The following is a 56,715-nucleotide window of genomic DNA, read 5'->3' on the forward strand; positions in this document are numbered from 1 at the left end:
AGCCGCAGCTCATGCAACAGGTAGCCCCGTAGGGACACCAGCTCTCCTAAAGCTGGTGTCGCAGGTTCGAATCCTGCCTGGGGCACAGAGGTGGCACAGAGAAATCAGCCGCATATTGCGGCGGAAAAGCCCGCGGGCCTCGATGAGGCCGCGGGCTTTTCGCGCGCTCGGCGCAGGTCGGGCGCGGGTCGGGTGCGGATCGGACTCGGGCGCGGATCAGGGTCAGGCGCGGATCAGGGTCAAGATCAGGTGCGGCGGGTGGCGTTCCATTCGCGGTAGACGGACCAGGAGTCGCCGACCGGGCCGAGGTGGGCGAGTTTGTCGGGGTTGTTGACGGAGTTGATGGTCTGGACGCGGCCGTCGAGGATGTCGAGGCTCCAGATGACGAGGACGCGGCCGTCGCGGTCGCGGAAGACGGCGCCGGGCTGGCCGTTGACGGTGTGCGGCTCGGCGGTGACGTCGATGCGGAACATCGGGGGGAAGGAGACGGCCAGGAGACGGGCGACGTTGTCGATGCCGCTGACGACGCGGGCGATCTGCGGGGCCTTGCCGCCGCCGTCGCCGACCACCTGGACGTCGGCGGCGAGCAGGGCGCGCAGGCCGTCGACGTCGCCTTCGCGGAGGGCGTCGATGAAGCGGGCGGTGAGCTGTTCGCGTTCCCAGCGGTCGGCGTCGAAGCGGGGGCGCCCCTCGTCCATGTGCCGCCGGGCGCGGACCGCGAGCTGGCGGCAGGCGGCCTGCGAGCGGCCCACGGCCGAGGCGATCTCGGGGAAGTCGAAGCCGAAGACGTCACGCAGGACGAAGACGGCGCGCTCCAGGGGGCTGAGCCGTTCCAGCAGCAACAGGGCGGCGGTGGAGACGGAGTCGGCCAGTTCCGCCGCGCGCGCCGGGTCCCCGTACGGGTCGTCGAGCAGCGGTTCCGGCAGCCACTGGCCGACGTATTCCTCGCGGCGCACCCGCGCCGAGCGCAGCACGTCGATGGAGATGCGGGTGACGGCGGCCGACAGATACGCCTTGGGCGAGGCGGGCGTGGTGCCGGCCGCCTCGTAGCGCAGCCAGGTGTCCTGGACGGCGTCCTCGGCCTCGGCGACGCTGCCGAGGAGGCGGTAGGCGATCGAGAACAGCAGGGGCCGCAGCTCCTCGAACTGCGCGGCGCGCGCCGTACGGACGCCGGCGCCCGCGCCCATCACGTGAGACCTTCCGCGAAGCCCTGCCGCCACGACGGATAGCGCGGCTCCCAGCCCAGCTCGCGCTTCGCCTTGGCGTTGGAGAAACCGCGCCCCTCGGTCATCATCGCCACCGCGACCTCCCCGGCCAGCGGGCGGGCCAGCCAGGCCGGTACGCGCACGGGCCGCTTGGCGCCCGCACATTGTGCGAGATACGGCAGCCAGTCGCTCGCCGGGGCGGGTTCGTCGTCCACGACGTTGAACACGCCGCGCGCTTTCATTTCCACAGCCAGGACCGTAGCGCTCGCGGCGTCCTCCAGGTGCAGCCAGGAGCAGTAGCCGGTGGCGCGGCCGACCAGGGGGAATTGCCGCTTGCGGACGAGTTCGACCTGGTCGTCGGTGGCGCCGGGCCCGTAGAGGCTGCCGTAGCGCAGGACGGCGCCGCCTGCGGCGAGGGTCGCCTCCTCGACGTGCCGGACAGCGGCCATGCCCGGCTCGGCCGCCGTCCCCCGGTACAGGTCGAGCGGGTCCTGTTCGGTCTTGATCCAGCCGCCCTCCCGTATGCCGTTCCAGCTGGCGTAGCTCTGGGCGACGACATGGGGCACGCCGGTCGCCTCGGCCGCCGCCAGCAGATGGTCGGTCCCTTCCGTGCGCAGCCGGATGGTGGGCGCGAACCACCGGTCCATGTGCTTGAAATCGGGCTTCCCCGCGTGCGCCGGGGAAATCGCCGTCATCTGGTGCACGACGACGTCGGGGCGCGCCGCGCCGACGGCCTCGCCGACCGAGGCCGCGTCCAGGCCGTCCATGACGACGCCGTCCGCGCCCATCCCGCCCAGCAGGGGCAGTTTGGCGGCGCTGGTCGTCGTCGCCGTCACCTGGTGGCCGCGCGCCACGAGCCGCGGCACCAGAAGCCGCCCCACTACCCCGGTCCCGCCCGCCACGAACACCCGCATACCGATCACCTTCCCGATCACCTTCCCGAGCCGGCCGAGAGCCGGGCACCTGTGCCTTCGCCGGCTGTCTCCTGCTCACGGGACGAGACAGCCCCGCCGTCTGTGACACGGGCTGTGACACGGGAAATGTCGGTGGGTCTTGATAGGGATAGGAGCATGACTGAGCGTGTGACGATCCAGGACGTCGCCCGGCACCTCCCGTCGATAGCGCGACTGCGGGACGTGTGCCGGGCGCTGGCCGCGTTGGAGATCGTCCGGCACCCGGCGATGGCGGGAGGCGGTGAGGGGACCGGCGGGCGCGCGTACGACTTCCTGTGCGGGTGGCGCACAGGCGCGGACGTGGCGGTCCGGCGGACGGGCGGCGGCGACGGGTACGCGGTCGCGTTCACCTGTTACGGCGCGCTGCTGCTCGGCTTCGACCACGAGTCGCCGATGAGCCCGTACGCGTCCGCGCCGCCGCGGGTGTGGCCGGGTGTGCTGGACGCGGTGCCGCGGGATTTCGCGCCCTATGTGGCGGAGCCGCCGGCATTCCTGGCCGGGCCGGTGCCGCTGGTCACCGCGTGCGCCTGGCGGGCGGCGGAGGACGACCAGTGGCGTACGGGCGAGGACATCGTCTTCCCGGCGGCGGATTCCGGCTCCCCCACGGACGACCGTGACACCGGGCCCGACGGCGCCGACCGGCTGTTCCGGCCGCTCACCGACCCGGCCCCGGCGCAGTCGTACGCACGCGGCACCGGGATGCCGGCCGGAGCCGTACGGGAGGTGTACGCGTACCGGCCGCTGGACCGTACGGCGGTCGCCGAGCTGAATCCGGCCGCCGATTTCGCGACGGTGGCCACCGAGCTGGAGCGCATCGGTTACCCGGTCGCGCGCTGACGGGGGAAGACTGGCGTCCATGGCACGCAGGGGCGGACCGAAGGCGCCGCCGTCACCGCTGGAGCAGCGCGACGGCGTGGATCCGGTACGGCTGCGGCTGCCCGGGGATCCGACGGCGCCCGCGACCGTCGCCGCGTATCTCCTGGAGCGGTACGCGGGCGCGGTCGGCGCCGACCGGATCACGGCGATGCTGGCGGCCGGGCGGTTCGTGACCGCGGACGGCCGGCAGGTGACGGCGGGCACCGCGTACGAGCCGGGCGCCTATGTGTGGTTCCACCGCGATGTGCTGCCCGAGCGGGCGGTGCCGTTCGCGGTGCGGGTGGCGTACCGCGACGAGCGGATCGTCGTCGCGGACAAGCCGCACTTCCTGGCGACGACCCCGCGCGGGCGCCATGTCACCGAGACGGTCCTGGCGCGGCTGCGGCGCGATCTGGGGCTGCCCGAGCTGTCGCCCGCGCACCGGCTCGACCGGCTGACGGCCGGGCTCGTGCTGTTCGTCGTACGCCCGCGCGACCGGGGCGCGTACCAGACGCTGTTCCGGGACCGGCGGGTGCGCAAGGAGTACGAGGCGGTCGCCGCGTACGACCCGCGGGTGGCGCTGCCGCGGACGGTACGCAGCCGGATCGTCAAGGAGCGCGGGCGGCTCGCGGCGCGCGAGGAGCCGGGGCCGGTGAACGCCGAGAGCCGGATCGAGCTGCTGGAGCGGCGCGGCGGCCTCGGCCGGTACCGGCTGCTGCCCGCGACGGGCCGTACGCACCAGCTGCGCGTGCACATGAACGCGCTCGGCCTGCCGCTGCTCCACGACCCGGTCTACCCGACGGTGCTGCCGGAACCGGACGCGGCGCCGGGCCACGAGTTGGGTGCGGAGGCGGAGGCGGAGGATTACGGCAGGCCGCTGCAACTGCTCGCGCGGGAGCTGGAGTTCACCGACCCGGTGACGGGGCGGGCGCTGTCCTTCGAGAGCACGCGGGAGCTGAGCGCGTGGCGGGAGCCCGAGGAGGCCGGGGAGGCCGAGGACGTCAAGGAATCCAGCGTCAGGACGTCATCGCCTCCGCCGGGGTGAGCACCGCGAAGAAGCAGCCCTCGGGGTCGGCGAGCAGCGCGATCCGGCCGATACCGGCCATGTCGGTGGCGGGCATGAGGACGGCGCCGCCGCCCTCGGTGGCCCTGGCCACCACCGCGTCGCAGTCGTCGACCCCGAAATACGGCTGCCAATAGGCGACGCCGCCGGGCAGCAGGTCGGGCCCGAGCTGGAGGATGCCGCCGTGCGAGCCGTCTTGGCCGCCGCCGGCGCGGGAGACCACGGTGTACGTGCCCGCCGCGCCCTCGTTGTCGGGCAGGGGCATGTCCTCGTAGTCCCAGGCCAGCACCGCGCCGTAGAAGTCCTTGGCCCGGCCGGCGTCGGGTGTGTACAGCTCCGTCCAGCACAGTGCCCAGGGCCCGACATGCTCCAGGCCCTTGGTGCCGCCGGGCTCCCAGACGGCGAATTCGGCCCCGGTCGGGTCGGTGTACGCCGCCAGCCGGCCCTGGCCGGGGATCGTCATGGGCGGGACCCGTACGGTGCCGCCGTGTTCGGTGACCAGGGCGGTGGTGGCGTCGGCGTCGGCGGTCATGAAGTAGACCGTCCAGGCGGGGTGGGCGCCGGAGTCCTGGAGCGGGCCCATCCCGGCCACGGTCTTCCCGTCCCGCAGGAACATGCCGTAGCCGCCGGACTCGGGGCCGCCGGGCCGGAATTCCCAGCCGAAGAGCGCGGCGTAGAAGGCGGCGGCCGCCGTGGTGTCGCGGCTGCCGAGGTCGGTCCAGTCGGGCGCGCCGGGCGCGTAGTCGTCGGTGAGCATGACCGTCCTCCTGAACCGCCGGGCGTCGGTGGGTGCCCGCGCCGAGGCGGTCTGCCGTGTGGTGCGGGCCTGTGACCTGGGCCCCAATTGTCCGAAGGGACCGCAGTGTCGTCTCTCACACCCAGCATGGCAGCGGGCACCGACAACCGCCGCCCGTGCGCAGGTCAGCGGCCCCGCGGCCGGAAACGGAACGTGCCGCACCGCGTCGGCGCCGTCACGCGCGGTGTTTAACGGATTCGGGATTGTCAGTGGTGCCGTCTACTGTGGTTCGCATGTACGGGGGAAGTCTCGATCAGGCGAACGCGGCCCTGCGCACGTATGTGCAGGAGCACGGCGACCGGCCTTGGACGGCCGAAGAGCTCACGGAGCTGGCGCGGCTGCGCGCCGACTGGACCGCTGCCGCGCGCGGCACGCGGATGGCGATACGCCCGGTCCAGGGCCCGGCCGCGGGTCCGGTCAGCGGCGCGGCGGTCGTCACCGCCGCTTGAGGCCCGGCTCACCGCCGCGTAAGGCCCGGCCGGTTCCGGAGGAACCGGCGCATCGCACGACCGAAATACCGCGCTACCGCTCAGACCCGCGCCACGGCGTGCGGAGGGCGGACCGTGTCCGTGCCGGGGGTGGGTTCGGACGGGTCGCCGCCGACCGTGGTGATCCGGTTGTCGGCGTCGACATGGACGACGGCCGGGCGCAGCGCGCGGGCCTCGGCGTCCTCGACCTGGGCGTAGCTGATCAGGATGACCAAATCACCGGGGTGCACGAGGTGCGCGGCGGCGCCGTTGATCCCGATGACGCCGGAGCCGCGCTCGCCCTCGATGACATAGGTCTCCAGGCGGGCGCCGTTGGTGATGTCGACGATGTGGACGAGTTCGCCCGGCAGCAGGTCGGCGGCGTCCATCAGGTCGGCGTCGACGGTCACGGAGCCCACATAGTGCAGATCGGCCTGGGTCACGGTGGCCCGGTGGATCTTGGACTTGAACATGGTGCGCAGCACGCTGCCGCCTCCTGGTGAAAGACCTGGTCGCGTCCCCGTCCGGGGTACGCGCCGACGCGTCCAGGGTAGGCGAGGGCGCCGCGGACCGGGACCGGCGGGCGGCCCGGAGTGCGGAAGATCTCAGCCGCTGGCGCCGGGCACGGGGGCCGGGACGGTGCCCGGGGCGGAGGGCGGAGCGGTGTCCGATGGGGAGGGCGGTACGGGGAGGCGGTCGTACAGCTCGGTGAGGGAGGAGTTCAGACGGAGCAGGGGCGGCGGTCCGGTGCGGGCCGGGCGCGGGGGCGCGGCCTCGGGGCGGTGGCCGAGGCGGCGGCGTACGTTGCCGACGTTCAGTGCGGTCAGGCCGAGTTGGGGGCGGGCGGCGGCCAGCGCGGCGGGGTCGGTGGCGGCCAGCGCGCGGGCGTGGCGCGCGCAGGCGGCCAGTGTGTCGGCCCAGTCGGCGGCGTGCGGCCGGACGTTCTCCGGGGCGCGCCTCGCGGTCGTCCCGCGGTGGACGAAGGTGCGGTGCGCCCGGGCGGCGGCGGAGGCGTCGGCCAGGTCACGGGTGGCGAAGTCGACGCGGCGGGCCAGCTGCCGCAGCGCGGTGGGCCGCGGCAGCGGCTCGCGGGCCGCGCTCATCAGCTCCTGGAGGGCCTGGAGCGCGCGGGCCGCGCGGCCCCGCATGACCAGTTCGGTGCGGACCGGCAGCACGAAATACGCCGCCGCGATGCCGCAGGCCGAGCCGAGCAGGATGCCTTCGGGGCGCTGCACGAGCAGGGCGGTGCCGTGTTCGCCGCTGAGGGTGTGGAGGACGGCGAGGAGGCTGGTGACGCAGAAGGCCCAGATCGCGTAGTTGAGGTCGCGCAGCCACAGACCGATCAGCAGATAGCCGAAGATCACGGCGATGCTCACGGCCTGGTCGCCCGCCACGAGGTGCGCCAGCAGGGTGCCGGTCAGCGCGCCGCTGAAGGCACCGGCCACCCGCAGCCCGCTGCGGTGCACGACGTCGCCGCGCCCGCGCGCCGCGCTGCACACCACGAAGGCCGTGATCACCGTCCACATCCAGCGCTGCCCGAACAGCAGGTGGCCGACGAGGAAGCCGGCGGCCATCGAGGCGGTGAGCTGGGCCGCGAGCCGGGTCTGCGGCTGGAGGTCCAGCAGGCCGCCGGTGCGGCGGCGCGGCGCGGGCGGGTCGGCCTTCGGCCACTCCCCCGCCCTGATCCCGGCCGCGCGGGCGGCGCGGTCGCCGAGATCGGCGAGCGCCAGGTCGAGGGCCAGGTCGGGGGTCCGGTCGAGCGCGGCTTCCGTCGCGGGGGTGACGGCGCCGGTGCCGTCCTCGGGCCTGTCCGCGGTCAGCAGGTGGTCGGCGGCCACCTCGGTCGCGAGCACGGCCGCCGCGAGAGCGTCCAGACGCGCGGCGTCGGTGCCGGCTTCGTGGGAGTCGGCGGAAGTGCCGGGGTCCGGCAGTCGTACGGCGGCCAGCCGGTCCTCCGCGACCAGGGCCGTACGGTGCAGGGCGCGGGCGAGCCGGGCGCGGGACCGGCTGCCGGGCGGCAGGGCGCGCAGGCGCCGTACGAGGGCGGCCAGGTCGCGCGCGGCGGCGGCCGCTTCCTTGGCGGGCCGGACCGGCGGCACGTACTGGGCCACGATCACGCAGGCGACGGCGATCAGGCCGGCGACGCCGCCCCACAGCGGGCCGGTCGCCTTGGCGGCGCTCGGCGGTACGGGCACGACGAGGACGGAGATCAGCGGTGTCAGGGCGAGCCGGCCGAATCTGCGGACCTTGCCGCCGAACCGCATGAGGTAGCGCGAGCCGCCGACCGCCGCGACGAAGGCGGCCGCGCCCAGCCAGGCGTTGCTCAGCAGGACGCGCCCGGTGAAGGCGGCGACGATGCCGATGGCGGGCACGTAGAGCAGAGCGGAGAGCCGATGCGCGAGGCTGGTGGCGTGCAGAGTGCGGGAGACCATGACGGCGACGACGGTCGCGATCACGACGACGCCGCTGGGTACGTCGGCGGCTTCGCGTATCGCGCCCGCGACCAGCAGGGCGGCGACGGACGCGGCGAGCGTCCGCAGCGCGACCCGCAGCCGTACCCGGCCGGGGTCGGCGATCCGGATCCCGTCCAGCGCCCACGGCCATGCCCGCACCCACCGCGCCGCCCGGGGGCGTACCTCCCCCGCCGCGGACACCTCCGGCTCCCCCATGCTGCCGCCCCTCCCTCATTCTTACGCCTTGCGTACGACTACGGGCACGGCAAGCCCGAATCCACCACATCCAGACGCCCATCATCCGTCAAAATAGTACGCCTTCCTTAGAAAATGGCCGCCATGTTTCCTCCTCCGCCCACCGATCCCGCCGCGACGGTCCGCCGTGCGGTGAACCGGCTCGGCCGCCGTATGCGCGCCGAGCGGCTGCCGGACGCGCTGCCCACCGGCCGGCTGGGCGCGCTGGCGCTGCTGTACCGCGCGGGTCCCAGTACGCCCGGCGCGATGGCGGCGGCCCTGCGCGTACAGCCGCAGTCGCTGACCAGGACGCTGGCGGCACTGGAGGCCGAGGGGATGGTGACGCGGTCGCGGAACGCGGCGGACGGGCGACAGTCGCTGATCGAGCTGACGCGGACCGGCTTCGAGGCGATGGCGCGGGACGTCGCGTACAGCGACGCGTGGCTGCGCGCGCGGATGGCGACCGAGCTGAACGAGACCGAGCGGGAGGTGCTGCGGCTGGCCGCGGCGCTGCTCGACCGGCTGGCCGCCGACGAATGAGGGCCCACCCGAGGGGCGGTCCCGATACCCCGGGAGAGTATTCGCGTTCATACCCCTAGGGGGTATAGGGTGGGAGCCAAGGTACCCATACGCACCGAGGAGAACACCATGAGCGAGGCCGTCTACTCCGTGTCCGGCATGAGCTGCGGCCACTGCGAGTCCGCGATCACCAAGGAGGTCACCGCGATCCCCGGGGTCACCTCGGTCACGGCCGTGGCGTCGACCGGTCTGGTGACGATCGCCTCCGAGCAGCCGGTGGACGACGAGACGGTGCGCGCCGCCGTCGACGAGGCGGGCTACGAGCTGGTCGGCCGCGCCTGACACGTCCTCGGCGGACGACGGCGGACGACGGCAGCCGAACGCGGGGGCACGGGAAGCAGCGGGAGCACGAGGGGAGCGGAAGTGGCGATGACCACGGCAGCGACGGACGGCGGCGCCGCGGTACCGCACGCGGTCGAGCTGGAGATCGGCGGCATGACGTGCGCGTCCTGCGCCGCGCGGATCGAGAAGAAGCTCAACCGGATGGACGGCGTCAGCGCCACCGTCAACTACGCGACGGAGAAGGCGAAGGTCGCGTACGGCGACGACATCGCGGTCGGCGATCTGATCGCGACGGTCGAGGCCACCGGGTACACCGCGGCGCTCCCCGCGCCCCCGCTCACCGCCCCCGCCGGGCCCGACTCCGGTACGGGCGGACCGGGTTCGGCGTCGGGGCCCGCCGCCGACCCCGAACTGACCACGCTGCGGCAGCGGTTGACCACCGCGGTGCTGCTCGCGGTGCCGGTGATCGCGCTGTCGATGATCCCGGCGCTGCAGTTCGACAACTGGCAGTGGCTGGCGCTCACCCTCGCCTCACCGGTCGTCGTCTACGCCGGCTGGCCCTTCCACCGCGCGGCCTGGACGAATCTGCGGCACGGCGCCGCGACGATGGACACGCTGGTGTCGGTCGGCACGCTCGCCGCGTACGGCTGGTCGCTGTGGGCGCTGTTCTTCGGCGACGCGGGCATGACCGGGATGAAGGACTCGTTCAGCTTCACCGTGTCGCGCGGCGGCGGCAGCGGCAACATCTATCTGGAGGCGGCGGCCGGGGTCACCGCGTTCATCCTGGCCGGGCGGTATTTCGAGGCCCGCGCCAAGCGGAAGGCGGGGGCGGCGCTGCGCGCGCTGCTCGAACTGGGCGCCCGGGACGTGGCGGTGCTCCGTGACGGACGCGAAGTCCGGATCCCCGTCGGGGAGTTGGCGGTCGGCGACCGCTTCGTCGTACGGCCGGGCGAGAAGATCGCCACCGACGGGGTGGTCCGGGAGGGCGGCTCCGCGGTCGACGCGTCGATGCTCACCGGTGAGTCCGTGCCGGTGGAGGTCGGGCCGGGGTCGCGGGTCACCGGCGCGACCGTGAACGCCGGCGGGCGCATCGTCGTCGAGGCGGAGCGGATCGGCGCGGACACCCAACTCGCGCGCATGGCACGGCTGGTGGAGGACGCGCAGAACGGCAAGGCGGCGGCGCAGCGGCTCGCCGACCGGATCTCGGCGGTCTTCGTGCCCACCGTGATCGTGCTGGCGCTCGGCACGCTGGCCGTCTGGCTGCTGGCCGGCGAGGGCGCGACCGCGGCCTTCACGGCGGCCGTGTCCGTCCTCATCATCGCCTGCCCGTGCGCGCTGGGGCTGGCCACGCCGACCGCCCTCATGGTCGGTACGGGGCGGGGCGCGCAGCTCGGCATCCTCATCAAGGGGCCCGAGGTGCTGGAGTCGACGCGGACCGTCGACACGGTCGTGCTGGACAAGACCGGTACGGTCACGACCGGTTCGATGACGCTCGCCGCCGTGCATGTGCACGACGGACTTGAGGGCGCCGAGGAAAAGACCGCGCTGCGGCTGGCGGGTGCGCTGGAGGACGCCTCCGAGCACCCGATCGCGCGGGCGGTGGCCGCCGGGGCGCGCGAGGCGGTCGGTGAGCTGCCGCCGGTCGCGGACTTCGAGAACGTGCCGGGGCTCGGCGTACGTGGTGTCGTCGAGGGGCACGACGTCCTGGTCGGGCGCGAGGCGTTGCTGCGCGCGCACGGGCTCGGCCTGCCGCCGGGCCTCGCCGAGGCGAAGGCCGATGCCGAGGCGCGCGGCGGGACCGCCGTGGCCGTCGGCTGGGACGGGCGGGCGCGCGCCGTGCTCGTCGTCTCCGACGCGGTCAAGCCGACCAGCGCCGAGGCCGTACGGCGGCTGCGGCGGCTCGGGCTGCGGCCCGTGCTGCTCACCGGGGACAACGCGGCGGTCGCGGCGGCCGTCGCCGCGGAGGTCGGGATCGACGCGGACGATGTCTTCGCGGAGGTCCTGCCCGAGGACAAGGTGGCCGTCGTGCGGCGGCTCCAGGGCGAGGGGCGCAGTGTCGCCATGGTCGGCGACGGGGTCAACGACGCGGCGGCGCTCGCGCAGGCGGATCTCGGGCTCGCGATGGGGACGGGGACCGATGCGGCCATCGAGGCGGGTGACCTCACCCTCGTCCGGGGGGACCTGCGGGTGGCCGCCGACGCGATTCGCCTCGCGCGGCGGACGCTCGGGACCATCAAGTCGAACCTTTTCTGGGCGTTCGGCTACAACGTCGCCGCTCTGCCGCTCGCCGCGGCGGGCCTTCTCAACCCGATGATCGCGGGCGCCGCGATGGCGTTCTCGTCCGTCTTCGTCGTCGCCAACAGCCTCCGCCTGCGCGGCTTCAAGGCTCTCGCCGAGTAGCACCCGACTCACTCGCCCTCGCCCCGGGTACGCCCCCGGGGCTCCGCCCCCCGGGTACGGTGCGGCCGGCTCGGCACCGCCGGTCTCCGCCGTTTCGGCTGTGCGCCGCGGCGGCGGAAAAGGGTGCGGGTTCGCCCCAGTGTGCTGGGGGGCGTGTGAGGATGCGGGGATGGGTGGTGTGGTGGGGCGGGTTGGGGGGCGGGAGCGGCGGCTGCGGGTGGTGGGGAGGCAGTTGGCGCGGGTGGAGGGGTGGGGAGAGGTCGTACGGTGGGTGGTGGCGCTGCACGCCACGGATCCGGCGACGGTGTTCCTGACGGTCGCGGCGCGGCTGCGGGAGCCCGGGGGCGGGGTGACGGCGCTGGAGGACGCGCTGTACGGGGAGACCGGCGCGCTGGTGCGGATGCTGGCGATGCGGCGCACGATGTTCGTGGTCGACCGGGCGTCGGCGCCGACCGTCTACGCGGCGGCGGGGAAGCAGGTCGCGGCGGCCGAGCACAAGAAGCTGCTGGCGTTCCTCGCCGAGGGCGGCGGCTGGGACGCGGCGTGGCTGGAAAAGGTCCAGGCGCAGGTGCGGGCGGCGCTCGACGAGCACGGCGAGACCGGCGGGGCGGGCCTGTCCCGGCTGGTGCCGGGGCTGCGCGAGCAGGTGGTGGTCGCGGCCGGGAAGCCGTACGAGGCGCGGCAGAACGTGGCGAGCCGGATCATCAGGACGATGGCGGCGCAGGGCCTGATCGAGCGGCGCAGGCCCGCCGGGTCGTGGGCGAGCAGCCAGTTCCGGTGGGCGAACGCCGAGCCGCTGCCCGACCTGCCGGTGGCGGCGGCCCGCGCGGACCTGGTGACGGCGTGGTTGGCCGCGTACGGGCCGGGCACCGAGGCCGACCTGAAGTGGTGGACGGGCTGGTCGCTGACCGAGGTGCGCAAGGCGCTCGCGGCGGTCGGCGCCGAGCGGGTGCTGCTGGACGACGACGGCGTCGGCCACGTACTGCCGGGCGACGGCGCGCCGACCGCCGACGACGTGCCGCCGGCCGCGACGCTGCTGCCTGCGCTCGACCCGACGCCGATGGGGTGGCGGGACCGCGACTGGTTCCTGCCCGCCGAGCACCGCGCCGCCCTCTTCGACCGCACCGGCAACGTCGGCCCGACCGTGTGGTGGGGCGGTGAGGTCGTCGGCGGCTGGGCGCACCGCGCGGACGGCACCGTCGCCACCCGCCTGCTGGCCGACCGCGGCACCGCCGCCGCGGCCGCGGTCGACGCGGCGGCCGAACGGCTCGCCGCCTTCCTCGCCGACGGCGGTGTGACGGTCACACCGCGTTTCCGCACCCCGCTGGAACGCGAACTGTCCGCCTGACGCCCAGCGCCGCACTTTCGCGCGCCGCGACCGTATAAACGTCGCCTTCCGGACACAATCCGGAACGTGCACCTCCGCCGTTTCCCCCGCCTCCGCCGCGCCGGCCGCGCCGTGGCGGCGTACGTCCGCAGCGCGCCCGGCACGTACATCTGGCTGGCGGTCCTGTTCGCCACCACCGTGGTGATGCACCGGATGGCGCCGGACCGGGTGGACGCCTTCCTGCGGCTGCGCTCGACGAACATCCACAATCTGTCCCGGCACCCGCTGCGGGCGCTGGTCCGCAGCGCGTTGTGGATCGACGGCGGGAAGTGGCTGCCGTACGTGGTGCCGTACACCGTCTTCCACGCCACGGCCGAGCGGTGGCTGGGCACGAAGCGGTGGCTGGCGGTGGTGGCGGTCGGCCACGTCCTGGCGACGTACATCAGCGAGGGCGTACTGCTGTGGGCGGTCCGGCACGGACACGCGCCGCGATCGGCGGAGAACACCCTTGATGTGGGCGTCAGTTACGGCCTCGCCTCGGTCGAGGCGGTGCTGACGTACGCCGTGGTCACACCCTGGAGGTACGTGTACGGCGCGGGTGTGCTGCTCTTCTACGGCGCCGCCCTGGCCGAGGGCCGGACCTTCACCGACGTCGGTCACTTCACGTCGGTGCTGCTGGGCCTGGCCTGCTACCCGCTGACACGCGGACGGCCGGGTCGGATCGACCCGGCCGTCGCGTACCGGTGGCTGCGCGGAAGGTTCAGCCCAGCCGGGTGAGCTTCTTCCCGAACGACGGTTCGCTCAGGTCGGACCGGAGGACCACCGGCACCGTGGTGCGCGCGGAGCCCGAGCCGAAGCCGAGCGTGCCGACCTGCGTGCCGGCCTTCGCGCTGTGCGGCAGCCCGTCCTTGCCGGGCGTCATGGTGAGCGTGGTCCTCATGCCCGCCCAGCCGACCGCCTTGAGGTCCTCGGCCGCGACGACCGGCGTGTGACCGCCGAGTCCGTCGTCGATCCGCCCGACGACCTCGCCCTTCTTCACTATCGTCGACGACGTCAGGCCGCCCTGGACGGACTCGATCAGCTTCTGGGAGTTGACCAGCGCCGCCTGGAGGCTGTCGTAGACGGTGGTGCCGCCGTGCTGCTGGAGGACGACGCCGAGGATCAACTGCTCCTTGCCGTCGATCTTCTTGGTGGCCGCCCACATCAGGGCGCCGCCCGCGGGGGTGCTGGAACCGGTCTTGATGCCGATCACACCGACGTGCACGAGGTCGTTGTTGTTGTTGTAGATCGTGCCGACGCCGGGGATCTTGATGTTCGGCTGCGCGACGACCGACCGGAAGACGTCGTTCTTCATGACCTCGCGGGCGAGCTTGAGCTGGTCGACCGCGGTGCTCTTGGTGCTCGACTCGAAGCCGCTCGCGCCCGTGTAGGTGGTGTTGGTCATGCCCAGGTCGCGGGCCGCCTTCTGCATCTTGGTGACGAACACCTCCTGGGTGCCGGAGTCCCAACGGGCCAGCAGGCGGGCGATGTTGTTGCCGGAGGGGATCAGCAGCAGTTGCAGCATCTGCCGCTCGGTGAACTGCTGGCCCTCCTTGACCTGCGCGGTCGACTCGTCGCTCGAACTCGCCTCGCTGGCCGCCTGCGCGTCCACCGGGATCGTCGGGCCGTTCTGACTGCCCGTCAGGGGGTGGTCGCGCAGGATCAGATAGGCGGTCATCACCTTTGTGACGCTCGCGATCGGCACCGGGGTCTGCGCGCCGTGCACACCGAGCGAGCCGAGGCCCTCGACCTCGGCGACGGACTGGCCCTCGGCCGGCCACGGCATCGACTGCGGCAGCGGAGTGCCGTCGAAGGTGTACGACGGGGCCGCGGTCAGGGCCATCGACGGCGACGGCAGCGGGCGCAGCGCCTGCACGACGACGAAGACGATCGCCAGCAGCACCACCAGCGGGGTCCAGATCTTGAACCGGCGCAGGATGCTGCGCAGCAGCGTCTGCCGCGGCGGCGGGGTGTTCGTCAGCTCCGCGAGCAGCTTCAGCGGGGCGCCGGGCTCCGGCGGCACCGGCATCGACCGCGTCCCGTCGGGGCCGGTCACGGCCCCCTCGGGCGAGGCGGCCGTGGGGGTGCCGACCGCGGTCGGCGTCCCGGCATACGGCGGCAGCGGTACGCCCGCGGCGGGCTTCGCGGGCGCGGACGGCTGCCCAGTCGGGCCCGCGTCGGGACCGGCCGGAGGCGCCACAGGGCCCGTACGCGGCTTGGGGGCCGTCGGGGACGCCTGGGGAGCCTCGTAGGGCGCGGAGGCCCGTGTGGGCGCCTTCTGCGCCCCTGAGGGGCCCTTCCGTGCCGGGTCCGCGGTGCGCTCGGCCGGCAGATCGGACACAAGTGGGCGCAGGACGGAGGTGTTCCGGTCGCCGGGGGCGGCGGGCGCCTCCGGAACGGGGGCCGCGTCCTCGGGCGGGGTCCCGTCGCCGTCGGCGGCGGCGTCCGCCTCCTCGGCGGCGTCCTTGGGGGTGTCCTCGGGGGCGTCCTCGGCGGCGTCCGTCGCGGGTACGTCGTCGGCGACGTCCGATTCGTCGGCGTCGTCGGCCGCGTCGGGGCGGGCGTCATCAGGCTCCGCGCCGTCCGCGGCGTCCGAGCCGTCCTCGGCCTCGTCGGCCGGCTCGGGGCGCGCGTCCTCGGCCTCGCCGCCGTCGCCGCCTGCCCCGCTCCCGGCCGCGTCGCTCGCGGCGGCACCCGTCAACGTCGATACGCGCAGCACGGCGGTGTGCTCGTCGCGCACGGGCTCCTCGGCCGGGCCGTCCTCGGAGTCGTCCTCCGCCCCGGAACCGGCGGCAGAGTCGGCGTCGGCCTCGGACCCGGCGTCCGCGTCACCTTCCGCCGCGTCACTCTCCACCGCGTCGCCATCGGCGTCGGCCTCGGCCTCCCCCGTATCCGCACCCTCGCCCTCGCCCTCACCCTCGGCGTCCGTACGCTCACCGTCCGCGTCCGCCGGGCCCTTTTCCGGCGTCGCACCGGAACGAGGCAGGTCACGATTTGGTTCCGCTTCCGACGGCTCTTCCGCCGATTCCGGCGGCAGAGCCTCCGGGGCGCGGGGCGCGGGCGGCGTCGACGGCGTATCCGGGCCGGAGGATTCGTCTACGGCGGTTACGCCGTTCGGCGTATTCGGCGCGGAGGCGGCGGCGGACGCGGCGGCGGGATGGGGGCGTGCGCCGGAGTCCGGGGCGTCGGCCGGGTCGGACGGCGCGGCCGTCACTGCTTCGGGGACGGCACCGGCATGCTCCTCCCGTACGCCCTCCGCCACACGTGTCCCTCGCGTCTCGGTGGGCGACCGGAACACCGCCAGTCTCGGATCAGCGGCCGACCGCTCGACCGCCTCCCCCGACGTGTTCTGCTGCTGTTCCCTGCCGGGGGACTCGCCCGCCACGCAGACCTCCTCCACACATCACGAAATCGCGCACACACCGTGCCGGAGCGGGCGCCGAATGGCGCCCGTACCCCTCGAAGCTCACACTGGCAGTGTCTCGCCGACCGGCTCCCGGGCCGTCTGCGACACCACCACCCACCCCGTAGACGAGAACGACATACCACCCGGTTCCCGCCGATAAGGCGAAGGCGCTCTCGACAGGCCGGTGTGAGAGGCGTCACCCTGTCATTCATCCACGCGGGGAGGCATGGATGGGCAAGAGCCGCAGAACAATTCCGGAAGAGTTGTTGTTGCTCGCACTGGACCCGACGACCGGGACCACGGCGCAGCCGCAATCGCTCGACCTCGGCCTCGCCGGAGCACAGCTCGTCGAGCTGGCTCTGGCCGGACGGATAGCCCCTGACGGGGATCGTATCGCCGTGGTGCACCCACGGCCGACAGGAGATCCGACTCTGGACTCCGCGCTCGAACTGCTGCGGCGACGCGGCAGTCCGGTGCGGGCGGTCCACTGGATCGGCGGACCCCGCCTCGGGCTCCGCCAGACGTATCTCGCACACCTGGAGCGGTGCGGCATGGTGCACGCCGTACCGGGTCAGATGTGCGGGGTGCTGCCGACGACGCGGTACCAGGCGTCCGACAGCGCGGTCAGCCGGGAGATCAGGTCCCGGCTGGACAGTGCGATCCGCACCGGTGTACCGCCGGACCCGCGGACCGCCGCGCTCGCCGCGCTCGCCCACGCCGTGGGACTCGGCAAGCACCTCTACCCGGGCAACGAGGGCCGGTCGTCGCGATCGCGCCTGCGTGACCTGATCAGGTACGACCCGATGGGCGGCCTCGTCGCACACGCCGTGATGGACGTGCAGAACGGTGTGGCGGCACAGCCGAAGCGGGCGGCGGCGGCAGCAGCGCCGGCACCGCGCGCGGCAGGACACAGCACGATGGTCCGCGCCGGAGCCCGCTGACCGCGTCGCGGCCGATTCGTACGGGCGCGGCTTGGTTCAGCACAGCCTGGTTCAGCACAGTTCAGTTCAGCACAGCGCACACGGCAGGACGCGCTGAGTACGACGCACGACGCACCGTCGCGCGCGCACGGCGGAACAACAGCACCACGAAACGCAGCACGGCACCGCACCGCCGCACGGCCGCACCAGCTCGATCGCACCAGTACGTCGGCGGCGGCAGCTGAAGTATACGCAGTACACGAAGGACGCGACAGAGCCGGGCGCGTACGAACGCAGCGCCCGGCTGCCCCCTCATCAGGGACGGCCGCGGTGCCCGCCGGCAGGGACCGGGCACCGCGATCCGCGGCCGCGCCGCACCATGCGGGCGCCGCGCCGCACCGTCCCCGGCGACCCGTTCCGGGAGCCGCGATGACGCGCGGGCGGCGGGATCCGACGGTTCGCCAGGGTCCCGCCGCCCGCGCGTCGCCGTATACACCCCGGTGCGCGGGCACGTATACGGCCCTGCCGGGTTACCTGCATTCGCCAGCGAGGTGATGACCGCAAGTGGCAGGCTGCTGACCATCAGTAGGTTCAGCGTGGAGGTGCACTTCCTGTGGTCGCCAACGTCAACCCCACCGTCAGGCGCCGCCGGCTGGGTTCGGAGCTGCGCAAGCTCCGGGAGCAGAAGGGCATGACGGCCGAGGAGGTCGCGGCCCGGCTGCTGGTGTCGCAGTCGAAGATCAGCCGGCTGGAGAACGGCCGCCGCAGCATCAGCCAGCGCGATGTGCGCGATCTGTGCGGTGTGTACGGCGTCGAGGACGTGCGGATCGTCGACTCGCTGATGCAGATGGCCAAGGAGTCGCGCCAGCAGGGCTGGTGGCACGCCTTCGGCGACATTCCGTACAGCGTCTACATCGGCCTGGAGACGGAGGCGGCGAGCCTTCGGGTCTTCGAACCCCAGGTGGTGCCCGGCCTGTTGCAGACGCGCGGGTACGCGGCGGCGATGATCGCGGGGAATCTGCCGGAGGCGACGCCCGAGCAGGTCGAGAAGCGGGTCAACGTCCGGGTGCGCCGCCAGGACCGGATCACCGATGAGGACGCGCCGCTGCGGATGTGGGCGGTGATCGACGAGGCGGCGCTGTGCCGCAAGGTCGGTGACGCGCAGGTGATGCGCGAACAGCTGGCGCATCTGGTCGAGTTGAGCCATCTGCCGCATGTGACCGTGCAGGTGCTGCCTTTCGAGGCGGGCGCGCACCCGGGTCTGAGCGGGCAGTTCGCGGTGCTGGAGTTCACCGACGCGACCGATGCCACGGTGGTCTATCTCGAAGGCGTCAACAGCGACCTGTACTTGGAGAAGGACACCGATGTGCAGGCGTACAGCGTGATGTACGAACACTTGCGGGCGCAGGCGCTGAGCGCGGAACAGACCCGGCTTTTCATCGAGGAGGCGGCGCTGCGATACGCGCCGTGAGTGTCACGGAGTTTCGCTCCGGAGAAGTGCGGCAGATACGGTACACCCGGGCTCGCTCCCATTGGAAGAGTTACTGGGAATATGCCATCCACTTGGGTGAAGTGGCCCACCGGTCCGTGATGTTGGCTAGTAGCGTCGAGCGCGTAGTCAGGCAATGGCGTACCTCGCCGCCGTCACCAGCACAGACCGGAGCAGAGATGGCAATCAAGCTGGGCAGTACCCCTGCGTGGATGAAGTCCTCGCGGTCCACGGGAAATGGCGCCTGTGTGGAAGTGAAGTCGCCCGCCGTCGAGGCGGTCGTGGTCCGTGACTCCAAGGACCCGCAGGGTCCTGTTCTCACCTTTTCCCCGCAGGAGTGGACCGCGTTCGTCGACGAGGTCGAGCGCGGCTCGTTCACGATCAACTAGCCGATCAACTCGTCGGTCACCTACTCGATCGACGAGTTCGGCACGACAGCACACAAGAGCCCTCTCGACTGGCCGCCGTCCTGGCCGAGAGGGCTCACTGCTGCCCGGATGCCGGAAAGTAGCTGGACACGGCATCGATTATTCGTAGGCTGCCGCACATGACGCCGCAGCACACCACGATCGCAGCCCCGCCCGCACTCGCCGCCCGCGCTGTTTCGGTGGGCGCCTCGCCGGTACGGGAGATCCTGGCGCTGACCGCGCGGCCCGAGGTGATCTCCTTCGCGGGTGGGCTGCCCGCGCCGGAGCTGTTCGACGCGGCGGCGATCGCGGAGGCGTACGCCCGCGTGCTGGCCGAGCGGCCGCGCAAGGTGCTGCAGTATTCGACGACCGAGGGCGACCCGGCGCTGCGCGGCGCGGTCGCGGACCGGCTGACCGGGCGCGGGCTGGCCACGGCGGCCGACGGCATCCTGGTGACCGGCGGCTCGCAGCAGGGCCTCGCCCTGGTGGCAACGGCCCTGCTGGAGCCGGGCGATGTCGTCCTGGTGGAGAATCCGACGTATCTGGCGGCCCTGCAGTGCTTCGGCTTCGCGGGCGCGCGTGTGGTGCCGGTGCCGACGGACGAGGACGGGGTGATCCCGCAGGCGCTGGAGGAGCTGACCCTGCGGGAGCGGCCGAAGCTGCTCTATCTGGTGCCCAACTTCCAGAATCCGACCGGGCGTACGCTCCCGCTCGCGCGCCGGCGCGCGGTGGCCGAGGTGGCGGCCCGGCACGGGCTGTGGATCGCGGAGGACGACCCGTACGGAGAGCTGCGCTTCGAGGGCGAACGGGTGCCGTGGATCGCGGGGTTGGAGGGGGCCGCGGACCGGACGGTCCTGCTGGGCAGCTTCTCCAAGATCATGGCGCCGGGCATGCGGCTGGGCTGGCTGCGGGCGCCCGCGGAGCTGCTGCGGGCGTGTGTGATCGCCAAGCAGGCGGCCGATCTGCACACCTCGACGGTCGACCAGGCCGCCGCCGCGCGCTATCTCGCCGACCACGACCTGGACGCCCATCTGGACCGGGTCCGTACCGCCTACCGCGCCCGGCGCGACGCGCTGCTGGCGGGCCTGCCCGCCGCGCTGCCCGCGGGCAGCGGCTGGAACCGGCCGGAGGGCGGCATGTTCGTCTGGGTGCGGCTGCCGGCGGGGCACGACGCGACGGCGCTGCTGCGCACGGCGGTCGGCCATGACGTGGCGTACGTGCCGGGGCTGCCGTTCTTCGCCGAGGCCGCCGAACCCGAGGCGCTGCGGATGTCGTTCACGACGCACACGCCGGAGGAGATCGGGGAGGGCCTGCGGCGGCTGGCGAAGGTCTTCGTCTGAGGGCACTCCTTTCGGTGGCACTCCCTTCGATGGCACTCCCTTCGGTGCCCGATTGCACTCCCTTCCGTGCCGTGCGGGATCCCGTGTCCCGTACGGCCGTCTCTCCTGTCCCGCGCGTCCCGCGGGCCTCGTACGACGTCCAGCGAAGTGTCCGCTCATCGTGGGTGGGTGGTCGCGGTCACGACAATGCCAAGGTAAGCAAAGAGCGAGTAAAATCGTTCGGCTTTATGATCTGAGTTCAGACTCTTGAACGCAGAGACTCTTGACCACCCCCCTCGCCCAGGGGTTCAATCCCCCAAGTCCCCACTCCCGCACGGGGGCGACCCGCCAGGACCGGCGCCGCAGCGAAGTGCGCTCCTGTTCACAAGGCGGACCCCCTTGGAGGGGACATGAACAGTCTCGACTGGGCCGTGCTGATCGCGTACTTCGGCGTGATGCTCGCGATCGGCCTCTGGTCCCACAAGCGCGTCGACGACGTCGGCGACTACTTCACCGCGGGCGGCAAGATGCCCTGGTGGCTGTCCGGCATCTCGCACCACATGTCCGGCTACAGCGCGGTGATGTTCACCGGATACGCCGGCATCGCGTACACCTACGGCATCACCTCGTACGTCACCTGGTCGTTCCCGATCGCGCTCGGGATCGCCATCGGCGCCCGGCTGTTCGCGCCCCGGCTCAACCGGCTGCGCTCCCGGCTGCATGTCGCCTCACCGCTGGAATACCTCAAGAACCGCTACAACCTGGCCACCCAGCAGGCGCTCGCCTGGTCCGGCGTGCTGCTGAAGATCGTGGACGTCGGCGCCAAGTGGGCCGCGATCGCGACCCTGTTGTCGGTGTTCACCGGGGTCACCATCACCCAGGGCATCGTCATCACCGGCGCGATCACCGCGATCTACTGCACGGTCGGCGGCCTGTGGGCGGACGCGCTCACCGAACTCGGCCAGTTCGTCATCCAGTTGATCGCCGGACTCGCCATGCTGGTCGCCGCCCTCAACAAGGTCGGCGGCGTCAGCGGCATCTGGAACGTCTGGGACGAACCCGCGCTCAAGCACCACGCCGACCCGGTGGCCGGCCCGTACACCACGATCTTCCTGCTGGCGTACCTTTTCATCAAGACCTTCGAGTACAACGGCGGTATGTGGAACCAGGCCCAGCGCTACATGGCCACCGGCTCCGCCCGCGAGGCCACCCGCTCCGCCTGGCTGTCGGCGGCGCTGTGGTTCGTCTGGCCCGTGGTGCTGTTCTTCCCGATGTGGATCTCGCCGCTGCTGGTGCACGCCAAGAAGCCGGACGGCTCCGACTCGTACGGCCTGATGGTCGAACAACTGCTGCCGCACGGGCTGTTGGGCCTGGTCGTGGTCGGCTTCTTCTCGCACACCATGGCCATGTGCTCCTCCGACGCCAACGCCATCGCCGCCGTCGTCACCCGCGACATCGCGCCGGCCTTCTCCAGGACCGCCCGCGAATGGTCCGCGCGCGTCGGCCTGATCGCGGCGCGGCTGACCACCCTGACCTTCCTCGGCCTGTCCATGGCGGTGGCCACCCAGGTCAACTCCCCCACCTTCAAGGACATCATCACCGTCGTCATCAAATGGGTGGCCGGGCTCATGGGGCCGATCGCGATCCCGTTCATGCTCGGTCTGCTGCCGCGCTTCCGGAAGTCCGGGCCGACCGCGGCCCTCACCAGCTGGGCGCTCGGGCTCTTCGCCTTCTACCTGCTCAACTACCCGATCAACGACGCCATTTCGGGCGGGGTCAACCTGGAGTACCAGATCTCGCTGCCGCTGGCCGTCTCGCTCGTCCTCTACATCGTCGTCGGCTGGATCAAGCCGGAGGACACCCCGGAGCGGGACGCGCTGCTCGCCCGGATCAACTCCGACGGGGACGGCGACGGCCCCGGCCCCGCGTCGGTCTCGCTGCCCGAGCCGTCGTCGGAGCCGGCGCCGGCGAAGCTCTCGGAGTAGGTGGTCGCGCGGGGGCCGTACCCGTACCCGCGCATACGGGTACGGGTACGGCCTTCGCGTACGGCCCCCGCGTACGGCCTACGCGGCCGGGTAGCGGTCGAGCCAGGCCGGGCTGGCGCCGGTGGGGCCGTGCAGGGCCGGGGCCTGCGTCATCTCCATGGCGAAGTCGTCCGCGAGCTGGAGGAGCGTGGCCCGCCCCTCCAGCTCGGCTATCCAGGCCGGCGGCAGCGCCGTCTCCCCGTGCTGCACGCCCAGCAGATTGCCGCAGATCGAGCCGGTCGAGTCGCTGTCGCCGGAGTGGTTGACGGCCAGCAGCAGCCCGTGTCGTACGTCCTCGGCGACCAGCGCGCAGTACACCCCGATCGCCAGCGACTCCTCCGCCGTCCAGCCCTCCCCCAGCGCTTCCACCCGCTGCGGCGACGGCATGCCCTGCCGTACGGCGCCGAGCGCGCTCTGCAGCGCGTCCGTGGTCTCCTGGTGGCCGGGGCGGGCGCCGAGCAGCGCCAGCGCGTGCTGCACCGAACCGTCCAGCGCCTCGCCGCGCGCCAGCCCGTGCACGATCACCGCGAAGGCGCCCGCCGCGAGCTGGCCCGTCGGATGGCCGTGCGTCTGCGCCGCGCACTCCACGGCGAGCTGGAAGACCAACTGCGGCTCCCAGCCCACCAGCAGCCCGAACGGCGCCGACCGCATCACCGTGCCGCACCCCTTGGAACCGGGGTTCTTCGGCTCCTCCAGCGTGCCCATCCGGTCGTCCGACAGCCCGGAAAGGCACGCCTCGCCCGGCGCCCGCCGCGCGTAGAGCCACTCCTCGCGGGCCAGCCACCCCATGTCCTTGCGGCGCTCGTCCGGGCCCCACTCGCTCTGCGTCGCCGCCCAGCGGCGGTACGCCCGGTGGATGTCGGTCGGCGGGTGCCACGCCCCGGTGTCCCGGCGCACCTGCGCCCTGATCAGGCCCTCCACCGTGAACATCGTCATCTGCGTGTCATCGGTGACGGCGCCCCGTCTGCCGTACGCCGTGACGTAGTCCGTCACACCGTCCGCGCCGTGATCGCGCTGGATCGCCTCGAGCGACTCGAACTCCACACCCGCGCCCAACGCGTCGCCGATCGCCCCGCCGAGCAGGCATCCCCGCACGCGGCTGCGGAAGTCCTGCTGCTGCGCGCGGCCCCAGACAGCGGTCAAAGCGGTCCCCTTCGATCAGCCCCGATCCGAACCCGTTCTGCGCCTGCACCATAGCCGACCCGACTGGGAGCGGAAGGGGGCCGTGGGGTGTATGAGGCGCCCGGGCCCGCCGCCCCTAAACCTTGTCCGGATCCGGTACGCACCGGACCGCGCAGGCGAGCGCGTCGAGGTCGGGGAGGACGTCGAGGAAGCGCTGGTGGTCCCAGGCATACGTGAAGATGTGGACGTCAGTGTCGAACCCGTCATCGCGGAAGACGTAATTGGCCTGGTCGTACCGGCCCGGCTGACCGGACTCCTCGGAATACCCGCTCCACAGGGCCCTGACGCCGGTTCCCAGGGCTTCGGTCTCGAACCACTCGGCGGCCGGCTGTGTCGTCGCGGTCTCGGCGCCCCAATAGCCGTAGTACTGGAAAGCCTCTTCCCGTGTGCCCACGCGCTTCCACAGGCCGATGCCGACCGCGACCGGGATCTTCGTCGAATCGCGGCAGTCGAAGAAGAGCTTGTGCGCCGCGGCCTTGCCCGCGAGTTCGTGCCGCGCCACGACGAGTGACCGCGCGAACGGCAGCACTTCCTTCTTGACGACCCTTTTCGTCAGCTCATGGCCGGCCCGCCGTACCCGGTCGCCCGCGTAGTCGAAGGCCCACTCGGCGGCGTCGGCCCATTTGGTGCCCTCGAACACGATCGGAATCGGAAACCACACGTCCCGGTCGTAATCGACCGCCGCCCAATTGTCGGTGACCTTGCGCTGGTCGAAACTCACACTTCCTCCCGGTCGTGCCGCTGTTCCTCGTACTGCCAGCGGAAGGTGCTCATGATCGCGTCGAACAGCGTGCAGAGCAGTTCCGCCACGTCGTCGTCCGGGCTGCCCTGTCCGAGGGTGGAAAAGGACGACAGCAGCCAGCTGTCGGCCGTGCCGGGGACGGGCAGCAGATATTCGACGCGGCGGGAGGCGTAGGCCACGTCGCGTTCCGGATCGGCGTCGTACGTCCGCTCCGTGCGCATGCCGGGTGTACCGCCGAGGGTCGTCGGCCCGGCCCCTTCGGTCGTGGCGATGACCTCGGCCAGGACCTGGCCCGCGTCCGGGGCGCCCTGCTCGGCGAATTCGACGTACGAGATCAGGAAGGACGCGGGGAGATTGCGTTCGCGGTGGCCGAGGGGCAGGAAGAGGTCGACGCCCGCATTGCGCCGGGCCTCGGCGACCGAACGCATCAGCCGGGCCTCGACCTCGCGCCGGTACTGCGCCACCTGATCCCGCCCATGTCTGGCGAAGGCCCGGTCGAGGAGTGCGGAGATCGCGCGTTCGGTGCCGCGCTGGACGGGGATCTTCTGCCATTCCCTGGGAACGACGAGCCGGTAGCCGGTCACGGTCATCGGCCGACCTCCGCCGTGGTCAGTTCCTTGAGCCGGGCGAAGGCGTCCCAGCGCGGCGCGGTGTCGCCCTCGACCTCGGGGTGCAGCGGGCCACCCTTGAAGCCGTTGCCCATCCAGTTGATCAGGTCGCTGCCGCCGCTCCAGTGGCCGAAGGCGCCGGGATTCCCTCGGCTGAGCACGTCGATGCCTTCGGTGGCGGCCTTGATCGCGGAGGTCGCGCCCTCCTCGAACTCCGACCCCGCCCGCAGCATCGACGCCACGCCCTCGGACAGCTCGACCGACGTGTCCATCACCCCCTTGACCACCGTGCTGATCCGCAGCGTGGCGATCGCGACGATGTCGAGGCCGACGTCCATCCACGAGCCGTCGCCGCTCAGCGCGAGCGCCGTATGGCCCGCCAGGGCGCCGAGCATGAAAGCGGCGAGGACTCCGGTGGCGATGTCGAGGCCCGGGATGAACAGCGAGGCGATCACGAGGCCCGTGACGATCCACGTACAGATGTCGGCGAGGACCTTGATCAGGCCCGCGTGCTGGTGGACGAAGTCCTTGAAGCCGTCCCAGCGGCTGTCCTTGAGGCCGTCGTGCTCGGCGTCCTCGATGCGTTGCTTCCAGTGGCTCGCGCGGTCGTCGCGGTGCTGCTTGATGTCGGCCAACTGGCGCCTGGCGGCGGCAAGTTCGCCCTGGGCGGCGTCGCGGGCGTGGGCCGCCTTCCGCTGCTCGGGGGTCGGGGCAGCAGGGGTGCCGGGGGCGTCGGGATGTGGGCCCGGGTCCACATGGCCATCCGGCTCAGGCGCGTGGCCTCGGCGCGGACTTCGTACGGGTCGCCGGGTATCGGGTCGCGGCTCTCGTCCAGTACGTCCCATTCGGGGTCGGGCGGCCTGCTCATGGGTGCTGCTTCTCCCCGGATCCGTGGTGGACGCCGCCCTTGGACTCGTCGGCGAGCTTCTTGTCGACGTCCTTGAACGCCTCCATCGTCTTCTCGGCCATCTCGCCCATCGCCTGGATCCTGTCCAGCAGTTTGTGCCGGTGGTAGTTCCAGTTGTGGGCGAAGTCGTGCATGGCGTGGGCCATGTCGCCGCTGCCGAGCGCGTCCTTGACGTCGTCCTGGTGGTCGCCGGTGTCCTCCAGTTCGCGCTGGATGGACTTGAGATCGCGCGTCGATTCCTCGAGCCGGTCGTAGGAGACCTTGAGGTCCGTCATCGCCGCCCGCCGCTCCCCCCGTGTACCGCTTCCACTTGCGCATCTGGCCGCGCGTGAGCACCGCGTGACACTGGGTGCACACGTGCAACCCTCACCTATCGGCGGGAGAGGGGCCAGGCTCCCGGGGAAGCTTTGCGGGGGTTTTGCAGGTGCGCGGGGTTCCGTTGACGCCGGTCACAGGGTCGGCGGCCCGCGCGGCGGACGTACGGTCAGTCGCCCAGGACCGGGAGCAGCTCCGGGAGGTGGCCGTCCGAGGCGAGGCCGGCGGCGAGGCGTTCTTCCGGGACCTCGCCGTAGAGGGTGGTGCGCTGGCGGGCGGGGCGGCCGGCGGCCTCGGCGATGGCGACGAGGTCGCGGATCGAGCGGTAGGAGCCGTAACTGGAGCCCGCCATACGGGAGATGGTCTCCTCCATCAGCGTGCCGCCGAGGTCGTTGGCGCCGGAGCGGAGCATTTCGGCGGCGCCGTCCGCGCCGAGCTTGACCCAGCTGGTCTGGATGTTGGTGATGTGCGGGTGGAGCAGCAGGCGGGCCATGGCGGTGACGGCGCGGTTGTCGCGGGCGGTCGGTCCGGGGCGGGCGATGCCGGCCAGATAGACGGGCGCGTTGGTGTGGATGAAGGGGAGGGTGACGAATTCGGTGAAGCCGCCGGTCTCCTGCTGGATGCGGGCGAGCAGGCGCAGGTGGCCGAGCCAGTGGTGCGGCTGGTCGACGTGGCCGTACATCATCGTGGACGAGGACCGTATGCCCAGGGCGTGGGCGGCCTTGACGACCTCGATCCAGGTGGCGGTGGGCAGTTTGCCCTTGGTGAGGACCCAGCGGACCTCGTCGTCGAGGATCTCGGCGGCGGTGCCGGGGATGGAGTCAAGGCCGGCCTCCTTGGCGGCGGCCAGCCAGTCGCCGATCGACATCCCGGTACGGGTGGCGCCGTTGACGACCTCCATCGGTGAGAAGGCGTGCATGTGCATGCCCGGGACGCGGGTCTTGACGGCCCGCGCGATGTCGAAATACGCGGTGCCCGGCAGGTCGGGGTGGATGCCGCCCTGCATGCAGACCTCGGTGGCGCCGACGTCCCACGCCTGCTGGACGCGGTCGGCGACCTGCTCCATGGACAGGGTGTACGCGTCGGCGTCGGTGCGGCGCTGCGCGAAGGCGCAGAAACGGCAGCCGGTGTAGCAGACGTTGGTGAAGTTGATGTTGCGGGTGACGACGTACGTCACCTCGTCGCCGACGACCGCGCGCCGCAGGTCGTCGGCGATGCGGCAGAGCGCGTCCAGGGCGGGTCCGTCGGCGTGCAGCAGGGCCAGCGCCTCGGCGTCGGTGAGGCGGGTCGGGTCGTCGGCGGCCACCTTGAGGGCGGCCATGACGTCGGCGTCGACCCGGTCGGGGACCATGCCGGGGGCGGCCTGCTCCTTGATCTCCGACCAGTCGCCGTACACCTCGTCGAAGTCGTCGCGGCGGTCGCCCGTACGCCCTTCGGTGTCGATGGTGCGGTGCAGGTCGGTGCGGCCGGTGGGCGCCAGCGAGAAGCCCTCGTCGGGCTCCTGCCACGGGCGGCCCTCGACGGCCGCGCCCTCGACGGCGAGTCCGGTGGCGGGGTCGGCGAGCGCGCCCACGTGCGGCAGCAGCCGCGGGTCGAGCCAGGGCTCGCCGCGCTGGATGAACTCCGGGTAGATCGTGAGGCGTTCCCGCAGGGCGAAGCCGGACTCGGCGGTACGGGCGGCGAGTTCGTCGATCTGCGGCCAGGGGCGTTCGGGGTTGACGTGGTCGGGGGTGAGCGGCGAGACGCCGCCCCAGTCGTCGATGCCTGCCTCGATGAAGCGGGCGTATTCGCCGTCGACGAGATTCGGCGGCGCCTGGATGCGGGCGGCCGGGCCGAGCACGATCCTGGCGACGGCGATGGCCGCGGCCAGCTCCTCCAGTTCGGCGTCGGGCATGCCGCGCATCGCGGTGTCCGGCTTGGCGCGGAAGTTCTGGATGATGACTTCCTGGACGCCGTGGTAGCGGCGGGCGGTCCTGCGGATCGCGAAGAGCGAGTCGGCGCGCTCCTCGTACGTCTCGCCGATGCCGATGAGGATGCCGGTGGTGAACGGCACATTGGAGCGGCCCGCGTCCTCCAGGACGCGCAGCCGGACGGCCGGTTCCTTGTCGGGCGAGCCGTAGTGCGGGCCGCCGGGCTCGGACCACAGCCGGGTCGCGGTGGTCTCCAGCATCATGCCCATGGACGGTGCGACGGGCTTGAGCCGTTGCAGGTCGGTCCAGCTCAGCACACCGGGGTTGAGGTGCGGCAGCAGGCCCGTCTCCTCCAGCACCCGGATCGACATGGCGCGCACATACGCGAGCGTGTCGTCGTAGCCGTGCGCGTCGAGCCATTCGCGGGCTTCGGGCCAGCGGTCCTCGGGGCGGTCGCCGAGGGTGAACAGCGCTTCCTTGCAGCCCATTTCGGCGCCGCGCCGGGCGATGTCCAGCACCTCGTCCGGCGACAGATACAGGCCGTGGCCTTCGCGGCGGAGTTTGCCGGGCACCGTCACGAAAGTGCAGTAATGGCATTTGTCACGGCACAGCCGGGTCAGCGGAATGAAGACCTTCCGCGAATACGTGATGACTCCGGGACGTCCCACCGCTTCCAACCCCGCGTCCCGCAGCCGCGCCGCGATGCCCGCGAGTCTGGTCAGGTCCTGGCCACGGGCCTGGAGCAGCACGGCGGCCTCGCCCGTGTCCAGGGCGACGCCTTCGTCCGCGCGGTGCAGGGCACGGCGCATGGCATTGGCAGTGGGCGTCTGCGAAGTCATTCTCCGAGGATAGGCGGCACCGCCGACACATGGCCGCTTCCGCCGGCCGGCACCGGCCGATATCGCTGTCGGCAATATCACCCGGCGACCGGGCCCGCGGAGGAATAGTCCGTCACAAATACTGCGCGTAGTCGTCGAGCGTGCGCAGCACTTCACCGGTCCCGGCGTGCGGCAGCTGCACGATGATCTCCTCGATGCCGAGGTCGCGGAAGCGGGCGATCTTGCCGGGGGCGGGGCTCACGGCGGTCGGCACCACGACCGGGCCCTCGGGTCCGCGGCCCGCTTCTTCCCACGCACGGCGGAGTTTCGGCAACGCCTCACCCAGACCGCCGCCTCCGATCGGCATCCAGCCGTCGGCGTAATCCGTCACATGGCTGAAGACCTTCGGTCCCGCCATGCCGCCCACCAGGGTGCGCACCCGGCCGCCGGCCGGCTTCGGATACGCGTGGCTGGCCTGCACCGACGCGAATTCGCCGGCATGGGCGACGGGTTCGTCCGACCACAGCGCGCGCATCACCGCCATCCGGTCGCGTACCAGCTCGCGCCTGCGCCGCCAGTCGCTCACCCCGTGGTCGGCGGCCTCCTCCACGTTCCAGCCGAAGCCCACCCCCAGGGTGAAGCGTCCGCCCGACACATGGTCGAGCGTCGCGATCTCCTTGGCGAGCACGATCGGGTCGCGCTGCGCCACCAGTGTGATCGCCGTCCCCACCTCCAGCCGCTCGGTCACCGCCACCGCCGTGGCCAGCGCGACGAACGGGTCCAGCATCCGCCCGTACTCCTCCGGCAGGGGCTCCCCCGCCGGGTAGGGCGTCGCCCGCGACACCGGGATGTGCGTGTGCTCGGGCAGATACAGCCCGGCGAAGCCGCGCTGCTCCAACTCCCGCGCGAGCCGCACCGGTCCGATGGTCCGGTCGGTCAGGAAGATCGTGGCGGCGATCCGCACGGGGCACCTCCGGTGGTTGGGTGCCCCGATCCTCTCGCGGCGCGGGGTGCGCGGGTGCGGTATCGACCTCATGTGTCGGTCTGTTGCTCAGGAGGCTGCCACTCTCCCGTCACCCGGGAGGGTGAGCGTGGCGGGATGGACCGACGCGACGTACTGAAGTTCTCCGCACTCGCGGGCGCCACCGGCGTCCTTACGCTGGCTCCCGTGAACTTCGCGGAAGCGGCGGAAGCAGACGGATCGGACCGCGGCACCGGATCGGGCGGCCCCGCGGGGCCGGGCGGCGGTCCGGGGCAGCCGGACCTGACCCGTACGGTGACCGGTCATCTGGCCACCGGGGCGGCGGACTTCGTGTACCTGCCGGTGAAGGTGCCGCGCGGGGTGCGGCAGATCGCCGTGTCGTACGGCTACGACCGGCCGGCGGTGCCCGCGGGGACGGTCGGGAACGCGTGCGACATCGGGATCTTCGACCAGCGCGGTACGGAGCTGGGTTCGCGCGGCTTCCGCGGCTGGTCGGGCGGGGCGCGCACGGAGTTCGCGATCAGCGCGGGCGAGGCGACGCCGGGGTATCTGGCCGGGCCGGTGGAGGCCGGGACGTGGCATGTGATCCTCGGGCCGTACACGGTGGCGCCGCAGGGGCTCGACTATTCGGTGACGATCACGCTGAGCTTCGGCGCGCCCGGTGAGCCGCTGGTGCCGTCGTACCCGCCGGAGCGGGCGCCGGGGCGCGGCCGGGACTGGTACCGCGGCGACTGCCATCTGCACACCGTGCACTCCGACGGCAGGCGGACGCTGGAGCAACTGGTGGCGCTGGCCCGGGAGGCCGGGCTGGACTTCATCAACTCCAGTGACCACAACACCAGTTCGGCGCACGCCTACCTCGGGCCGCTGGCCGGGGACGACCTGCTGGTGCTGACCGGCGAAGAGGTCACGACGCGCAACGGCCACTATCTGGCGATCGGTACGGACCCCGGTACGTGGGTGGACTGGCGCTACCGGTCCCGCGACGACGCCTTCGAGCGTTTCGTGCGGCAGATCCACCGCGCCGACGGCATCGTGGTGCCGGCGCACCCGTACGGCACGAGCCTGGCGAGCCAGTGGAAGTTCGGCTACGACGAGGCCGACGCCATCGAGGTGTGGAACGGCCCCTGGACGCCGGACGACGAGGTGTCCCTGCTGACCTGGGACAATCTGCTGACGGGCGCGGCGCGCGGCGACGGGCACTGGATCCCCGCGATGGGCAACTCCGACGCCCACCGCGACCCCGATGTGGTCGGCCTGCCGCAGACGGTCGTCCTCGCGGACGGCCTGGACCGGCGCTCCCTCCAGGCCGGCATCCGCGCCGGGCGCTCCTGGATCGCCGAATCCGCCGCCGTACAGCTGGCGTTCACCGCTTCCGGGCCGCGCGGCGAGCACGCGGGCATCGGCGAGCGGCTGTCCGTCGCGGACGACGTGGACATCACCGTCCGCCTCGACGTCTCCGGTGTCCCCGCCGACTCCCTGATCCGGCTGGTCACCGACGAGGGCCAGCTCTTCGCCGAGCCGCTCCCCGCCTCGGGCACCGTCGAGTGGACCACCACGGCGTCCTACTCCTCCTACGTCCGCGCCGAGGTCCGCCACCCGGTCCCCGCCGGTTCCCCGCTCCCGGGCCCGGCGGCGGCGATCACCAATCCGATCTGGCTGGGCCGCGAGTAGGTACGTACGCGCCTGCCTCCGTCCGTACGGCGCGCGCTCCGCGCTGTCAGGCGGGGGCGCCGAGCGGCGGGTGGTCGAGCACGCGGGGCTTGTACTCGACCAGTTGGATGCCGCCCTCGAAGGTGCGGTGCTCGGTCATCTCCAGGGCCACGTCCGGATAGCCGTCGTAGATGCGTTCCTCTCCCGTGGCCCCGGTGATCACCGGGAACATCACGACCCGGAAGCGGTCGACGAGTCCGGCACTCAGCAGTGACCGGCACAGACTGAGGCTGCCGATCGTGCTGAGGATCCCGGATCCGCTCGACTTCAGGGCGCGGACCGCCCCGACGGCGTCGTCACGGACGAGCGTGGAATTCGCCCACGTCAGCGGCGCCTCCAGGGTGGAGGAGAAGACCACCTTGGCGGCCCGCGTGAGTTCGTCGACCGACGCCTCCTCCTCGGGCCTGAACTCCTCCTGCCCGCCCGGCACCTCGCCCGCCGCGAAGCCCGACATCAGCCGGTAGGTGTTCGCCCCCATCAGATACGTGACCTCGGGCTGCTCGCCGAGCCACGCGAGATACTCCGGGCTTTCCAGTCCCCAGAACCCGGGCCACCCTTCACCCGACGCATAGCCGTCGAGCGAGGTGATGAAGTCGACGAGAAGCTCCGACATGGCGCTGTCCTTTCCAGTCCTGATGTGTCACGACCTTGGACCGTCCGGGCCCCGAAAACTCATCGGTCGCCCAGCGGAAGGTGCGCCCATACCGTTTTGCCGGGCGAGCGCGGCCGTACGCCCCACTTCGCCGACAGCGCCTCCACGATCACCAGGCCGCGTCCGCCGAGGGCCTCCGGGTCGAGTGCGGCGGGCTTCTCGGGCATCGCCCACTGGTAGGAGTCACCGACTTCGATGACGAGGACGCCGTCGCGGCGGCGTAAGCCGAGCTCGAAATATTCCCCGATGCCGGTCGCGTGGGCGACGACGTTGGTGGCCAGCTCGCTGGTGATGAGGGTGGCGGGCTCGATCAGCGGGCCCAACTTCCAGGTTGTGAGGGTGGTTTCGACGTGCCGTCGGGCCGCCGGTACGGAGCTGCGGCGGATCCGGAATGTCTCGATGTGCGTGCGTCCTGACATGCGTCCCCCTGGGGGTGCGGCAGACGGATGGGGTCACCAACGGTCCCGGAACGGGAACACCGTGTGACGTATGCAACGCTAGACGGGCGGGTGCGTAGTTCGCAATAGTTCGCGCATGCAGACTTGCAAATTATGCCCTGCTGCAACTTTGTGGCCGTACTTGTCCGTTGTCGGGCAGACTGATCACCCAGAGTGGAAGAGGGGGAACATGCCAGCAGGGGGACGCCCTACGGTCCGCAGCCGCCGTCTCGGCTCGGCGCTCCGCCGGTACCGCGAAGAGGCGCGCATCGACCAGCACCAGGCCGCCGAGTACATCGCGGGATCCACCAGCAAGATCAGCCGCGTCGAGTCCGGCGAGTCGTCCGCACGGCCCGGCGACGTACGGCTGCTCCTTGAGCTGTACGGCGTCGAGGACGAGGTGACGCGACGCGGGTTGGAGCAGTTGGCGCGGGATTCCAACAAGCGCGGCTGGTGGCTGGACCAGCCGCGGCCGCTCAAGCCGGAGTACGCGGACCTCCTCGCGATGGAGACCGACGCGACGTACATCCGGAGCTGGCAGCCGGTCATGGTCCCCGGCCTCCTCCAGACGCCGGAGTACACCGAGTTGCTGCTCGATGGTGGTGTCACCGTCTACTCACCAGCAGAGACGGAAGCCATCGTGACCACTCGGAAGGAGCGCAAACGGGTCATCGCCGAAGACGGCGCTCAGTTCGCCGTGGTCGTCTGGGAGCCCGCGCTCACCTCGCCCATGCCCGACTCCGAGGTGCACCGCGCCCAGCTCCGGCACATTCACGATGTCGCACGCCAGCGGAATGTCAGCGTCCAAGTGCTGCCGATAAGCGCGTGGCAGGCGGCTCGCATGAGCCCGCCCTTCGTCATGTTCAGCTTCGGACCGGAACCTGCCGCCGAGGCGGTCTCGCTGGACACCCTGAGCAGCACTATGGTCCTCGAAGACCCGGACGACCTCGCCCATCACGCGCGGATCTTCGAAAGCCTGCGGTCGGCCGCACTGACCCCGAGTGAGACGATGGCCTTTCTTCAGCAAGCGATCAACGACGTCCGCGCAATCTAGAGAGAGCACGTGATGAAGAGCCACGACATCGTCAGCGCGTTCCAGAAGTCGTCCTACTCTGGCGCCGCCCAGAACGACTGCGTCGAGGTCGCCCGCACCGCCGACGGAGGCCGCGCCGTACGCGACAGCAAGAACCCCGACAGCGGGACGCAGTTCTACACGCCCACCGAGTGGGCCGCCTTCGTCGCCGGCGTCAAGGCGGGCGAGTTCGACTGAGCGGTGTCAGGCCACCGGGACGAGGGTGAGGCAGGCGATACCGAGGACGTCGCGGTAGCCGCGGAGCCAGGCGGCGCGGTGGGTGTCGAGGCGGGTGCGGGTCTGCTCCGCGAGGGGGTGGACGGGGTGGGCGGCGAGCCATTCCTCGGCATCGGACTGGTAGCCGGACTCGAAGTCGTCCCACTCCTCGGTGGTGGCGGTCTCGATCCAGGCGGGACGGAAGCCGGCGGCGACGGCGGTGTCCACCAGGCCCGCCAGGTCGGGGAGTTCGCCGGCTGAGGCGTCCGGCCACATCGCGCCGAGTTCGGCGGGGGTGGGGGTGCGCCGCCAGTAGCCCTCGGCGAACAGCACCCGGCCGCCGGGGTTGACCAGGCCGCGCAGGGCGCCGAGGGCGCCGGCGATGTGCGCCGGTGGTTCGGCGGTGGTCAGCGCGTGACCCGCGCTGAGGCAGATCACCAGGTCCGCTGGGCCGCGGGTGGTGCCGGCCGCAGACTCCTCGACGAAGTCGACCCGGCCGCTCAGTCCCCGGGCGGCGGCATTGGCCCGGCCCCTGGCCAGGTCGGCGGCATTGACGTCGACACCGACACCCCGCGCCCCCGGCACCGCCTCCAGCACCCGCAGCATCAACTCGCCCCAGCCGCACCCGATGTCCAGCACGGTCCCGGGCCCGGTGGCCGCGAGGCGCGCGACCAGCCGCCCCGCCCTGGCTTCGGAGAGCGGTCCGTGAAAGGTGAGGCCGGTCAGTCGCGGCGGCCCGTCGGTGGATACAAGCTGTTCTGTCTCTGGCATGCGGCGGACGCTAACCCGGTGGCCGGGACGGGCGACACCCAATTTCGCGCCCGCTTCCCGCTCCGGCCTTCAGTGGTCCCAGGCCCGTGGCCTGGTCAGGGCCTCCCATTCAGGGCGGAGGAGGGAGAGGACCGCGACGTCGTGGCGGGTGCCGCGGTGGAGGCAGGCGGAGCGGCGGGTGCCCTCGTGGGTGAAGGCGGAGGCGGTGAGGGTGGCGAGGGCGGGGGTGTTGGTGGTGTGGGTGACGGCCTGGAGGCGGTGGAGAGGGAGGTCGCCGAAGGCGAGGTCGGTGAGGGTGTCGAGGGCGTCGGCGGCGTGGCCGCGGCCCCGGTGGGCGGGGTCGAGCAGCAGATACACCTCGGCGGTGCCGTCGGCGATGTCCTGGTCGAACAGCGCGATGTGGCCGATCGGGGTGCCGTCCGGCAGCAGGACGAGGAAGTCGTCCCGGTCGTTGTTGTCGATGTCGCGCTCGACGCGATCGCGCAACCAGGACAGCGGGCGCGGCCAGATGCCGATCTCATGGGCGGCGACCGGGTCGGCCCCCCAGCCGTACAGCACCTCGGCGTCGTCCGCCTCCAGCGGCGTCAGCGCGACGCCCCTGCCGCGCAGCACCGTCACCCGGGTCTGTGCCTCTTCCGCCTCGTCCTCCGTCATGCCCGCAGGCTAGGGCGCGGACGCCCGTGCCCGCCAAGGGATTTCGGCGCCCCGGCGGCAGCCGCTACTCCGTGATCCGCACCGGCAGCAAGATGCGCCAGATCGCGTCCTCGACGCCGTGCACAGCGGCGATCCAGCCGACGTTCTCCTCGTCGGTGCCGAGGCGGACCGCCTGCGCCAGTTCGCCCATCACCTCGGTGAGGTCGCCGTGCGCCATCGCGGGCTCCATCCGGCCGCCGGCCATGCCGTCGTCGTAGTAGCGGTGGTAGGCGGGCGCGCCGCGCATCACACCGACCGGGCGCCAGTGCTCGGCCAGCCGCCAGACCGGTTCGCCCGCGACGCGGACGCCGTCGGCCTCCATCACCTGGGTGCGGGTGCGGTCCACCGCGAGCGGGGACCAGCCGTCGGAGCCGGTCAGGACGAGCTGCGGGTGGCAGCGGCGTACGGCGCGGGCGACCGCTTCGGTGCCGCCGGGGCCCGGCAGCACCAGCGGCACCGCGGCCATTCCGGCGTAGAGGCAGCCGAAGAAGGCGCCCGCCAGGTCCGGGCCCTGCGGGTAGGCGAGCAGGACGCGGGCGCCGGGCGCGAGCAGGCTGCCGAGCCGGGCGGCGACCGCACGGGCCCGCCGGTCGAGTTCGCCGAAGCTGCATCCGGCGGTGCCGCTGACGGCGGCGCTCGGGTACGGGAGGGCGGGCACCGTCTGCGGGGAGCGGTCGGCGCGGCGGCGCAGCAGTTCGCCGGGCAGTCGCCCGGCGTCGCCGAGCCGCCGGACGCCGCCGCCGTTCCCGCCGCCGAGGCCACCGCCGCCCCCGATACCGCCGGGGCCGCCGGGTCCGTCCCGGCCCTCGCCGGTCATCGCGGCCCCCGCGGGCACCGCCGGCCTCCGCCGTACGGATCCGGACCCGCGCACCGTACGCACCCCGCGTACCGGAGCCCGGAAGAGGTCGGCGGCGCCGGCCGGCAGCGGGCGCGGCGCCCCCGCGCCGGTCCTGTCCGCCGCGCCACCGAAGACGTTCCCGGCAGACGCCCCCGCACCGTCCGTACCGGACACATGGCTCGTGCACTCAGCACACATGAAGGGCCTACTACCTGTTCTGTCGCAGAACACACACCGGCATGGACCACTCCCACACAGCACAACCTCCGCGCACGCACAGACGGAACCTCGAATTCCAGCCCAACTTTTCCCGCGAGGCCGGTTCGGGTCCTTGCACGGGGTGACCCCGGCCGCCCGACACGGCAAACTGGCACGGACGGTGCCGAACCTCGGCCCTGTGTGCCCTGCGGACAACTGTTCCGTCGGGCGATGAACGATTGATATACGTCCGAGAGCCGGGCCCCCGGGGGCGGCCGGGTTCGCGAATAATCTGATGGGCGCGTCATCGGTGCGCGGCGGCCGGGGGCGGGGCCACCGCACATCGGGGTCGGGGCACATCGGGGCCGGGGCAACGGCGCACCGGGCGCGGCGCGTACGGTCGTGCGGTGCGTACGGCCGACGAGGTGCGCAGGACCGACGGCGGTGCGTACGGCCGGCGCGGCGGCAGTGACCAGCAGTCCACGTTCAGGGGGCAGAGATGGAAAGCAGGACGGAGCCGGGCGACAGCCTGCGGTTCGCGGTCCTCGGCCCGGTGCGCGCCTGGCGTGACGGTGAGCCGATCGTCACCGGGGCGCCGCAGCAACGCGCGCTGCTGGCCGCGCTGCTGCTGCGCGGCGGGCGCACCGCGACCGCGTCCGAACTCCTCGACGCGGTCTGGGGCGAGTCACCGCCCAACACCGCGCTGGCCGCCTTGCGTTCCTACGCCTTCCGGCTGCGCAAGGCGCTCGGCACCGACGCGCTGGTCACCGACTCCGGCGGCTACCAGCTGCGGGTCGCCGACGACGCGCTGGACTCCGCCGTGGTGGAGCGGCTGGCCGCCGAGGCCGACAAGCTGCGCACCACCGACCCGGCGCGCTCGCGCGAACTGCTCGCCACCGCCCTGGGGATGTGGCACGGCGAACCGCTGGCCGGGCTGCCGGGCCCGCACGCCGAGACCCAGCGCATCCGGCTCGCCGAATGGCACCTCGGCCTGATCGAGACCCGGCTCGAACTCGACCTGGAACTGGGCGCGCACACCGAGGCCGTCTCCGAACTGACCGCCGTCTCCGCCGAACACCCGCTGCGCGAACGGCTGCGCGCCCTGCTGATGCTCGCCCTCTACCGCAGCGGCCGGCAGGCCGAGGCGCTCGGCGTGTACGCCGACACGCGCCGACTGCTCGCCGACGAACTGGGCATCGACCCGTCGGCGGAGCTGCGCGAGCTGCACCAGAAGATCCTGGAGGCCGACCCGGGCCTGGCCGCGCCCGCCGGCACCGCCTCCGGACCCGCCGAGATCATCCGGCCCGCGCAACTGCCCGCCACCGTCGCCGACTTCACCGGCCGCCGCCGGGTCGTGGAGGAGCTGAGCCAGCAGCTGGCCGAGGCGTCCGAGGGCAGCGGGGTGATGGCGGTCTCCGCCGTCGCGGGCATCGGCGGCGTCGGGAAGACCACGCTCGCGGTCCATGTCGCCCACGCCGCACGGGACTTCTTCCCCGACGGGCAGCTCTACGTCGACCTCCAGGGCACCGGGCCGCGCCCGACCGAGCCCGAGGCCGTCCTCGGTTCGTTCCTGCGGGCGCTCGGCCACCCGGACGCGGCGATCCCCGAGTCGCTGGCCGACCGGGCCGCGCTCTACCGCTCCACGCTCGACGGCCGCCGGGTGCTCGCACTGCTCGACAACGCCTACGACGCCGCGCAGATCCGGCAGTTGCTGCCCGGTACGCCCGGCTGCGCGGCGCTGGTCACCAGCCGGGTGCGGATGGTGGACCTGGCGGGCGCGCATCTGGTCGACCTCGATGTGATGTCGCCGGAGGAGGCGCTCCAGCTCTTCACCCGGATCGTCGGCGAGGAACGGGTGCGCAGCGAACGGCAGTCGGCGCTCGATGTGGTGGCCGCCTGTGGTTTCCTGCCGCTGGCCATCAGGATCGCCGCGTCCCGGCTGGCCGCCCGCCGTACCTGGACCGTCTCCGTCCTGGCCAACAAGCTGGCCGACCAGCGCCGGCGGCTGGACGAACTGCGGGCCGGGGACCTGGCGGTGAAGGCCACCTTCGCCCTGGGCTACGGCCATCTGTCGGCGCCGCAGGCCCGCGCCTTCCGGCTGCTGTCGCTCGCCGACGGCCCCGACATCTCGCTGCACGCGGCGGCCGCCGCCCTCGACCTGGACCCGTACGAGGCCGAGGAGTTGCTGGAGGCGCTGGTCGACATCAGCCTCATCGAGTCGGCGGCGCCGGCCCGTTACCGCTTCCACGACCTGCTGCGCCTCTACGCGCGCGAGTGCGCCGAGCGGGACGAGACCCCGCAGGAGCGGTGCGCGGCGCTCTCCCGGATCCTGGACTTCTACCTCGCGTCGGCGGCCTGCGCCTACGAGTTGGAGAATCCCGGCGACCGGGTGCTCGACCACCTCGCGACCACCTCGCACCCCGGGCTGACCTTCGGCGCCCGCGACGAAGCCCTGGAGTGGCTGTTCTCCGAGGCGCAGGATCTGCTCGCCGCCGTCCAGCAGTCCGCCGACGGCGGCTGCGAGGGCCCGATGCGCCGCGCAGTGGACCTGCTGCTGGTCGCGCAGGACCTGATGGAGTCCGGTGTCTACGCGCGGCAATACGAGCAGGCCACCCGCACCCTGGTGTCGACCGCGCACGACTGCGGGGACACCCTGGTCGAGGGCCGGGGCCGGATCTGGCTGGGACAACTGCTGTGCCTGTCGGGGCGGTTCGCGGACGCCGAGGACGAGGTGAAGCGCGCGCTGATCCTCGGCCTGGCCGCCGAGGACCCGGTCACGTGCAGCTACGCGCCCAATCTGCGCGGGATCATCGCGCACAAGGGCCAGCGCTTCGAGGAGTGCGCGCAGTACCACTCGGCGGCGCTGGATGCCTTCCGGGAGGACGCCAACAAGCACGGCGAGGCGGCGGCGCTGAGCAATCTGTCGCGCGCGCAGATCGAACTGGGCGACATCCCGGCGGCGGTGTCGGCCACCGAACAGGTCGTGACGATCTACCGCGAACTGGGGGCCGGTTTCCGGCTCGGCAACGGCCTGTACGCGATGGGCATCGCGCTCACCGCCGACGGCCGGCTCGACGAGGCACTGGCCTGCCTGACCGAGGCGCTGGAGATCTTCCGCGAGGCACGCCAGCAGTTCTGGGAGGGCATGACGCTCTTCCGGCTGTCCAAGGTGCACTTGGCGGACCATCGCTGGCGGCAGGCCGCCGCCCACACCGAGCAGTCGCTCGCCATCCTGCGCGAGATCGGCGGCGAGTGGCGTACGGCCAACGCGCTCACCGTGCTGGGGCGCGCGCTGGACGGCATGGGCCAGTCCGTACGCGCCCACGCGTGCTGGCACGACGCGCTGGCGGTCTTCACCGCGCTGGGTTCGCCCGAAGCCGCCGATGTGGCGCGGCTCCTCGGGGATGAATCATCCCCTTCCGTAGCGGTTTGAGCCCTGGTTGAATCGCTCAACGCGCCCGTTTATCAGTTGATTATCGGTGGATGCCACGATTCCATCACTGCACGAGCTGCCCGCTCGGTGGTGCACGGGGGTCGCCGCCGGGCGGGCGTTTGGCGAAGCTACGACAGCACGTCCCCAAGCACACCTGGAGAGCACCATGAGCACCGAAGTTCCGCAGCCGCCGAAGTCGGACCCGCCGGTCGACCCGGACAACTTCCACAACGACAGCACCGAGCAGCCCGCGCCCGAGGGCCTGCTCACGCCGAAGAAGCCGACGGTCAAGCCGGACAACTTCCACAACGACGGCGTCACCAAGTAGCTTCCGCAGCCCGCTCTGGGGAGGGCGGGACCGCGGAGGGCCCCGGGGGGACCTATGGGGGACCACAGGGGTTGATCAGGGGGAACACGGGGGGAACGGGGAAACAGGGGGAAAAAGGGGGAAGCCCCGGGGGGACCGGGTGATCGCAGGGGGACCGCGAGCACACACCCGGGGGGCGCACAGAGGACTGACCGCGGCGCGGAGGGGGCGCCGCGGTCAGTCTGTTGTCATGCCCGGATCGCCTTCACGCACGGAGGCGGCGGTCCGTACGGCGGAGGCTCGCATGGCGGGTCCGCGGGTCCCGGCGTAGCGTCGGCCCCGAGGGGGCCGAGCGAGCGAAGCGAGGCGACCACGAGATGTTCCGCACCTTCGTCGGGTCGCTTCTCGCCCTCATCGGAGCGGCGGGCGCCGTCTGGAGCCCCTTCCGTGCCTGGTACGGCGGCCGCCACGGCTCCGGCATCCGGGTCGACGACCTCTTCACCGGGGTCGGCGTGACGCCTGACAAGGCGGCACTCCTCGGCTCCCTCTTCCTCCCCATGGGCTTCGCGGCCCTGCTCACCCTGCTGGGCGTACTGCTGCGCTCGCGCCTGGCCCTGCTGCTGGCCGGCCTGCTCGTCCTCGGCGTCACCGTCCTGTGGATGGTCCGCCAGGGCCAGGCCGCGGGCTCGCTCACCGCGGGCGGCGACGGCCTCGGCTACGGCGTCGCCACCGCCTTCGGCTCCGGCCTGCTGATCCTGCTCGGCGCCTACCTGACGCACGGCCGCCGCCGTACGCGCGCGTACGGCGAACCGGTCCCGTACGAGGAGCCGGTCCCGTACGACGACGGGCGCCGGTACGGCGAGGACCCGCGGTCCGACGACGGGCGCCGGTACGGATCGGGGTACGGCGGGACCGGCGAGCGCGGGAGCGGCGAACAGCCGCCGATGCCGCCGTACGACCCGGACGGCCCGGACGACCCCGGTACGACACGGACGCTGCCGACGATCGGGGGCAGCACCGTCGAGGGCGGCAGCCTGGACGGGACATCGGGCCCGCCGAAGACGTAGACCAGACCGAGGGGGCTCAGGCCCGGCGGGAGGTCGCGCCGGTCCCCTTGGTGGCGTCCAGCGCGTACACGCAGCGGTCCTTGGAGCAGGCGTAGACGACGCCGTCGGCGGTGACCGGCGAGCCGGTGATCTCGCCGCCGGTCTCCAGCCGCCAGCGCAGCTGGCCGCCGCCCGCGTCGACCGTGTAGAGGCAGTGGTCCTTGGACCCGAAGTGCACCCGGCCGTCGGCGACAGCGGGCGAGCCGACGACCTCGCCCTGCGCGGCGAAGCGCCAGCGCGGGGCGCCGCTGACGGCGTCGAGCGTGTAGAGGGCGCTGCCCGCGCCCAGGTGCAGGGCGCCGCCGGCGACGATCACCGGTTCGAGGGACTGCCGCGGCTCGGTGGCGACCCGCCAGCGGGCGCGGCCGTCGGCCGGGTCGAGGGCGTAGACGGTGCCGAGGTGGTCCGCGACGTACACCCCGCCGCCGGAGGCGCCGGGCCCGGGGACGTGCGCGGGCGGCGAGAACATCACGGCGGGCGCGTCGAAGTGCCAGCGTTCGGCGCCGCTGCGCTCGTCGAGCGCGATCACCCGGGTCCCGGCGGTCAGGTGCACGACGCCGTCCGCGACGACCGGGCGGGTCGGCACGGAACCGGCGGCGCCCGGCTCGCCGACCGGGTACGACCACAGCTCGGAGCCGGTCAGCGCGTCCACGGCGTGCAGCAGGCCGCCGCCCTGGTAGTAGACGGCGCGGCCGACGACGGTGGGCCCGGAGTCCGGCGACTCGAATTCGGTCTGTGCCCCGGGGCGCTCCCAGCGCAGCGTCCCGCGGGCCGCGTCCCACGCCTGGACGCCGCCGCCGCGGGTGGCGGTGACGACGGTGCCGGAGTCGGCGCGCAGCGCGTACACCCAGCCGTCGATGGCGGTGCGCCAGCGCTCGGCGCCGTCGACCGCGTCGAGCGCGAAGAGGCTGGGGCCGTCGGAGGCGTGGATGCGGCCCGCGTCCACGGCCATCGTCCAGGCCACGTCACGGGTCTTGAACTGCCGCCGCCCGCTGGCCACGTCGAGCGCGTGCACCTCGAAGGAGGTGACGTAGAGCAGGCCGCCGGAGACGACGGGCGTACCCCATACGTCGTTCGACATGCGGAAACGCCACGGCCGCCACTCGCCGGGCGCGGCGGCCGGGGCCTGCGGCGCCGACGACGGCGCCGACGACCGCACCACGGACTGCGGCGCGGACTGCGGGGACCGCACCGGCGGGGGCTGGTGCTGCGGCGGCGAGGACTGCTGGGCGGGGACCGCGGCGTGCGCGCCGCCGTTCGCGCGCCGGCGCACCCAGTCGGTGCCGGGCGCGGCGCCCGCCTTGTGGTCGGCGGCGTCCGCGACGCGCAGCCCGGGCCCGATCGGCGCGGAACCCGCCAGCTGGACGGGGACGGCGGCGGCGCCCGGTCCCGCGCCGGGACCCGGTACGGGCACGGGCGCGCGGTGATTGCCGCGGCCGTCGGGCGGCGGGGCGGCGGGCGCGTTCTGCGGCTGCGGGGGCGGCTGCTGCGGGCGGGGCGGGGAGTGCGGCGGGGGCGGCGGCGCGTTCACCGGGAGCTGCGGGCCCGCGGCGTGCGCGCCCCTGGCGCCGCCGGCCGGACGGCCGCTGCGGCGCTGCTCTATCAACGCGACCGCGCCGGGCGGCAGCCAGGCCGAGGCGGTGCCGGTGTCGTCGCCCGCGGCGAACAGATGCGGCGCGAGCTGCGCCTGGAGGTCGGCGGGGGTGGGCCTGCGGTCGGCCTCCATCCGCATGCACGACTCGATCAGCGGGCGCAGCTCGGGCGGCAGCCCTTCGAGATTGGGACCCTCGCGCAGCAGCATGAAGACGGTCTCGACGGGGTTGGCGCCGTGGAAGGGCGCGTGGCCGGTCGCGGCGAAGACCAGGGTGGAGCCGAGCGAGAAGATGTCGCTGGCGCCGCGCACACTGCGGGAGTCACGGGCCTGCTCGGGCGACATGTAGGCGGGGGTGCCGACCGCCACGTTGGTCATCGTCAGGCGGGTGTTGGAGACGCCCGAGGCGATGCCGAAGTCGATGACGCGCGGCCCGTCCTCCACGACCAGGACGTTCGACGGCTTCATGTCGCGGTGCACGAGCCCTGCGGCGTGGATGGACTGCAGGGCCTCGGCGATGCCGGCGGCCAGCCACCGTACGGCCTGGGCGGGCATCGGGCCCGCCTCGTTGATGATCTCCTCCAGCGACGGGGCGGGTACGTAGGCGGTGGCGAGCCAGGGGACGGCGGCGCGCGGGTCGGCGTCCACGACGGCGGCGGTGTAGAAGCCGGAGACGGCGCGGGCCGCCTCCACCTCACGCGTGAAGCGGACCCGGAAGAGCTGGTCCTCGGCCAGTTCGGCGCGGACGGTCTTGATCGCCACGCGGCGGCCGGACGCGGACCGGGCGAGATAGACCAGCCCCATGCCGCCGGCGCCGAGCCGCGCCAGCACCTCGAAAGGGCCGATCCGTCTCGGGTCGTGCTGCGTAAGCTGCTCCACCACTGCCCTGCCACCTCCCCGTGCCCGCCGTGCCGCATTGTCGCGGTCGTACCCCGTACTGCGCGCCCCGTACCCCGCGCGACCGGCTCTCGCGCCTCCCGCGCCAGGGTACGGGCCTGATTGTTCCTGGGATCGGCGCCGGTTGCGAACCCGGGGCCGCCGCGACACGCCCGGAGAGCGAACTCGTTATCATCCGCCATTCGCACCGCTGGGCACACGCGGCACGCCGAGGAAATCCGGGCGGCGGAGGACGGTCGTCCGGTGCGGCGGCCAAGTGCCGTACGGGACACGGCAGTCGGCGGCGGCGCACCGGCGGGCCGTGACACCACGGGCGGCCGCGGCGCGGGACCGTACCCGTCGGTACGGCCGGTCGCGGCGCGCGGACGGTGCCGGCGGGGGCTGCGGGGGCGAGGGCCGGTCATATGGTCGGAACGGCGGCGCCGAGAGCCGGCCCCGTCGTCCGCTCGCGTCACCGAGAGCCGGCCCCGCGGGTTCCGCGCTCCTCCGCGGCTCCCCCGCCGCACGCCGGGTGACCAGCGCGGACCCCGTGGTCACGGCGGCGGGGAGCGGCCTACCCGTTTGCAGGCTGCCGAATCGCGCGCTGATCACCCGTCGGTAAACTGACGGCATGACAGGACAAGTTCGCACCGTCGACGGCCGTGTTGCCGGTCGCCGGGGACAGGCGACGCGGCAGAAGCTGCTCGACTGCCTCGGCGAGATGCTCAGCACGTCGCCGTACCGGGACGTCAAGGTCATCGATGTCGCCCGGATGGCGGGCACCTCCCCCGCAACGTTCTACCAGTACTTCCCCGACGTCGAGGGCGCCGTTCTCGAACTCGCCGACGAGATGGCCAAGGAAGGGGCGGGCCTGACCGGACTGGTCGCGGGCCGCTCCTGGGTCGGCAAATCCGGTGCCCAGGCGGCCGAGGAACTCGTCGACGGCTTCCTCTCCTTCTGGCGGAAGAACGACGCCATCCTGCGCGTCGTCGACCTCGGAGCGGCGGAAGGGGACAAGCGGTTCCACAAGATCCGCATGAAGATCCTCAACGCCGTCACCCATTCCCTGACCGACTCCATCAAGGACCTGCAGAGCAAGGGCAAGGTCGACAAGGAGGTCAGCCCGGCGGCCGTCGCCGGATCGCTGGTCGCCATGCTGGCCGCCGTCGCCGCGCACCAGAAGGGCTTCACCGGCTCGGGCGTCAAGCAGGCCGAGCTGAAGCCGAACCTGGCGCTGCTGGTGCACCTCGGTGTGACCGGGAAGAAGCCGGCCAAGTAGCGGACGCGGTACGCACCGCTCCGCGCGTCGACGTTCCGCAGTCCTGCCAGAAAGTCACGCACAGTCCCGCCCCGGCGCGGGCGCCGCACACAGTCCTCGGGGGAGGTACGCGGCGCCCGCGTCGTCGTGTTCCCGGCCCCTTTCCCGGCCTGCTTACCGGCCCCCTGACCGGCACGCTCCCGCGCCGGCCTCCGGGCCCGCCCCGTACACCGGGTACGCCCGGCCGCAGACGCGCGGCCGCCCGGCGCGGCATCATGTGCGGCATGACCAGCAGCAGCCAGCCCCCGGGAGCGCCCCGGCGCAGCCCGCTCCGGACGCTCCGGACATTCCTCTCCCCCGGCCCCGACTCCTCGACGCTCCAGCTCAAGGCGTACGCGTGGACGTGGACGGTGCTGCTGGTGGTGTGGGTGAGCGCGCAGTTCTGGTCGCACCCGGACACCCTGCGGCGCGTGCTGTACGTCGTGCTGTCGCTCGTCTCGATCACGCAGACGCTGAGCGCGCTGGCGATCCTGGGCAAGCGGCGCCGGCCGTGACACCGCGGAACCGTTCGGGGTTACGCTCACACCCGCGCGAGCAGTTACCTTCCGGTACCGCCGCACCACGTTCCCGTACGACGTCAAGGCCCCGGGAGTCCTCCATGCCACACCCCAGCACCGCCGCGCCGGACGCCATCGTGATCGGCGCGGGACCCGGCGGCCTGGCCGCCGCGGCGGCACTGCGACAGCGCGGGGTGCGCCCCCTGGTCCTGGAGCGCGCGGAACGGCTCGGCGCGTCCTGGCGCGGCCACTACGACCGGCTGCGGCTGCACACCACCCGCCGGCTGTCCGCGCTGCCCGGCCTGCAGATCCCGCGCGCGTACGGCCGCTGGGTCGCCCGTGACGACGTGGTCCGCTACCTGGAGCAGTACGCGGAATTCCACGACCTCGACATCACCACGAACATAGCCGTGGAGCGGGTCAACCGCGGCGCCTCGGGCGTCGGCTGGGAGCTGCCCGCCAACGGCGGCCGGGTGCTGACCTCGCCGGTCGTGGTGGTCGCCACCGGGCACAACCACTCCCCCTATGTGCCGGAGTGGGCGGGCCTCGACACCTTCCCCGGTGAACTGCTGCACTCCGCCGCCTACCGCAACGCCGCCCCCTACGCCGGGCGTGACGTGCTCGTCGTCGGTGTCGGCAACAGCGGTGCCGAGATCGCCGTGGACCTGGTGGAGGGCGGCGCGGGACGGGTCCGGCTCGCGGTCCGTACGCCGCCGCACATCATGCGCCGCTCCACCGCGGGCTGGCCCGCGCAGGCCAGCGGCATCCTGTGCCGGCGGCTGCCGACCGCGGCCGTCGACCGGCTCGCCCCGTACATCGAGCGGGCCAGCGTGCCCGACCTGTCGGCCTTCGGCCTGCCCCGCCCGGAGACCGGTCTGTACGCGCGGGTCCTGGACGGCGCGATCCCGGTGCAGGACGTGGGCCTGATCGACGCCGTACGCGCCCGGCGGGTCGAGCCCGTCGCCGCCGTCGAGAGTTTCGACGGCGACAAGGTGCACCTGGCGGACGGTTCGCAGATCGGCCCGGAGGTCGTGATCGCCGCGACCGGTTACCGGCGCGGCCTCGAACCGCTGGTCGGCCACCTCGACGTGCTCGACGGCCGCGGCCGTCCGGTCGTGCACGGCGCGCGTTCCCCCAAGGGCGCGCACGGCCTGTACTTCACCGGCTTCACCAACCCGATCAGCGGGATGTTCCGCGAGATGGCGATCGACGCGCGCCGGATCGCGCGGGCGGTGGCGCACTCCCGCTGACGCCTGCCTTCCGTTTACTGCCGGGTCGACTACTGCCGGGTCAACCTCCGCGCGCCGGGCGTGCGTTCAGCCCGTGACCGCGAGCGCCGGTACGGCGACGGCCGGCCTGCGGCGGATCACCAGGGACATCAGCGCGGCCACCGCGCACAGCGCGCCGGAGGAGTACCAGACGACGTCGTAGGAGCCGAAGGTGTCGCGCGCGACGCCGCCGAGAAAGGCGACGAGGGCGGCGCCGACCTGGTGGGAGGCGAGCACCCAGCCGAAGACGATCGCGCTGTCCTCGCCGTAGTGCTCGCGGCACAGGGCGATGGTCGGCGGCACCGTGGCCACCCAGTCCAGGCCGTAGAAGACGATGAAGAGCACCATCGGCGGCCGGACGCTGTCCGCGAGCAGGATGGGCAGGAACATCAGGGACAGCCCGCGCAGGCCGTAGTAGATCGCGAGCAGGCGGCGCGGCGAGAGGCGGTCGGTGAACCAGCCGGAGGCCACGGTGCCGACGATGTCGAAGACACCGATCACGGCCAGCAGCGAGGCCGCGGCGGTGACGGGCATGCCGTGGTCGTGGGCGGCGGGCACGAAATGCGTCTTGACCAGGCCGTTGGTGGAGGCGCCGCAGATCGCGAAGGTGCCCGCGAGCAGCCAGAAGGGGCCGGTGCGCGCCGCGTCCCGCAGGGCCCGCAGCGCGCGGCCCGCGGAGCCGGTCGCCGGCGCCGGCTTGGGCACGAACTCGGCGGCGCCGTAGGGCGCGAGGCCGACGTCGGCGGGGTGGTCGCGCAGCAGGAACCAGACGAAGGGGACGACGGCGAGCGCGGCGCAGGCCACCACCACGGCGGCCGGGCGCCAGCCGTGGTGCTCGGTGATCCAGGACAGCAGCGGCAGGAAGACCAGCTGCCCGGCGGCGCCGCCCGCGGTGAGGATGCCGGTGACCAGGCCGCGGCGGGCGACGAACCAGCGGTTGGAGACGGTGGCGGCGAAGGCCAGCGCCATCGAGCCGCTGCCGAGGCCGACGAGCACGCCCCAGCAGAGGATGAGCTGCCAGACCTGGGTCATGGACACGGTCAGGCCGGCGCCGAGCGCGATGGTGACCAGCGCGCAGGCCACCACGCGCCGGATGCCGAAGCGGTCCATCAGCGCGGCGGCGAAGGGCGCGGTCAGCCCGTACAGCGCGAGGTTGACCGAGACGGCGACGCCGATCATGCCGCGCGACCAGCCGAATTCGGTGTGCAGCGGGTCGATCAGCAGGCCGGGCAGGGAGGCGAAGGCCGCGGCGCCGACGAGCGTCACGAAGGTGACGACGGCGACCGCCCAGGCGCGGTGCGGGCGGACGCGCATACGGCCGCTGCGGCCGCCGCCCCTACCCCGGGCGCCGGGGTGGGGGCCGGGGGTGTCCTGGACCTGACCGGTGGAGGGCGATGTCTGTGTCACGCGATCAGTCTGCGGAGGCCGGTGCCGCCCGGCGAGTGGCCCGATGGCCACGATGTGAAAGAATCGGGCCATGGCTGTTTCCCCGCGACCGGACGATGCGGACGATCCCGGCGCCGTCTTCCGGCACCCCGGCCGGCACCGTGTCGCCGTCTTCGTCCTCCCCGGCGTGATCCCCTTCGAGCTGGGCATCCCCTTGCGGATCTTCGGCAACGCCCGGTCCGCCGAGGACGACAGGAAGCTCTACGAGATCGTCACCTGCGGGGTCACGCCCGGCCGGGTCCGTACCGACGCCGACTTCGACATCGTCGTCGAGCACGGCGTGGAGGCGCTGGCCGAGGCGGACACCGTCGTCGTACCCGCCTCGCACGAGCTGGGCCCCGTCTTCACCGACGGCGTGCTCTCCCCCGAACTGGCCGCGGCCTTCGCCCGGTTCAGGCCCGGCGCCCGTACCGTCTCGATCTGCACCGGCTCCTTCCTGATCGCCGCCGCGGGCCTGCTCGACGGCCGCCCGGCGACCACCCACTGGAGCAGCGCCGACCACTTCCAGCGGCTCTTCCCGCGGGTCAAGGTCGACCCCGACGTGCTCTACGTGGACGACGGCGACGTCCTGACCTCGGCCGGTGTCGCCGCGGGCATCGATGTGTGCCTGCACATCGTGCGCCGCGACTTCGGTACGGCGGTGGCGAACGCGGTCGCGCGCCGCACCGTCGTACCGCCGCACCGCGAGGGCGGCCAAGCGCAGTTCATCCGCAGGCCGCTGCCGGAGCCGCAGTTGGCCAGTACGGAACGGGCCCGCTCGTGGGCGCTCGACCGGCTGCACGAACCGCTCACCCTGCGGCAGCTCGCCGAACGCGAGTCGATGAGCGTCCGCACCTTCACCCGGCGGTTCCGCGAGGAGGTCGGGACGAGCCCGGGGCAGTGGCTGACCCAGCGGCGCGTCGAGCACGCCCGGCACCTGCTGGAGTCCACCGACCTCGGGATCGACGCCGTCGCGCGGCAGGCGGGATTCGGCACGGCCGCCTGCATGCGCCAGCACCTCCAGGCGGCGCTCGGCGTCTCGCCGAGCACGTACCGCCGCACTTTTCACGTCACCGCGCGGCCGTGAGCCTGCGCGGGAGGGGGTGCGGGGGTGCGGGGTTCAGGTGAGGGCGGGGGCGGGCGCCTGGCCGCGGTCGACCTCGCACCAGATCTGCTTGCCCGCGCCTTCCGGCTGCCAGCCCCAGCGGTCGGCGAGCCCGTCGACCAGCTCCAGGCCGCGGCCGCCGGTCTCGTCGCGGTGCGCGTGCCGGGGGGCCGGCGGCGCCTGACTGGTGTCGGCCACCTCGACCCGGACCGGGGAGGCGGGCGCCGCGGGGAAGAGCATCCGCAGCACGGCCGGACAGCCGGTGTGCACCACCGCGTTGGTCACCAGTTCCGAGATGAGCAGGATCAGCGTCTCCGCCACCGGCTCGTCGGCTCCTATGCCGGAGCCCGCCAGCCGGGAACGCGCCCACCGGCGGGCGCGCCCCACCTCCGCGGGGTCGACCCCGACCTCAAGCTGCACCTGAAGCACCTGCACCGCTCACACCATCCGAACCGGCGGACACAACGCCTCGCGCCTGCCCGGGATCACCGTGCGTGATCCCGGCACCACCCAGCATGATTGACCGACAGTCACGCCAACAAGCGCTTCGGGCATATTCCAGCGCAACGGAGTACCCGTGCTGCATACTGTGCGGCACATCCGGCGGGGAATCGAACGACCGGGCAGAGCGCCCGCCCGGCTCGGCCGGACGGCGCCTCCGGGCACCCTGGAACGCACACGCACCCGATGGAGCGTACCCGAGGTCCCCGCCGACTCCACTCCGCGTCACGTCACGCATCGGACACAACGCCGTGCGGACACTCCGTGACGCGGCGGCAGCCGGACGGTCACCGCGCGCCAGCAGCGTGTACGCAGCGTCACCGGCACGGAGCGCCGCTCCGCCGGTCCGTCGAACTGCTCGCGGTCCCGGGCGTGTTGGATCAGGCGGACAGGGGGCGCGCGGTGTCGTCGGTGGCCGCCACCAGGTCCGGGTAGACCTCGAAGAGCCGGCGTACGCCGAGCGCGGCCAGCACCCGGTTGACGTGCGCGCCGCCGCCGTAGCCCTCGGCGGCGGGTCCGGCGGCCGGGCCCTCCTCGGGCAGCACGATGCGCAGCCGGCCCGCGCAGGACCGCATCAGGCGCCGGGCGCCGATCAGGACGCCGACCCCGCTGGAATCGCAGAAGCGCACGTCGACGAGGTCGAGCACCACCTGGCGGCGGCCCGCGGCGACCGCGTCGTGCACCTTCTGCCGGACCGCGGGCGACGAGATCAGGTCCATCTCCCCCGCGACCGTCACCACCACCCAGCCGTCACGCTCGGCCTGGGTCACCAGCACCGGTACCCACCTCGCCTCGCCGTCGACTCCAGGAACGTCATCACCTTGACCCTATGCCCGTTCCCAGTCGTAACTCTGCAATGTTCCGGTCACACACGGATAACAGAGCGCCAAAAGCGATCACAGTCAGCGGCAGGTTGGTGCAAAGGGGCGCACGCCGTCACGGCCGCCGGTTACATTCGACGTGAGCGCCTCCGGGCGCACAGAACACACGCGGCTACGGCCGGTGTCCGGCGGGGGGCGGCGTACGGCAGGGCGCGACGAGGCAGCGCGCGGAACGCGGAACACGGCAGGACGAGGCAAGGGGGCGGCAGATGGCGACACCCGCACCACAGCGCTGGGACCGCAAGATGCAGCAGCGGCTGGCCCGCGGTGAGGAAGCCGCCCTCGGCGAGTTGTACGACCGGTACGCCTCCCTCGTGCACAGCCTGGCCAGCCGGGTGCTGGGCGACGACGAAGCGGCCAACCACATCACCCGCGAGGTGTTCGGCTACATCTGGGAGAATCCGGACGCCTACGACCCCAAGCACGGTTCGCTGCGCTCCTGGATCGCGACGCTCACCCAGCGGCAGGCCGTGCACCGGCTGCGGCAGCTCCAGAACCGCGGGCGCTCCACGCCGGACGAGGTGGAGGCGCGCGTGCGCCGGGCCAACACCGCGGCGCGCGCCGACTTCATCGTCACCTCGATGCCCGCGCCCCTGCGCGCCGCCCTCGAACTGGCCTACCGGGACCGGGTGGACTACCGCACCGCGGCGGCCGGGCTCGGCGTCAGCGAGGACGAGGCGCGCCGCCGGCTGCGGCTCGGGCTGCAACTGCTGTCCACCGCCATGGAGCCGGGCGGGCACACCGACGGTCACACCGGTCACCCGCACGATCCCCGCGGCCAGCGAGGCCACCGATGAGCGGCCCCGCCTACCGCAACGGCGACGGCCCGCACAGCGGTGACGGCGCCAATGAGCCGCGCGTGCCGTACCAGCGCGAGCAGTTCGGGCCGCACGGACCGGAGCGCGGATCGTACGAGGAGCCCGCACCGTACGAACAGCACGGACCGGCTGGGTCCGCCGCCGGGGACCTGGTCGCGGGCGAGCAGGACCCCGAGGCGCAGCCGCAGTTGCCGCACTACGACCACCGCACGCTGAAGTCGCTGCTCGGCGCGTGGGCGCTGTCGGTGTGCTCGCACGACGAGTCGCTCGCCGTCGAGGTGCACCTGACGGACTGCGCGACCTGCGCGGAGGAGGCGCTGCGGCTGCGGGACGCGGTGGGCCTGCTGCACCAGGAGGAGTCGCTCGACCTCGATCCGCTGCTGCGGGCACGGGTGTTGGAGGGCTGCCTCGGCCGCCGCCCGGCGCGTATCCCGGTGCCCGAGTGGGCCGGACCGTACGACGCGGAGGCCGCCCGGCTCGACGCGCTGCTGCGCGACCTCGGCGACGACTACTGGAAGGCGCCGGTCGAGCTGAAGTGGCACGCGGGCGAGCCGCGGTCCGAGCGGTTCACCGTCGCCCAGGTGATCGGGCATCTGACCGCCGTGGACAGCCTGATCGCCCGCTCGCTCGGTCTGCCGCCGGACAGCGGCGAGGCGGCGGCCGATCCGCCGCGTCCCGGACTCGGCGGCCTCGGTCTCGGCCTCGGGATGGGCATCGCCTCCCGCGCCCGGCTGCGGCGTTCGCGCGGCCTGGGCGACTTCCCGCTCGAACCGGTCGAGCGGACCACCGCGCACTGGGCGACGCACAGCATGCTGCCGGGCTCCACCGTACGGTCGCTGTGGCGCGAGCAGAGCCACAATCTGGTGCGGACGGTCTCCTTCGCGGGCAGTGGCGCCGCGGGGCTCGACGTCGACTACGGCTCCTTCGCGCTGCCGCTTGAGGACGCCTTCCTGGACCGGGCCTTCGAGTGCTGGATCCACGCGAACGACATCGCGGACGCGGTGGACTACCCCTACGATCCGCCGGCGCCGCGCAATCTCAACCGGATCATCGACATGGTCGCGGCGCGGCTGCTGCCGGAGGCGCTGGCCGACCGGCGCAGGGCGGGGCTCACGACGTCGCCGACGCGGCTGGTGGCCGCGGGCGCGCCGGGCCGCTCGCTGCTGCTCGAAGTCGAGGGCAAGGGCGGCGGTCGCTGGTACCTGCCGCTGGACTCGCCCGGCGCGGTCGCCTCGCCGGAGGAGACGGTCGCCCATGTGGCGATGGACAGCGTGGAATTCTGCCAGTTGGCGGCGGGCCACATCGAACCCGAACGGATCGCCTTCGGTCAGAGCGGCGACCGTGATGTGATCCGTGACGTGCTCTTCGCGGCGGCGTCGCTGTCCCGGCTCTGACCGTCCCGGCGCTGAGCCCGGTCCCGGCCTGTTTCGAACCCGTTCAGAACGGGTGGCGGCCCGACGGCGGATCCCCTCAGGCGAAGACGACCGTGCGCCGCCCGTTGAGCAGCACCCGGTGCTCGCTGTGCCACTTCACCGCGCGGGCCAGCGCCTGGCACTCCACGTCCCGCCCGATCGCGACCAGTTGCTCCGGTGTGACCTCGTGGCCGACCCGCTCGACCTCCTGCTCGATGATCGGCCCCTCGTCGAGGTCGGCCGTCACATAGTGCGCGGTGGCGCCGATGAGCTTCACACCGCGGGCGTGCGCCTGGTGGTACGGCTTGGCGCCCTTGAAGCTCGGCAGGAAGGAGTGGTGGATGTTGATGATCCGCCCCGACAGCTCCCGGCACAGCCCGTCGGAGATCACCTGCATGTAGCGGGCGAGCACGACCAGTTCGACGCCCTCGGCGCGCACGATCTCCAGCAGCCGCGCCTCGGCCTCGGCCTTGGTGTCACGGGTGACCGGCACATGGTGGAAGGGGACGCCGTAGGAGCCGGCGAGTTCCTGGAAGTCGGTGTGGTTGGAGACCACGGCGGCGATCTCGACCGGCAGCGCGCCGATGCTGGTGCGGAAGAGCAGGTCGTTGAGGCAGTGGCCGAATTTGCTGACCATCAGCACGACGCGCATGCGCTCGTCCGACGGGTGGATCCGCCAGTCCATGTGGTACGCCTCGGCGACCGCCGCGAAGCTGGCCCGCAGCTTGTCCACGGTCACCGCGGACTCCGCGGAGAAGTGCACCCGCATGAAGAACAGGCCGGTGTCGCGGTCGCCGAACTGCTGGCTGTCCACGATGTTGCAGCCGGTCATGAAGAGGTAGCTGGAGACCGCGTGCACGATGCCCTGTTTGTCCGGGCAGGACAGGGTGAGGACGTACTGCGGGTCTGGCTGCGGCGGCTGCTGTTCGGTCACGGCGCCAGCCTCGCACACACGGACCCGTTCGGGCCGGACTGTCCGTCACGCGGACCGTCCGCGGACCGCACGGATCACACGGATCGCACTCGGGACGCGGACCTCTACGAAGCGGCGGACCGTATGTAGATCGCCAGCACTTCCAGCGACCGCGGCGGCGTGTCCGGGTCCTCGCCGTCGGCGCCCGCCATCCGTACGTGGGCGTCGCGGGCCGCGCGGACCGCCTCGGGCCAGCCCGGGTGGTCCAGGTAGGAGTCGACCGGCGCGTCGGCGCCCACCTGGTGCAGGATCTTCAGCACCCGCAGCACGGCCACGTCGACGAGCGCGGCCTCCTGCGAGTCCCGGAAGATCGTGCCCACGTACTTCTCCGCGGACCAGTTGTCGAGCCAGGTGTCCTCGACGAGCCGGTAGACGGCGTCGGTGACGTCCCCGTATCCCTCGCGGCCGGCCTGCCAGACCTCCCGCTGGAACACCGGGTCGCTGATCATGTGCAGCGCGGAGCGCACATTGCTGCGCCAGCGCCACCACGGCATGTCATTGAGCGGCATGCCCCCCATCGTGGAGGAGTGACGGCCGCGACGGGAAGACTTCTCCGAACCTTGCACAATGCCGCATCGTACGTTCTCGAACACCGGCACCTGCAATTCACCCGATAGTGACCGTCCGTTCGCTCGCGGTCGGCCACCCGTTGGGCCCGGCCGGGAACCTTCTCCATACATGAAGGAACGTCGCATCCGCAGGGTTCGCACGGGCGCCGTAGCGTTGCTGGCCACAAGTGCGCTGCTCAGCGGCTGCGGAGTGCTTCCGGGGGGCTCGGGGGGCTCCCCGGGACCGCTCGTCGTGATGACCTGGGCGCCGGTGGACACCAAATCCACCAATATGCCGGGAATGCTGGCGATGGCGCAGACGTATCAGAAGTACGTCAACGAGCAGGGCGGCCTCGGCGGCCGTCAACTGAAGGTGCTCACCTGCAACGAGCGCAATGACGCGGTGGCGGTGACGGACTGCGCGGGACAGGCGGCGAAGGCCGGCGCGGTCGCGGTGGTCGGCTCGTACAGCGAGGAGGGCACCGCCTTCACCACCGCCCTGGAGTCGAGCGGCATCCCGTACATCGGCGGCTACGGCATCACCGCCGACGAGTACCAGAGCCTGCTGTCGTACCCGGTCAACGGCGGTCTGCCCGCGCTGCTCGCGGGCAACGGGCGGCAGTTGGCGGACCTGTGCAAGAAGGTCGATCTGGTGCGGCCCGACTCGATCACCGGCGATCAGTTCCCGATCTTCCTCGACCAGGGGCTCAAGGCCGGCGGCAAGGCGCCCGCGCGCGACCTGCTCACCGCCGACGACGCCAACGACTACACCGACGTCGCCACCGAGGCGGTCGGCGACAACAAGTCCTCGACCTGCGTCTCGGCGGTGCTCGGCGACCGCACCAGCACCTTCTTCGACTCCCTGCGCCGGATCGGCGACGAGCGGCCGAAGGTCCGGCTGTCCTCGGTGCTCGGCAGCGTCCAGCAGTCGCTGGTGGACTCCACCGGCGGTTCGGGCAGTCCGCTGGAGAACGCGTACGTCACCGGCTGGTACCCGCCCGCCTCCGACGGCAAGTGGGACGAGATGAAGGCGGCCGTCAAGAAGTACGCCTTCGGTGACAACCGGATCGACGTCGCCGACCCCGGTGTGCAGACCACCTGGGTCGCGTACACCGCCTTCGCCAAGGTGGTGCGGGCGATGGACCCGAAGACGACGGTCACCGCGGACAGCCTGCACCGCGCGATGGACACCACCACCCATCTGTCGACCGGCGGCCTGACCCCCGACCTCGGCTGGACGCAGAGCGATCTGCTGGGCATCCCCGGCCACTCCCGGATGACCAACTCCAAGGTCACCTATCAGGTGGTGCGCGACGGCCGGCTCGTCGCCGCCAGGCCCGGCTTCGTGGACCTGACGAAGACGCTCAAGGAGAGCTGAGCCCTTCCTCCCGGGGCCGTACTCGGCGCGTCACACGGCCGCCGCGTCACACGGTCGCCGCGTACGTCCAGAAGTCGCGCATCACCGCGGGCGGTGTCGGCGCGGTCATCGACGCCTGCGTGAACAGGATGCTCACCGCGCCGGTCGACGGCGTGATGTGCGCGGCGGTGCCGCTGCCGCCGACCCAGCCGTAACGTCCCGGCACGTTCCACGGGTCGACGGACACGACGTCCACCGAACCGCCGAAGCCCCAGCCCTGGCCCTCCAGGAAGAGCCGGCTCGCGTCCCGCTGCTCCGGGGTCAGCCGGTCGGCGCGCATCCGCCGTGCCGATTCCGGTGACAGCAGCGCGCGGCCGTCCACGATGCCGTCCGCGAGCAGCATGCGGGCGAAGGCGTACCAGTCGTCCACGGTCGAGACGAGCCCGCCGGCGCCCGAGGCGAAGGCGGGCGGCCGCGTCCAGGACACATCGGGCGCCTCGGACAGCCGCAGCGTGCCGTCGGGGCCGGGACTGTAGGCGCTGGTCAGCCGGTCGAGCGCGGCGGCGGGCACGGTGAAGCCGGTGTCGGTCATGCCGAGCGGTCCGAAGATCCGCTCGGCGAGGACGTCCGCGAAAAGGCGGCCCGTGACCCGTTCGACGAGCACGCTCTGGAGGTCGGAGCCGGTGTTGTAGAGCCAGGCGTCGCCGGGCTGGCGCAGCATCGGCACCTTGGCGAGCGTCGCCAGCCACGCGTCCGGGCCCGCGATGCCGTCGGGCCGTGCCGGGCCCTGCCGCAGATCGGTGAAGAGCGGTTGCACGGCGGGCAGCGTGAAGTCGCTCGGGAAGCCCCAGCCGGCCCGGAAGTCGAGCAGATCGGCGACGGTGACAGGCCGCTTCGCGGGCACCACATCATCCATCGGCGACCGTGGTGTCCTGACGACGACGGGCGCCGCCAATTCCGGCAGCCAGCGCGCGACGGGGTCGTCCAGCGTGATCCGGCCGTCGTCGACGAGCATCATCACCGCGGC

The 56,715-nt window shown here is 72.6% G+C and carries 52 protein-coding genes and 1 tRNA gene (2 of these 53 cut by a window edge); 28 read left to right on the top strand and 25 right to left on the bottom strand.

The genetic code is table 11. The features are described 5' to 3' along the window. Positions 1-2, top strand: partial view of a hypothetical protein gene (locus tag BM076_RS16120; RefSeq protein ID WP_093714224.1) — a 2-nt sliver only. Its footprint begins 1,324 nt before the window's first position; only 2 of the gene's 1,326 nt are visible here; its start codon lies beyond the left edge, outside the window; only part of the stop codon is in view: it crosses the left edge, with 2 bases visible at positions 1-2. A 21-nt stretch (positions 3-23) separates the two neighbouring features. Continuing rightward, positions 24-85: transfer RNA gene (locus BM076_RS36635), tRNA-Ser, on the top strand. A 160-nt stretch (positions 86-245) separates the two neighbouring features. On the opposite strand, the gene BM076_RS16125 is transcribed toward BM076_RS36635, so the two are convergent. Next, entirely contained in the window at positions 246-1,187 is a 942-nt protein-coding gene (locus BM076_RS16125) for an RNA polymerase sigma-70 factor (RefSeq protein ID WP_093714225.1), read from the bottom strand. Beyond that, complete coding sequence (locus BM076_RS16130; RefSeq protein ID WP_093714320.1) at positions 1,187-2,119, bottom strand: NAD-dependent epimerase/dehydratase family protein; 933 nt, start codon at positions 2,117-2,119, stop codon at positions 1,187-1,189. Before BM076_RS16130 ends, BM076_RS16125 begins: the two co-directional genes overlap by 1 nt. A gap of 156 nt (positions 2,120-2,275) precedes the next feature. Here BM076_RS16130 and BM076_RS16135 point away from each other — a divergent pair, with 156 nt between their 5' ends. Together BM076_RS16135 and BM076_RS16140 are read left to right on the top strand one after the other, a co-directional pair. Continuing rightward, positions 2,276-2,995 carry a hypothetical protein gene (locus BM076_RS16135; RefSeq protein ID WP_143120579.1) on the top strand — a complete coding sequence of 240 codons (720 nt, stop codon included), beginning with the start codon at positions 2,276-2,278 and terminating at the stop codon, positions 2,993-2,995. A gap of 19 nt (positions 2,996-3,014) precedes the next feature. Beyond that, positions 3,015-4,058: a pseudouridine synthase gene (locus tag BM076_RS16140; protein WP_093714227.1), complete on the top strand. Its 1,044-nt coding sequence runs from the start codon at positions 3,015-3,017 to the stop codon at positions 4,056-4,058. Here BM076_RS16140 and BM076_RS16145 read toward each other — a convergent pair. After that, positions 4,030-4,833, bottom strand: coding sequence for a VOC family protein (locus BM076_RS16145; protein WP_093714228.1), 804 nt, complete (start codon positions 4,831-4,833; stop codon positions 4,030-4,032). The genes BM076_RS16140 and BM076_RS16145 overlap by 29 nt on opposite strands. A gap of 272 nt (positions 4,834-5,105) precedes the next feature. On the opposite strand from BM076_RS16145, the gene BM076_RS16150 reads away from it, so the two are divergent. Then, positions 5,106-5,321 (top strand): hypothetical protein, encoded by a 216-nt coding sequence (locus BM076_RS16150; RefSeq protein WP_093714229.1) that lies wholly within the window; start codon positions 5,106-5,108, stop codon positions 5,319-5,321. Between the two features lie 80 nt (positions 5,322-5,401). On the opposite strand, the gene panD is transcribed toward BM076_RS16150, so the two are convergent. Next, entirely contained in the window at positions 5,402-5,824 is a 423-nt protein-coding gene (gene panD / locus BM076_RS16155; protein WP_093714230.1) for an aspartate 1-decarboxylase, read from the bottom strand. A 120-nt stretch (positions 5,825-5,944) separates the two neighbouring features. Further along, on the bottom strand, positions 5,945-8,008 hold the full coding sequence (locus BM076_RS38005) for an FUSC family protein (RefSeq protein ID WP_093714231.1): 2,064 nt from the start codon (positions 8,006-8,008) through the stop codon (positions 5,945-5,947). A gap of 123 nt (positions 8,009-8,131) precedes the next feature. Here BM076_RS38005 and BM076_RS16165 point away from each other — a divergent pair, with 123 nt between their 5' ends. From BM076_RS16165 to BM076_RS16185, 5 genes are all read left to right on the top strand, one after another. Further along, positions 8,132-8,566, top strand: coding sequence for a MarR family winged helix-turn-helix transcriptional regulator (locus BM076_RS16165; protein ID WP_093714321.1), 435 nt, complete (start codon positions 8,132-8,134; stop codon positions 8,564-8,566). A 108-nt stretch (positions 8,567-8,674) separates the two neighbouring features. Further along, positions 8,675-8,887 carry a heavy-metal-associated domain-containing protein gene (locus BM076_RS16170; protein ID WP_093714232.1) on the top strand — a complete coding sequence of 71 codons (213 nt, stop codon included), beginning with the start codon at positions 8,675-8,677 and terminating at the stop codon, positions 8,885-8,887. Positions 8,888-8,974: 87 nt separating this feature from the next. Continuing rightward, positions 8,975-11,287 (top strand): heavy metal translocating P-type ATPase, encoded by a 2,313-nt coding sequence (locus BM076_RS16175; protein ID WP_093714233.1) that lies wholly within the window; start codon positions 8,975-8,977, stop codon positions 11,285-11,287. Positions 11,288-11,456: 169 nt separating this feature from the next. Continuing rightward, positions 11,457-12,635 carry a winged helix DNA-binding domain-containing protein gene (locus tag BM076_RS16180; protein WP_093714234.1) on the top strand — a complete coding sequence of 393 codons (1,179 nt, stop codon included), beginning with the start codon at positions 11,457-11,459 and terminating at the stop codon, positions 12,633-12,635. 66 nt (positions 12,636-12,701) lie between these two features. Next, positions 12,702-13,391, top strand: coding sequence for a rhomboid-like protein (locus BM076_RS16185; protein ID WP_245796086.1), 690 nt, complete (start codon positions 12,702-12,704; stop codon positions 13,389-13,391). Here BM076_RS16185 and BM076_RS16190 read toward each other — a convergent pair. Beyond that, positions 13,375-15,507 carry a D-alanyl-D-alanine carboxypeptidase gene (locus BM076_RS16190; protein ID WP_245796087.1) on the bottom strand — a complete coding sequence of 711 codons (2,133 nt, stop codon included), beginning with the start codon at positions 15,505-15,507 and terminating at the stop codon, positions 13,375-13,377. The two genes, BM076_RS16185 and BM076_RS16190, sit on opposite strands and share 17 nt — an antisense overlap. Positions 15,508-16,289: 782 nt before the next feature. On the opposite strand from BM076_RS16190, the gene BM076_RS16195 reads away from it, so the two are divergent. The 5 genes from BM076_RS16195 (at position 16,290) to BM076_RS16215 (ending at position 22,179) form a co-directional block, all read left to right on the top strand. Continuing rightward, entirely contained in the window at positions 16,290-17,000 is a 711-nt protein-coding gene (locus BM076_RS16195; RefSeq protein ID WP_093714236.1) for a GOLPH3/VPS74 family protein, read from the top strand. A gap of 592 nt (positions 17,001-17,592) precedes the next feature. After that, positions 17,593-18,450: a helix-turn-helix domain-containing protein gene (locus tag BM076_RS16200; RefSeq protein ID WP_093714237.1), complete on the top strand. Its 858-nt coding sequence runs from the start codon at positions 17,593-17,595 to the stop codon at positions 18,448-18,450. A 197-nt stretch (positions 18,451-18,647) separates the two neighbouring features. Further along, positions 18,648-18,857, top strand: a complete 210-nt coding sequence (locus BM076_RS16205) for a DUF397 domain-containing protein (protein WP_093714238.1) — start codon at positions 18,648-18,650, stop codon at positions 18,855-18,857. 158 nt (positions 18,858-19,015) lie between these two features. After that, on the top strand, positions 19,016-20,215 hold the full coding sequence (locus tag BM076_RS16210) for an aminotransferase-like domain-containing protein (protein ID WP_093714239.1): 1,200 nt from the start codon (positions 19,016-19,018) through the stop codon (positions 20,213-20,215). Between the two features lie 389 nt (positions 20,216-20,604). Further along, positions 20,605-22,179, top strand: coding sequence for a sodium:solute symporter family protein (locus tag BM076_RS16215; RefSeq protein WP_093714240.1), 1,575 nt, complete (start codon positions 20,605-20,607; stop codon positions 22,177-22,179). A gap of 78 nt (positions 22,180-22,257) precedes the next feature. On the opposite strand, the gene BM076_RS16220 is transcribed toward BM076_RS16215, so the two are convergent. From BM076_RS16220 to BM076_RS16250, 7 genes are all read right to left on the bottom strand, one after another. Beyond that, positions 22,258-23,361, bottom strand: coding sequence for an ADP-ribosylglycohydrolase family protein (locus tag BM076_RS16220; RefSeq protein WP_093714241.1), 1,104 nt, complete (start codon positions 23,359-23,361; stop codon positions 22,258-22,260). A gap of 115 nt (positions 23,362-23,476) precedes the next feature. Continuing rightward, positions 23,477-24,121 (bottom strand): hypothetical protein, encoded by a 645-nt coding sequence (locus BM076_RS16225; RefSeq protein ID WP_093714242.1) that lies wholly within the window; start codon positions 24,119-24,121, stop codon positions 23,477-23,479. After that, a complete protein-coding gene (locus tag BM076_RS16230) occupies positions 24,118-24,732 on the bottom strand; it encodes a hypothetical protein (RefSeq protein ID WP_093714243.1) in 615 nt (204 codons plus the stop codon). The genes BM076_RS16225 and BM076_RS16230 overlap by 4 nt, the downstream gene beginning before the upstream one ends. Next, positions 24,729-25,505, bottom strand: coding sequence for a flagellar export protein FliJ (locus BM076_RS16235; protein ID WP_093714244.1), 777 nt, complete (start codon positions 25,503-25,505; stop codon positions 24,729-24,731). The genes BM076_RS16230 and BM076_RS16235 overlap by 4 nt, the downstream gene beginning before the upstream one ends. A gap of 109 nt (positions 25,506-25,614) precedes the next feature. Next, positions 25,615-25,932, bottom strand: a complete 318-nt coding sequence (locus tag BM076_RS16240; RefSeq protein ID WP_093714245.1) for a hypothetical protein — start codon at positions 25,930-25,932, stop codon at positions 25,615-25,617. A 209-nt stretch (positions 25,933-26,141) separates the two neighbouring features. Next, positions 26,142-28,796 (bottom strand): bifunctional FO biosynthesis protein CofGH, encoded by a 2,655-nt coding sequence (locus BM076_RS16245; protein WP_407640664.1) that lies wholly within the window; start codon positions 28,794-28,796, stop codon positions 26,142-26,144. A gap of 37 nt (positions 28,797-28,833) precedes the next feature. Continuing rightward, on the bottom strand, positions 28,834-29,664 hold the full coding sequence (locus BM076_RS16250; protein ID WP_093714247.1) for a TIGR03619 family F420-dependent LLM class oxidoreductase: 831 nt from the start codon (positions 29,662-29,664) through the stop codon (positions 28,834-28,836). A gap of 135 nt (positions 29,665-29,799) precedes the next feature. On the opposite strand from BM076_RS16250, the gene BM076_RS16255 reads away from it, so the two are divergent. Next, on the top strand, positions 29,800-31,356 hold the full coding sequence (locus BM076_RS16255; RefSeq protein WP_093714248.1) for a CehA/McbA family metallohydrolase: 1,557 nt from the start codon (positions 29,800-29,802) through the stop codon (positions 31,354-31,356). Positions 31,357-31,402: 46 nt separating this feature from the next. Here the strand turns inward: BM076_RS16255 and BM076_RS16260 are convergent, their stop codons facing one another. After that, the gene (locus BM076_RS16260; protein WP_093714249.1) at positions 31,403-32,008 is read right to left on the bottom strand and encodes a dihydrofolate reductase family protein; all 606 of its coding nucleotides are present in this window, start codon (positions 32,006-32,008) and stop codon (positions 31,403-31,405) included. A gap of 59 nt (positions 32,009-32,067) precedes the next feature. Continuing rightward, positions 32,068-32,466, bottom strand: coding sequence for an ATP-binding protein (locus tag BM076_RS16265; RefSeq protein WP_093714250.1), 399 nt, complete (start codon positions 32,464-32,466; stop codon positions 32,068-32,070). Positions 32,467-32,674: 208 nt separating this feature from the next. Here BM076_RS16265 and BM076_RS16270 point away from each other — a divergent pair, with 208 nt between their 5' ends. Beyond that, the gene (locus tag BM076_RS16270; RefSeq protein WP_093714251.1) at positions 32,675-33,538 is read left to right on the top strand and encodes a helix-turn-helix domain-containing protein; all 864 of its coding nucleotides are present in this window, start codon (positions 32,675-32,677) and stop codon (positions 33,536-33,538) included. A 12-nt stretch (positions 33,539-33,550) separates the two neighbouring features. Beyond that, positions 33,551-33,754, top strand: a complete 204-nt coding sequence (locus BM076_RS16275; RefSeq protein WP_093714252.1) for a DUF397 domain-containing protein — start codon at positions 33,551-33,553, stop codon at positions 33,752-33,754. A 6-nt stretch (positions 33,755-33,760) separates the two neighbouring features. Here the strand turns inward: BM076_RS16275 and BM076_RS16280 are convergent, their stop codons facing one another. The 3 genes from BM076_RS16280 to BM076_RS16290 all read right to left on the bottom strand — a co-directional run bounded on the left by BM076_RS16280 (position 33,761) and on the right by BM076_RS16290 (position 36,071). Then, positions 33,761-34,543, bottom strand: a complete 783-nt coding sequence (locus tag BM076_RS16280; protein ID WP_093714253.1) for an SAM-dependent methyltransferase — start codon at positions 34,541-34,543, stop codon at positions 33,761-33,763. A 69-nt stretch (positions 34,544-34,612) separates the two neighbouring features. Then, entirely contained in the window at positions 34,613-35,197 is a 585-nt protein-coding gene (locus BM076_RS16285) for a GNAT family N-acetyltransferase (protein ID WP_093714254.1), read from the bottom strand. Positions 35,198-35,261: 64 nt separating this feature from the next. Further along, positions 35,262-36,071: an AMP-binding protein gene (locus BM076_RS16290; protein WP_245796088.1), complete on the bottom strand. Its 810-nt coding sequence runs from the start codon at positions 36,069-36,071 to the stop codon at positions 35,262-35,264. 700 nt (positions 36,072-36,771) lie between these two features. On the opposite strand from BM076_RS16290, the gene BM076_RS16295 reads away from it, so the two are divergent. The 3 genes from BM076_RS16295 to BM076_RS16300 all read left to right on the top strand — a co-directional run bounded on the left by BM076_RS16295 (position 36,772) and on the right by BM076_RS16300 (position 41,079). After that, complete coding sequence (locus BM076_RS16295; RefSeq protein ID WP_093714255.1) at positions 36,772-39,705, top strand: AfsR/SARP family transcriptional regulator; 2,934 nt, start codon at positions 36,772-36,774, stop codon at positions 39,703-39,705. Positions 39,706-39,871: 166 nt separating this feature from the next. Beyond that, on the top strand, positions 39,872-40,033 hold the full coding sequence (locus tag BM076_RS36640; RefSeq protein WP_177246466.1) for a hypothetical protein: 162 nt from the start codon (positions 39,872-39,874) through the stop codon (positions 40,031-40,033). 356 nt (positions 40,034-40,389) lie between these two features. Beyond that, on the top strand, positions 40,390-41,079 hold the full coding sequence (locus BM076_RS16300) for a hypothetical protein (protein WP_093714256.1): 690 nt from the start codon (positions 40,390-40,392) through the stop codon (positions 41,077-41,079). Between the two features lie 16 nt (positions 41,080-41,095). Here BM076_RS16300 and BM076_RS16305 read toward each other — a convergent pair whose 3' ends face one another. Continuing rightward, complete coding sequence (locus BM076_RS16305; protein WP_093714257.1) at positions 41,096-43,591, bottom strand: serine/threonine-protein kinase; 2,496 nt, start codon at positions 43,589-43,591, stop codon at positions 41,096-41,098. Positions 43,592-44,216: 625 nt separating this feature from the next. Here BM076_RS16305 and BM076_RS16310 point away from each other — a divergent pair. From BM076_RS16310 to BM076_RS16320, 3 genes are all read left to right on the top strand, one after another. Further along, positions 44,217-44,864: a TetR family transcriptional regulator gene (locus BM076_RS16310; RefSeq protein WP_093714258.1), complete on the top strand. Its 648-nt coding sequence runs from the start codon at positions 44,217-44,219 to the stop codon at positions 44,862-44,864. A gap of 263 nt (positions 44,865-45,127) precedes the next feature. Beyond that, positions 45,128-45,397, top strand: a complete 270-nt coding sequence (locus BM076_RS16315) for a hypothetical protein (RefSeq protein WP_093714259.1) — start codon at positions 45,128-45,130, stop codon at positions 45,395-45,397. Between the two features lie 104 nt (positions 45,398-45,501). Next, complete coding sequence (locus BM076_RS16320; protein ID WP_093714260.1) at positions 45,502-46,650, top strand: flavin-containing monooxygenase; 1,149 nt, start codon at positions 45,502-45,504, stop codon at positions 46,648-46,650. A gap of 66 nt (positions 46,651-46,716) precedes the next feature. Here BM076_RS16320 and BM076_RS16325 read toward each other — a convergent pair whose 3' ends face one another. Then, complete coding sequence (locus BM076_RS16325) at positions 46,717-48,075, bottom strand: MFS transporter (protein ID WP_407640661.1); 1,359 nt, start codon at positions 48,073-48,075, stop codon at positions 46,717-46,719. 70 nt (positions 48,076-48,145) lie between these two features. On the opposite strand from BM076_RS16325, the gene BM076_RS16330 reads away from it, so the two are divergent. Beyond that, entirely contained in the window at positions 48,146-49,180 is a 1,035-nt protein-coding gene (locus tag BM076_RS16330) for a GlxA family transcriptional regulator (RefSeq protein WP_093714262.1), read from the top strand. 33 nt (positions 49,181-49,213) lie between these two features. Here the strand turns inward: BM076_RS16330 and BM076_RS16335 are convergent, their stop codons facing one another. Beyond that, on the bottom strand, positions 49,214-49,633 hold the full coding sequence (locus BM076_RS16335; protein WP_093714263.1) for an ATP-binding protein: 420 nt from the start codon (positions 49,631-49,633) through the stop codon (positions 49,214-49,216). Positions 49,634-50,079: 446 nt separating this feature from the next. After that, entirely contained in the window at positions 50,080-50,469 is a 390-nt protein-coding gene (locus BM076_RS16340) for an STAS domain-containing protein (protein ID WP_093714324.1), read from the bottom strand. A gap of 320 nt (positions 50,470-50,789) precedes the next feature. On the opposite strand from BM076_RS16340, the gene BM076_RS16345 reads away from it, so the two are divergent. Continuing rightward, complete coding sequence (locus BM076_RS16345; RefSeq protein ID WP_093714264.1) at positions 50,790-51,377, top strand: sigma-70 family RNA polymerase sigma factor; 588 nt, start codon at positions 50,790-50,792, stop codon at positions 51,375-51,377. Continuing rightward, positions 51,374-52,792 carry a maleylpyruvate isomerase N-terminal domain-containing protein gene (locus tag BM076_RS16350; protein WP_245796089.1) on the top strand — a complete coding sequence of 473 codons (1,419 nt, stop codon included), beginning with the start codon at positions 51,374-51,376 and terminating at the stop codon, positions 52,790-52,792. Before BM076_RS16345 ends, BM076_RS16350 begins: the two co-directional genes overlap by 4 nt. 76 nt (positions 52,793-52,868) lie before the next feature. Here the strand turns inward: BM076_RS16350 and purU are convergent, their stop codons facing one another. Further along, positions 52,869-53,744, bottom strand: a complete 876-nt coding sequence (purU, locus tag BM076_RS16355; RefSeq protein WP_093714265.1) for a formyltetrahydrofolate deformylase — start codon at positions 53,742-53,744, stop codon at positions 52,869-52,871. 104 nt (positions 53,745-53,848) lie between these two features. Next, entirely contained in the window at positions 53,849-54,301 is a 453-nt protein-coding gene (locus BM076_RS16360; protein WP_177246468.1) for an SCO4402 family protein, read from the bottom strand. A gap of 160 nt (positions 54,302-54,461) precedes the next feature. Here BM076_RS16360 and BM076_RS16365 point away from each other — a divergent pair, with 160 nt between their 5' ends. Beyond that, complete coding sequence (locus BM076_RS16365) at positions 54,462-55,709, top strand: ABC transporter substrate-binding protein (RefSeq protein ID WP_093714266.1); 1,248 nt, start codon at positions 54,462-54,464, stop codon at positions 55,707-55,709. A gap of 46 nt (positions 55,710-55,755) precedes the next feature. Here the strand turns inward: BM076_RS16365 and BM076_RS16370 are convergent, their stop codons facing one another. Continuing rightward, positions 55,756-56,715: the 3' portion of a serine hydrolase domain-containing protein gene (locus BM076_RS16370; RefSeq protein WP_093714267.1), read on the bottom strand. The gene runs 264 nt beyond the window's last position; the window shows 960 of its 1,224 coding nt (coding positions 265-1,224); its start codon lies beyond the right edge, outside the window; the stop codon is at positions 55,756-55,758.

The organism is Actinacidiphila alni, from assembly GCF_900112845.1.
In the GTDB taxonomy this organism is placed as follows: Bacteria; Actinomycetota; Actinomycetes; order Streptomycetales; family Streptomycetaceae; genus Actinacidiphila; species Actinacidiphila alni.

Excerpts from the sequence above, each read along its gene's own strand:
- BM076_RS16260 (WP_093714249.1), bottom strand. The coding sequence starts at position 32,008 with ATGTCGGAGCTTCTCGTCGACTTCATCACCTCGCTCGACGGCTATGCG.
- BM076_RS16295 (WP_093714255.1), top strand. The coding sequence starts at position 36,772 with ATGGAAAGCAGGACGGAGCCGGGCGACAGCCTGCGGTTCGCGGTCCTC.
- BM076_RS16345 (WP_093714264.1), top strand. The coding sequence starts at position 50,790 with ATGGCGACACCCGCACCACAGCGCTGGGACCGCAAGATGCAGCAGCGG.
- BM076_RS16365 (WP_093714266.1), top strand. The coding sequence starts at position 54,462 with ATGAAGGAACGTCGCATCCGCAGGGTTCGCACGGGCGCCGTAGCGTTG.
- BM076_RS16320 (WP_093714260.1), top strand. The coding sequence starts at position 45,502 with ATGCCACACCCCAGCACCGCCGCGCCGGACGCCATCGTGATCGGCGCG.
- BM076_RS16275 (WP_093714252.1), top strand. The coding sequence starts at position 33,551 with ATGAAGAGCCACGACATCGTCAGCGCGTTCCAGAAGTCGTCCTACTCT.
- BM076_RS16255 (WP_093714248.1), top strand. The coding sequence starts at position 29,800 with ATGGACCGACGCGACGTACTGAAGTTCTCCGCACTCGCGGGCGCCACC.
- BM076_RS16170 (WP_093714232.1), top strand. The coding sequence starts at position 8,675 with ATGAGCGAGGCCGTCTACTCCGTGTCCGGCATGAGCTGCGGCCACTGC.
- BM076_RS16140 (WP_093714227.1), top strand. The coding sequence starts at position 3,015 with ATGGCACGCAGGGGCGGACCGAAGGCGCCGCCGTCACCGCTGGAGCAG.
- BM076_RS16280 (WP_093714253.1), bottom strand. The coding sequence starts at position 34,543 with ATGCCAGAGACAGAACAGCTTGTATCCACCGACGGGCCGCCGCGACTG.
- BM076_RS16215 (WP_093714240.1), top strand. The coding sequence starts at position 20,605 with ATGAACAGTCTCGACTGGGCCGTGCTGATCGCGTACTTCGGCGTGATG.
- BM076_RS16315 (WP_093714259.1), top strand. The coding sequence starts at position 45,128 with ATGACCAGCAGCAGCCAGCCCCCGGGAGCGCCCCGGCGCAGCCCGCTC.
- BM076_RS16175 (WP_093714233.1), top strand. The coding sequence starts at position 8,975 with ATGACCACGGCAGCGACGGACGGCGGCGCCGCGGTACCGCACGCGGTC.
- BM076_RS16135 (WP_143120579.1), top strand. The coding sequence starts at position 2,276 with ATGACTGAGCGTGTGACGATCCAGGACGTCGCCCGGCACCTCCCGTCG.
- BM076_RS38005 (WP_093714231.1), bottom strand. The coding sequence starts at position 8,008 with ATGGGGGAGCCGGAGGTGTCCGCGGCGGGGGAGGTACGCCCCCGGGCG.
- BM076_RS16230 (WP_093714243.1), bottom strand. The coding sequence starts at position 24,732 with ATGACCGTGACCGGCTACCGGCTCGTCGTTCCCAGGGAATGGCAGAAG.
- BM076_RS16270 (WP_093714251.1), top strand. The coding sequence starts at position 32,675 with ATGCCAGCAGGGGGACGCCCTACGGTCCGCAGCCGCCGTCTCGGCTCG.
- BM076_RS16205 (WP_093714238.1), top strand. The coding sequence starts at position 18,648 with ATGGCAATCAAGCTGGGCAGTACCCCTGCGTGGATGAAGTCCTCGCGG.
- BM076_RS16145 (WP_093714228.1), bottom strand. The coding sequence starts at position 4,833 with ATGCTCACCGACGACTACGCGCCCGGCGCGCCCGACTGGACCGACCTC.
- BM076_RS16360 (WP_177246468.1), bottom strand. The coding sequence starts at position 54,301 with ATGGGGGGCATGCCGCTCAATGACATGCCGTGGTGGCGCTGGCGCAGC.
- BM076_RS16150 (WP_093714229.1), top strand. The coding sequence starts at position 5,106 with ATGTACGGGGGAAGTCTCGATCAGGCGAACGCGGCCCTGCGCACGTAT.
- BM076_RS16130 (WP_093714320.1), bottom strand. The coding sequence starts at position 2,119 with ATGCGGGTGTTCGTGGCGGGCGGGACCGGGGTAGTGGGGCGGCTTCTG.
- BM076_RS16265 (WP_093714250.1), bottom strand. The coding sequence starts at position 32,466 with ATGTCAGGACGCACGCACATCGAGACATTCCGGATCCGCCGCAGCTCC.
- BM076_RS16350 (WP_245796089.1), top strand. The coding sequence starts at position 51,374 with ATGAGCGGCCCCGCCTACCGCAACGGCGACGGCCCGCACAGCGGTGAC.
- BM076_RS16180 (WP_093714234.1), top strand. The coding sequence starts at position 11,457 with ATGGGTGGTGTGGTGGGGCGGGTTGGGGGGCGGGAGCGGCGGCTGCGG.
- BM076_RS16285 (WP_093714254.1), bottom strand. The coding sequence starts at position 35,197 with ATGACGGAGGACGAGGCGGAAGAGGCACAGACCCGGGTGACGGTGCTG.
- BM076_RS36640 (WP_177246466.1), top strand. The coding sequence starts at position 39,872 with ATGAGCACCGAAGTTCCGCAGCCGCCGAAGTCGGACCCGCCGGTCGAC.
- BM076_RS16300 (WP_093714256.1), top strand. The coding sequence starts at position 40,390 with ATGTTCCGCACCTTCGTCGGGTCGCTTCTCGCCCTCATCGGAGCGGCG.
- BM076_RS16330 (WP_093714262.1), top strand. The coding sequence starts at position 48,146 with ATGGCTGTTTCCCCGCGACCGGACGATGCGGACGATCCCGGCGCCGTC.
- BM076_RS16240 (WP_093714245.1), bottom strand. The coding sequence starts at position 25,932 with ATGACGGACCTCAAGGTCTCCTACGACCGGCTCGAGGAATCGACGCGC.
- BM076_RS16195 (WP_093714236.1), top strand. The coding sequence starts at position 16,290 with ATGGGCAAGAGCCGCAGAACAATTCCGGAAGAGTTGTTGTTGCTCGCA.
- BM076_RS16165 (WP_093714321.1), top strand. The coding sequence starts at position 8,132 with ATGTTTCCTCCTCCGCCCACCGATCCCGCCGCGACGGTCCGCCGTGCG.
- BM076_RS16310 (WP_093714258.1), top strand. The coding sequence starts at position 44,217 with ATGACAGGACAAGTTCGCACCGTCGACGGCCGTGTTGCCGGTCGCCGG.
- BM076_RS16210 (WP_093714239.1), top strand. The coding sequence starts at position 19,016 with ATGACGCCGCAGCACACCACGATCGCAGCCCCGCCCGCACTCGCCGCC.
- BM076_RS16125 (WP_093714225.1), bottom strand. The coding sequence starts at position 1,187 with ATGGGCGCGGGCGCCGGCGTCCGTACGGCGCGCGCCGCGCAGTTCGAG.